This window comes from Parapedobacter sp. (genome assembly GCF_053550995.1).
On record NZ_JBMQOC010000013.1, the window covers coordinates 1 to 57,671 of the forward strand.

At 50.2% G+C, this 57,671-nt stretch carries 41 protein-coding genes and 1 pseudogene (1 of these 42 running past the window's edge); 19 read left to right on the forward strand and 23 right to left on the reverse strand.

The window, feature by feature from the left end; all coding sequences use genetic code 11:
• Positions 1-1,254: pseudogene (locus ACO1NT_RS01815) on the forward strand (hypothetical protein); the annotation flags it as partial.
• Positions 1,255-1,285: 31 nt separating this feature from the next.
• On the opposite strand, the gene ACO1NT_RS01820 reads toward ACO1NT_RS01815, so the two are convergent.
• The gene (locus ACO1NT_RS01820; RefSeq protein WP_449046659.1) at positions 1,286-2,041 is read right to left on the reverse strand and encodes a sensor histidine kinase; all 756 of its coding nucleotides are present in this window, start codon (positions 2,039-2,041) and stop codon (positions 1,286-1,288) included.
• Between the two features lie 83 nt (positions 2,042-2,124).
• Here ACO1NT_RS01820 and ACO1NT_RS01825 point away from each other — a divergent pair, with 83 nt between their 5' ends.
• The 3 genes from ACO1NT_RS01825 to ACO1NT_RS01835 are packed head-to-tail and all read left to right on the forward strand — an operon-like array spanning position 2,125 to position 6,171.
• Complete coding sequence (locus ACO1NT_RS01825; protein ID WP_449046660.1) at positions 2,125-3,576, forward strand: flavin-containing monooxygenase; 1,452 nt, start codon at positions 2,125-2,127, stop codon at positions 3,574-3,576.
• Between the two features lie 40 nt (positions 3,577-3,616).
• Positions 3,617-5,407 carry a histidine kinase gene (locus ACO1NT_RS01830; protein ID WP_449046661.1) on the forward strand — a complete coding sequence of 597 codons (1,791 nt, stop codon included), beginning with the start codon at positions 3,617-3,619 and terminating at the stop codon, positions 5,405-5,407.
• 8 nt (positions 5,408-5,415) lie between these two features.
• Complete coding sequence (locus tag ACO1NT_RS01835; protein WP_449046663.1) at positions 5,416-6,171, forward strand: LytR/AlgR family response regulator transcription factor; 756 nt, start codon at positions 5,416-5,418, stop codon at positions 6,169-6,171.
• A 42-nt stretch (positions 6,172-6,213) separates the two neighbouring features.
• Here ACO1NT_RS01835 and nagB read toward each other — a convergent pair whose 3' ends face one another.
• A complete protein-coding gene (gene nagB / locus ACO1NT_RS01840; protein ID WP_449046664.1) occupies positions 6,214-8,148 on the reverse strand; it encodes a glucosamine-6-phosphate deaminase in 1,935 nt (644 codons plus the stop codon).
• 134 nt (positions 8,149-8,282) lie between these two features.
• Positions 8,283-9,602 carry a DUF3472 domain-containing protein gene (locus ACO1NT_RS01845; protein WP_449046665.1) on the reverse strand — a complete coding sequence of 440 codons (1,320 nt, stop codon included), beginning with the start codon at positions 9,600-9,602 and terminating at the stop codon, positions 8,283-8,285.
• Between the two features lie 435 nt (positions 9,603-10,037).
• On the opposite strand from ACO1NT_RS01845, the gene ACO1NT_RS01850 reads away from it, so the two are divergent.
• The 7 genes from ACO1NT_RS01850 to ACO1NT_RS01880 all read left to right on the forward strand — a co-directional run bounded on the left by ACO1NT_RS01850 (position 10,038) and on the right by ACO1NT_RS01880 (position 23,144).
• A complete protein-coding gene (locus tag ACO1NT_RS01850; protein ID WP_449046666.1) occupies positions 10,038-11,963 on the forward strand; it encodes a heparinase II/III domain-containing protein in 1,926 nt (641 codons plus the stop codon).
• Between the two features lie 52 nt (positions 11,964-12,015).
• A complete protein-coding gene (locus ACO1NT_RS01855) occupies positions 12,016-13,671 on the forward strand; it encodes a beta-N-acetylhexosaminidase (RefSeq protein WP_449046668.1) in 1,656 nt (551 codons plus the stop codon).
• Between the two features lie 33 nt (positions 13,672-13,704).
• The gene (locus tag ACO1NT_RS01860) at positions 13,705-14,946 is read left to right on the forward strand and encodes a glycoside hydrolase family 88 protein (protein ID WP_449046669.1); all 1,242 of its coding nucleotides are present in this window, start codon (positions 13,705-13,707) and stop codon (positions 14,944-14,946) included.
• Between the two features lie 321 nt (positions 14,947-15,267).
• Positions 15,268-18,255, forward strand: a complete 2,988-nt coding sequence (locus ACO1NT_RS01865) for a SusC/RagA family TonB-linked outer membrane protein (RefSeq protein WP_449046671.1) — start codon at positions 15,268-15,270, stop codon at positions 18,253-18,255.
• A 13-nt stretch (positions 18,256-18,268) separates the two neighbouring features.
• Entirely contained in the window at positions 18,269-19,981 is a 1,713-nt protein-coding gene (locus ACO1NT_RS01870; protein ID WP_449046672.1) for a RagB/SusD family nutrient uptake outer membrane protein, read from the forward strand.
• Positions 19,982-19,996: 15 nt separating this feature from the next.
• Positions 19,997-21,580 (forward strand): M60 family metallopeptidase, encoded by a 1,584-nt coding sequence (locus tag ACO1NT_RS01875; protein ID WP_449046674.1) that lies wholly within the window; start codon positions 19,997-19,999, stop codon positions 21,578-21,580.
• 142 nt (positions 21,581-21,722) lie between these two features.
• Complete coding sequence (locus ACO1NT_RS01880; protein WP_449046676.1) at positions 21,723-23,144, forward strand: Gfo/Idh/MocA family protein; 1,422 nt, start codon at positions 21,723-21,725, stop codon at positions 23,142-23,144.
• A gap of 20 nt (positions 23,145-23,164) precedes the next feature.
• On the opposite strand, the gene ACO1NT_RS01885 is transcribed toward ACO1NT_RS01880, so the two are convergent.
• From ACO1NT_RS01885 to ACO1NT_RS01900, 4 genes are all read right to left on the reverse strand, one after another.
• Positions 23,165-24,319, reverse strand: coding sequence for a methionine aminotransferase (locus ACO1NT_RS01885; protein WP_449046677.1), 1,155 nt, complete (start codon positions 24,317-24,319; stop codon positions 23,165-23,167).
• Between the two features lie 10 nt (positions 24,320-24,329).
• Positions 24,330-24,683 (reverse strand): helix-turn-helix domain-containing protein, encoded by a 354-nt coding sequence (locus ACO1NT_RS01890; protein WP_449046678.1) that lies wholly within the window; start codon positions 24,681-24,683, stop codon positions 24,330-24,332.
• A gap of 183 nt (positions 24,684-24,866) precedes the next feature.
• Positions 24,867-27,464 (reverse strand): TonB-dependent receptor, encoded by a 2,598-nt coding sequence (locus ACO1NT_RS01895; RefSeq protein WP_449046679.1) that lies wholly within the window; start codon positions 27,462-27,464, stop codon positions 24,867-24,869.
• Positions 27,465-27,590: 126 nt separating this feature from the next.
• Positions 27,591-31,466 carry a response regulator gene (locus ACO1NT_RS01900; protein ID WP_449046681.1) on the reverse strand — a complete coding sequence of 1,292 codons (3,876 nt, stop codon included), beginning with the start codon at positions 31,464-31,466 and terminating at the stop codon, positions 27,591-27,593.
• Between the two features lie 235 nt (positions 31,467-31,701).
• Here ACO1NT_RS01900 and ACO1NT_RS01905 point away from each other — a divergent pair, with 235 nt between their 5' ends.
• Both ACO1NT_RS01905 and ACO1NT_RS01910 read left to right on the forward strand, forming a co-directional pair.
• The gene (locus tag ACO1NT_RS01905) at positions 31,702-34,983 is read left to right on the forward strand and encodes a SusC/RagA family TonB-linked outer membrane protein (protein WP_449046683.1); all 3,282 of its coding nucleotides are present in this window, start codon (positions 31,702-31,704) and stop codon (positions 34,981-34,983) included.
• Between the two features lie 13 nt (positions 34,984-34,996).
• Positions 34,997-36,751, forward strand: coding sequence for a RagB/SusD family nutrient uptake outer membrane protein (locus ACO1NT_RS01910; protein WP_449046685.1), 1,755 nt, complete (start codon positions 34,997-34,999; stop codon positions 36,749-36,751).
• Positions 36,752-36,878: 127 nt separating this feature from the next.
• Here ACO1NT_RS01910 and ACO1NT_RS01915 read toward each other — a convergent pair whose 3' ends face one another.
• The 10 genes from ACO1NT_RS01915 to ACO1NT_RS01960 all read right to left on the reverse strand — a co-directional run bounded on the left by ACO1NT_RS01915 (position 36,879) and on the right by ACO1NT_RS01960 (position 46,487).
• Complete coding sequence (locus ACO1NT_RS01915; RefSeq protein WP_449046687.1) at positions 36,879-37,319, reverse strand: carboxymuconolactone decarboxylase family protein; 441 nt, start codon at positions 37,317-37,319, stop codon at positions 36,879-36,881.
• A gap of 65 nt (positions 37,320-37,384) precedes the next feature.
• Positions 37,385-37,960, reverse strand: a complete 576-nt coding sequence (locus tag ACO1NT_RS01920) for a Crp/Fnr family transcriptional regulator (protein ID WP_449046689.1) — start codon at positions 37,958-37,960, stop codon at positions 37,385-37,387.
• A gap of 136 nt (positions 37,961-38,096) precedes the next feature.
• Positions 38,097-39,524, reverse strand: coding sequence for a phytoene desaturase family protein (locus ACO1NT_RS01925; RefSeq protein ID WP_449046691.1), 1,428 nt, complete (start codon positions 39,522-39,524; stop codon positions 38,097-38,099).
• A 10-nt stretch (positions 39,525-39,534) separates the two neighbouring features.
• Positions 39,535-40,446, reverse strand: a complete 912-nt coding sequence (locus tag ACO1NT_RS01930; protein WP_449046693.1) for a TIGR01777 family oxidoreductase — start codon at positions 40,444-40,446, stop codon at positions 39,535-39,537.
• Between the two features lie 1,244 nt (positions 40,447-41,690).
• On the reverse strand, positions 41,691-42,299 hold the full coding sequence (locus tag ACO1NT_RS01935; protein ID WP_449046695.1) for a MarR family winged helix-turn-helix transcriptional regulator: 609 nt from the start codon (positions 42,297-42,299) through the stop codon (positions 41,691-41,693).
• Between the two features lie 61 nt (positions 42,300-42,360).
• Positions 42,361-42,594, reverse strand: a complete 234-nt coding sequence (locus ACO1NT_RS01940) for a thioredoxin family protein (RefSeq protein WP_449046697.1) — start codon at positions 42,592-42,594, stop codon at positions 42,361-42,363.
• A 118-nt stretch (positions 42,595-42,712) separates the two neighbouring features.
• Entirely contained in the window at positions 42,713-43,189 is a 477-nt protein-coding gene (locus tag ACO1NT_RS01945; RefSeq protein WP_449046699.1) for a methylated-DNA--[protein]-cysteine S-methyltransferase, read from the reverse strand.
• A 27-nt stretch (positions 43,190-43,216) separates the two neighbouring features.
• The gene (gene lipA / locus ACO1NT_RS01950) at positions 43,217-44,098 is read right to left on the reverse strand and encodes a lipoyl synthase (RefSeq protein WP_449046700.1); all 882 of its coding nucleotides are present in this window, start codon (positions 44,096-44,098) and stop codon (positions 43,217-43,219) included.
• A gap of 84 nt (positions 44,099-44,182) precedes the next feature.
• A complete protein-coding gene (locus ACO1NT_RS01955; RefSeq protein ID WP_449046702.1) occupies positions 44,183-45,265 on the reverse strand; it encodes a family 20 glycosylhydrolase in 1,083 nt (360 codons plus the stop codon).
• Positions 45,266-45,305: 40 nt separating this feature from the next.
• Positions 45,306-46,487 carry an alginate lyase family protein gene (locus ACO1NT_RS01960; RefSeq protein WP_449046704.1) on the reverse strand — a complete coding sequence of 394 codons (1,182 nt, stop codon included), beginning with the start codon at positions 46,485-46,487 and terminating at the stop codon, positions 45,306-45,308.
• 113 nt (positions 46,488-46,600) lie between these two features.
• On the opposite strand from ACO1NT_RS01960, the gene ACO1NT_RS01965 reads away from it, so the two are divergent.
• Positions 46,601-47,206 (forward strand): hypothetical protein, encoded by a 606-nt coding sequence (locus tag ACO1NT_RS01965; protein WP_449046706.1) that lies wholly within the window; start codon positions 46,601-46,603, stop codon positions 47,204-47,206.
• Between the two features lie 209 nt (positions 47,207-47,415).
• Here the strand turns inward: ACO1NT_RS01965 and recA are convergent, their stop codons facing one another.
• The 5 genes from recA to ACO1NT_RS01990 all read right to left on the reverse strand — a co-directional run bounded on the left by recA (position 47,416) and on the right by ACO1NT_RS01990 (position 51,410).
• The gene (recA, locus tag ACO1NT_RS01970; RefSeq protein WP_449046708.1) at positions 47,416-48,423 is read right to left on the reverse strand and encodes a recombinase RecA; all 1,008 of its coding nucleotides are present in this window, start codon (positions 48,421-48,423) and stop codon (positions 47,416-47,418) included.
• Between the two features lie 41 nt (positions 48,424-48,464).
• Positions 48,465-49,151, reverse strand: a complete 687-nt coding sequence (nth, locus tag ACO1NT_RS01975; protein WP_449046710.1) for an endonuclease III — start codon at positions 49,149-49,151, stop codon at positions 48,465-48,467.
• Between the two features lie 16 nt (positions 49,152-49,167).
• Positions 49,168-49,371, reverse strand: coding sequence for a hypothetical protein (locus ACO1NT_RS01980; RefSeq protein ID WP_449046712.1), 204 nt, complete (start codon positions 49,369-49,371; stop codon positions 49,168-49,170).
• A 69-nt stretch (positions 49,372-49,440) separates the two neighbouring features.
• Positions 49,441-51,069: a S8 family peptidase gene (locus tag ACO1NT_RS01985; RefSeq protein WP_449046714.1), complete on the reverse strand. Its 1,629-nt coding sequence runs from the start codon at positions 51,067-51,069 to the stop codon at positions 49,441-49,443.
• Between the two features lie 107 nt (positions 51,070-51,176).
• On the reverse strand, positions 51,177-51,410 hold the full coding sequence (locus tag ACO1NT_RS01990) for a hypothetical protein (protein ID WP_449046716.1): 234 nt from the start codon (positions 51,408-51,410) through the stop codon (positions 51,177-51,179).
• Positions 51,411-51,855: 445 nt separating this feature from the next.
• Here ACO1NT_RS01990 and ACO1NT_RS01995 point away from each other — a divergent pair, with 445 nt between their 5' ends.
• From ACO1NT_RS01995 to argH, 5 genes are all read left to right on the forward strand, one after another.
• Positions 51,856-52,566 carry a GNAT family N-acetyltransferase gene (locus ACO1NT_RS01995; protein WP_449046718.1) on the forward strand — a complete coding sequence of 237 codons (711 nt, stop codon included), beginning with the start codon at positions 51,856-51,858 and terminating at the stop codon, positions 52,564-52,566.
• A gap of 27 nt (positions 52,567-52,593) precedes the next feature.
• A complete protein-coding gene (gene argG / locus ACO1NT_RS02000; protein WP_449046720.1) occupies positions 52,594-53,781 on the forward strand; it encodes an argininosuccinate synthase in 1,188 nt (395 codons plus the stop codon).
• On the forward strand, positions 53,782-54,801 hold the full coding sequence (argC, locus tag ACO1NT_RS02005; protein ID WP_449046722.1) for an N-acetyl-gamma-glutamyl-phosphate reductase: 1,020 nt from the start codon (positions 53,782-53,784) through the stop codon (positions 54,799-54,801).
• Positions 54,802-54,805: 4 nt separating this feature from the next.
• Positions 54,806-55,390, forward strand: coding sequence for a Crp/Fnr family transcriptional regulator (locus ACO1NT_RS02010; protein ID WP_449046724.1), 585 nt, complete (start codon positions 54,806-54,808; stop codon positions 55,388-55,390).
• A 452-nt stretch (positions 55,391-55,842) separates the two neighbouring features.
• Entirely contained in the window at positions 55,843-57,177 is a 1,335-nt protein-coding gene (gene argH / locus ACO1NT_RS02015) for an argininosuccinate lyase (RefSeq protein ID WP_449046726.1), read from the forward strand.
• Between the two features lie 24 nt (positions 57,178-57,201).
• Here argH and ACO1NT_RS02020 read toward each other — a convergent pair whose 3' ends face one another.
• Positions 57,202-57,671 carry the 3' portion of an aldose epimerase family protein gene (locus ACO1NT_RS02020; RefSeq protein ID WP_449046727.1) on the reverse strand. It continues 604 nt past the right edge of the window, so 470 of the gene's 1,074 nt are visible here — the last part of the coding sequence; its start codon lies beyond the right edge, outside the window — the gene reads right to left on this strand; its stop codon occupies positions 57,202-57,204.

Sequence of the window (57,671 nt, forward strand, 5' to 3'; positions counted from 1 at the left end):
AGCACTACAGGCTCCGCGATTTATTCCGAGAATGCCGGATCGGGCACCTCCGTGGATATCAGGTCAACGAACCCCGGCAATATTGAACCAGCGCTTTATGTCGAAACGGCCAGTACGATGGGGTTGGCCGCCCTTTTCAAGGGCAGCGGCAATGGACCTGCCATACGAGCGCAAGCAGACGGTGCCACCGGCGGGGCAGGCTTCTTCGTCAATGCCAATCCGGCTAATACGAGCTTTTCGCTGCGTGCAATGCATTTAGGTAGTGGAACCACGTTCTTTACCAACAATAGCGGCACGGGCACGGCACTCCGAGCGGAGGCACAGGGCCCAGCCCCTGTGGCCGATATAACGAACACGGTGGGAGCCACGGGGAACGTCCTTAAAGTAACAAATACCCGCCCGGCCAATAGCAGCGCAGCCCTCGCCGTCGAGACCCAAAGCAACTCGGGTATGGCTGGCAATTTCGTAAGCAGTAGCACCGCACCCACCATCACCGCGCGGAATACTGGTGATGGGGGCGCCGGTGAATTTATTTCAGTTAGCGGCGACGGAACCAGCGCGCCTACGCTCCACGTACGACAGATGAGTAACCTGGGATCTGCGTTAATGGCGAACAGCACGAACAGCTCTTCTGTCATCCAAAGTACAGACAGCGGGATTGGGACGGGCAGTTTGTTAACGTTAACCCGGACAAACGCTGCCACCAATTCTGATGTGTTTCGCGTCAATTCCGCAGGCAGCGGCAACCTCGCCGTATTCCGGCAGGGGAATGTCAACCGGGCCCGGATCAGTTCAACTGGAAGGGGCTATTTCAACGATGGTACCCAAAACAGTGGGGCCGACATTGCCGAGGCGTTTGATGTCATGGGGACGGTAGAACAGTATGAACCCGGTGATGTGCTGGTCATTTCCAGGGATGCGGACCGCACGGTGACCAAGTCGAGCCAGCCTTATTCCGACCTAGTGGTCGGTGTATATGCCACCAAACCGGGGGTACTACTAACGGAGGCGGGCATCGAAGACGATCTTTCCGACAAGGTGCCCATGGGCGTCATCGGCGTGGTGCCCACCAAGGTTTGCCTCGAAGGCGGAGCTATCAACCGGGGCGACCTATTGGTGACCTCATCACTTAGCGGGGTAGCCATGAAAGCCGACAAAAGCAAAATCGCGGCGGGCCAAGTGATCGGAAAGGCGCTACAAACATACGATGGAGCCGGAGTAGGGAAAATAAAAGTACTGGTAAACATTCAATAAAGGCTTCGGCAACCATGGCAACGCACCGACTTTACGTATCGTTTACCAGTGCCAACTGCACTTCGACTACCGTGCCGCTTACGCCGCCTTCCGCATCCATCCGGTCCCGGATTACAAACGGCAACGTACAACCGTGGCGCGCGTTGAAATGCGCAATCCGTTTTCGGGTGATGGCAATGCCCATGGATTTTCTGAACCCGTTGTCGCGGATGATGCGGTTCCGTGCTTCACGTCCGATACCGTCGTCAGCGACGGTACAACAAAGAACACCATCCTGTATGGAAATAGCGATGTCAACAGTTCCTCCGGTACCGCGTGGAAGCAATCCATGGACGATGGCGTTTTCGATGAAGGGCTGGATGAAAAGGGGCGGTACCATGACGTGGGCGGGGTCCACTCCCGATGCGAGGGAGACGTTCACCAACAAACCATCGCCAAAACGGAGCCGCTCCAAAGCCACGTATTGCTGCACGGCATCCAACTCATCGGCGAGCGTGATAACCCGCTCCTGCGAGCTTTCCAATATGTTGCGCGTAAGGCGGGAAAGGTTGCTTACGTAATGGGTTGCAAGGGGTTTGTCATGCTGATTGATGATGGCATTGATGCTGTTAAGGCAATTGTTGAGGAAATGGGGGTTCATCTGGGCGCGCCAGGCAATGTCTTCCAATTCGCTCACCTGTTGTTGGTGAGCCAGCCGGATACGAGCTGCTTTTCTTCTGAAATACCACAGACAACTAAGCAACGTAACCAGGGTGGCACTTCCGGCGGTGATAAAATAGGCAATCATGTTCGTCTCATTGGCGACGTAAAATAAGTGATTTTAAGGTAACTATCACAAAAAAATAACTACAGCTTTTAATTAATAGCAAAATGAAACATATCGGAATCATCGGGGCCGGAATCAGCGGCCTCACGACTGCAAAAACCTTTATGCAAAAGGGCTACCGGGTAACGGTACTGGAAAAGGCAGATGCCATTGGTGGCGTATGGCACAAACGGTGCTCATACGTTGGGGTAACTACCCAGACCACCCGCGATGAATATGCGTTCTCGGATTTTCCAATGCCTACACATTATCCGATGTGGCCCACGGGTGAACAGGTTCGGCAGTACCTGCACGACTACGCCACACATTTCGGGATCATGCCCTGCATCCGCTTCGGTACAACGGTGAAAAGCATGTACTATGACGGGTTCAATTGGGTGGTACGGCTACAGGACGACGAGACAGTAACGTTCGCCTATGTGGTGGTTTGTACCGGCACGTTCCACGAACCGCATGTACCAAAGATCCCCGGCATGGATGCTTACCTTAATGCTGGCGGTGCGATACGGCACTCTTCCGAAGTGCTGGATGCCGACCAGCTATCGGGCAAGGATGTGGCGGTAGTAGGATTTGCCAAATCAGCCACTGATATGGCGACCGTAGCGGCAGAGGTCGGGAAAAGCTGCACACTGGTTTACCGCCGCGCCCAGTGGAAGGTGCCGCGCTATTTCGGCAATATCATCAATATGAAATATTTGTTGTTTTCTCGCTTTTCGGAGGCGTTTTTCAATGCGCGCAAAAAACCGATTTTTCAGCGTGTCTTGCATTCGATAGGCAGGCCGTTGGTTTGGGCGCAGTGGCGTGCCCTTGAGATGCTGCTGAAAAAACAATTTCAGTTAAAAACTTGTGGCATGTTGCCGGCTCATCGCATCGAAGACCAGATCAGCTGCAGTTTGGGGGTTGAACCCGTGGGGTTCTATAAAATGGTCGCCGAAAAGCAGATTGTCGGGATCTGCGCAGAGGTGAAACGCTTTGAAGGTCGAACCATGGTGTTAACAAACGGCGAGGTTCTGCAGCCCGACGTGGTGATATTCGGGACGGGCTTCAGGCAACGCCTACCGTTTCTGGGTGTGCAATACCAGGAAATGATTACCAATGTGAATGGCATGTACACGCTATATCGAAACATAGTACATCCGGATTTACCACAAATGGGCTTCGTGGGCTTTAACTCGAGTTTATTTACCACATTGACCTCAGAGGTGGCTGCCCACTGGCTCGCTGCGGTGGTTTCGGGCGACCTGATACTGCCTCCTGCCGAAGACATGCTCGAGGAAATGAGGGCGATGGAAAGATGGCGGTGTGAAGCGCGGCCCATAGCGGCCGAATTCAGCGGTCTATGTGTAGCGCCCTTCAATTACCAGCACCTCGACGAGCTGATGACGGACTTGGGCCTCCGTACACAGGCTTCCCGTAACTTCATCCGTGAGTTTTTTAAACCCATTAACCCAAAAGACTACAAAAAAATGCTTGCAGGAAAACCGAAGGCTTTTTAATCCCATTTTATTACCTTCGCCATAAGGAACTCACTGTAGAATGCGCCGTACGAAACAATACCTTGCCCGACTTTTTTCCTTATCCCTGGTATTGGGTGCCGGGATGATTGCGGCGTCAGCACAGGAAATGGACAGCTGGGCAACCGTCCAGAAAAACGGCGGGGGCACCATCACAGCATTGTGGTATGACATTGATCCCTTCATTTTTGAAGACCAAAATGGTGAACTGCAAGGCGTGGAGTTTGAACTGATGGAGTCCTTTGTAGCTTGGATCAAGAAAAGGTACGGATATGAGGTGCGGGTCAAATGGTCGGATGCGGGAAGTTTTAATGCCATCTATGACCGTGTCCATCAGGCCAGCAACCAAGGCTTATTCGGGTGGTCTTTCTTTTCGATCACGCCTGAACGGCGCCAAGAGGTTGGATTTACCCCGCCGTATATGCCCGATATCAACGTATTGGTGACCAATGAACTCATGCCCACGTTTACGAATGAGTCGGCGTTCCTAGACACGATTGCGCACCTGCGCGGTTACACGATGCAATATACCGCCATGGAGGACGATATGGAAGAGCTTATCCGCGGACTCGACATACCCATATCCCGGCAATATGACGACTATGAGATACTGGAAAAAATCGCGAGCGATGGGAATGCCTTCGGTTACGTACCGCTTACTGTGTATGTGGTAAGCTTGCAGAAAGGAATCAAAGTAAAAAGACAGCATTTATTTGCCACCGAAAGACCGGGATTGGCTGGTATCTTCCCTAAAGCCAGCGATTGGCAACCTGTGGCCAACGAGTATTTCCAGAGTTTTGAGTGCAAACGGTTGGTCAACACGCTGCTCGCCAAATACCTGGGCAGCGAAATCGGTGGTATCATCTTGGAAGGACCCGGTGCCAGCCCCGACAGGCAGCGCGACGCCGAACTTGAATTGGTAACCAAGGAGCGTGAAATCGTATCGCAACGATTGGCTAGTACGCTGCTGGCATCCCAGCGTGATAAGATACTCCGGAACGTGAGCATCCTAATGATTGCTATAGCGATCATCATCGTTATTCTGATCTATAACCGATACCGGATGAAAACACGCTTGACTAAGCTATTGACCCAACGCAACACCGTGATCGGAAGGCAAAATCGGGATATTGAGCGGATTAACAGACGGTTGCACATGCGGGTGCTGCAAGCCCAGATAAACCCCCACTTTTTATTCAACTCCCTCAATGACCTGCAGTATTACATCAACAAGGGCGATACCAGCACCTCGTTGAGCTACGTATCGCGTTTTTCCCGATTTATCCGGGAGCTCATCACGCAGGCCAATGAACCGGAAATTACCCTGGCTCAGGAGGAGCGCTTTTTGAGCCTTTACCTCGAACTTGAAAAGATGCGTTATGGGGGCAAATTCGACTACGCCATCGCCATGGCGGATGGCACTCCGCGCGATATTACGGGAATACCCCCCTTAATCATCTACCATTACGTGGAAAATGCACTGTACCACGGTATCCTCAACATAGCAGGAAAAGGAGAAGTTACCATAGCTTTCAGCTACCACGAGCCTTATTTGATCTGTACGATTACAGACAACGGTTGTGGCCGTGAAGCAGTTAAGGCACGAAACCAGAAGCGCGACGCAAACGACACAACCCCCTATAAGGGTCTTCTCCGCGACCGCATACGCGTCTTGAATGAAGAAGTACCGGATCGCGTGTTGGTGAATGTAAAAGATCTGGTGTCGCCAAACGGGACCTCGGCGGGCACGCAGGTGGAGTTACGGCTCCTGGTCAATTCACGGACGCGAGAGGAAATTGTGTTTGATTACTAACAAGGCACATGCAAAAAGCAATTATTATTGAAGACGAGGCCCGTAGTAGAGAGCTGCTGTGCGACCTCGTAACCTCCAATTGCCCGCAAGTGGAGGTTGTGGCCCAAACGGGCACAATTGACGAAGCCGTTTCGCTTATCAGGGCGCACAACCCTCATTTACTTTTTTTGGATATTGAGCTTCAAACCGGAACAGGCTTCGAAGTGCTCCAACAGGTTGACGACCTCAGTCCTGCGGTTATATTCACGACGGCATACGACCACTATGCGATAAGGGCCATCAAGTTTAGCGCCGCCGACTATTTGCTCAAACCCATCGACGTGGAAGAACTGAAAGATGCGGTTAACAAAGTGGCCGGTAGAACGGTGGAGAGCCAACACAAGTTGATGGCGTCATTGATAGAAAACCTACACCAGTTGAAACATCATCACCCGCCCAGGCTTACCCTGTCCTTAGCTAACGAGTTTGTATTTGTTCAACTGGAGGAAATCATCCGGATTGAAGCCGCTGGTGCGTACTCCACCTTTTACCTGACCGATGGCCGCCAAATTATGGTAAGTAAGAACCTCAGGGAATATGAATTATTACTCTCGGGACACGCGTTTATGCGGGTGCATAACTCACACATCATCAACCTCAACCAGATCAAAAAAATGATAAAATCAGACGGTGGATACGCGGTGATGACCGACGATTACCCAGTGATGATTTCACCAAAAAAGAAAGAAGCCTTCATTTATGCAGTAACCAAGCGGAGCCTGTAAATGGAGATGTCGCCAACGGCAAATGCCATTGGCGACGGGAATCTATGCTTCGTCTTCCTCGAACTTCCACCGAACGAAAGCCTCAATCGCCTCGTATTCGGCCATGCCCAGGCCGTCGTACCGTTTGGCCGTTTCGCGCGTACGCTCTTCGGCGCGCACCCAGAATTCGCGGGCGTCGTCGCCTGGAAATACGGGCAGGTCCTTCTGCGATTGGTGTTTGAAGATGGCGTGCCTTTTGCGCAACACTTCTTGTGGCGATAAGGGTACGGCCATTTCGATTTCATGGATTTCGAATTCGTGCCAGGCACCGCGGTAAAGCCATAACCAGCAGTCTTTCGTCCACGCCTCGGTTTTACGGAGACGTGCCATCGCTTCGTGGATGATATCGAAGCACACTTTATGTGTACCGTGTGGATCGGCGAAGTCGCCAGCCGCGAAAATCTGATGGGGCTTGATCTGTTGGAGCAGCTCCATGGTCGCCACGATGTCGTCTTCAAAATCCAGCGCTTTGCTATACTTACCCCGATCGTAAAAGGGCAGGTTCTGGAAATGGATATTTTCATCGGGCAACCCGGCAAAGCGGGCACCGGCGATGGCTTCGCCCTTTCGGATGAGCCCTTTGACTGTGAGCAGTTCTGCCGTATCGATTTGGTTCGGCTTCTTATCGGCAATGAACTGGCGTGCCTCCCGATAGAGCGCTTCCAACTTCTGTGTATCAAGCCCTTGGGATTTGGCAAAATCGGTGGCAAACTCAACGAAACGTAGCGCATCGTCATCCCATACCGCCGTGTTTCCCGACGTTTGGTACGCTACATGCACATCGTGGCCCTGGTCTGCCAACCGGATAAACGTGCCGCCCATCGAAATAACATCATCATCGGGGTGCGGCGAGAAGATAATCGACCGTTTCTTTGCCGGATCACGACGTTCGGGCCGCTGGCTATCGTCGGCATTGGGCTTTCCACCCGGCCATCCCGTGATCGTATGCTGCAGTTGGTTGAAGATATCGATATTGATATGGTACACGGGGCCCTTTTCGGTAGCCAACTGCGCCATACCATTGGTATTGTAATCGTCTTCGGTTAGCTTGAGTACCGGTTTCTTAAGGGTTTGCGAGAGCCACACCACCGCTTTCTTGATGGTTTTGCGGTCCCACACACAATCCTTCACCAGCCATGGCGTATCGAAACGGGTGAGCATGGACGCCGCATCTTCGTCGAGCACAAACTCCACGCTGTCTGACAACTGTAGGTAGGTGGCCGGTACGTCAGCGGAAAGTTCGCCTTCGACGGCTTTCTTGACAATTTCGGCCTTTTTCTGGTTCCATGCCATGAGGATGATCTCGCGTGCCTTGAAGATCGTACCGATTCCCATGGTAATGGCCTTGGTGGGTACGTTCTCTTTACCGCCGAAGTCGCGTGAGGCATCCCGGCGGGTAAGGTCATCGAGCGTGACGAGCCGTGTGCCGGAATTGGGGGCCGATCCCGGTTCGTTGAAGCCGATGTGACCCGTTCGGCCGATACCGAGGATCTGCAGGTCCAGTCCGCCGAGTGCAGTGATCTTTTGTTCGTAGGCCAGGCAATAATCGTGGATATCCTCCATCGCCAAGGTGCCATCGGGGATATGCACGTTGGCACGCTCGATGTCCACGTGGTCAAAGAGATGCCTATTCATGAACGTCACGTAACTTTGCTCCGAATCGGGCAGCATCGGGTAGTATTCATCGAGATTGAAGGTAACCACATTTTGGAAGCTGAGTCCTTCTTCGCGGTGTAAGCGGACCAGCTCCGCATAAACCCGCACAGGGGTAGCACCTGTAGCAAGGCCAAGGATGGCCTGCTCACCTCTTTCTTTCTTGCTGCGGATCAGGTCGGCGATACGTTTGGCCACCGCCAGGGAGGCCGCGGTAGGGTCGGAGTGAACACTCACGGGTACTTTCTCGAAGCGTGTTTCTTCCAGTAAATTTAGTCTTGCCATTGTAGGAATTACGTAAAAGGTGAGACGCAAAAATAGACATAAATGCCATATATGCAGCAAGTTTTTGGGGAAATATTTACAGGTCTGCGTGGAATTGACCACGCAATCGTGTGCGTGTAAACCTGAGTTATAAATTACGGCAGTGTATTCAACTCGATCTGCGGGGCCATTCCCTTCTGTTGAAAGGTGAACCTCGTATTCGGGGACACAGTCTCATTAAAAAACCCACCATTTTTCAGGAAATAGCCGTCGCTGGTGACGCCACCGGTGGCATCGATACGTTGATTATTCCGATAGGTAGCATCTACCGTGAAGCGCGCTGCGGCAATCGGTTTCCAAGAACCGGCATAGTACCATTGGTTTTTAAATGTTACCTGGCGCCCCAAATACCCATTATTGGGATTGAAATTCTCTAGAAAACTATGGAAACGCATTAAATAAGTGTTCGTTTGGGGGCGCTTAAAACTGGCAATTAATTTCCAGCTAGACGTCTCCGGCATATAAAACCATGCCGTAAAATCGGTATTTCCGGCACCATCCGGGATTCCTTTCAGTAAAAACCGATAAGTGGTTCCGGCCGCCCAATGGTATTGCAGATAACTTTGCCCTCCCGAACCCTCGTTGCCGAATTTACCAACATATACATCTGGCCCTTTCCTGTTCAGTGATATGCGTTGGTCTTCTGGAATCGAGTTTGGATCATCTGTCGAATACGGACTCCAAACAGAAAACAGGATACGGCGTTCGGTGGCGGAGTTGACCTGGATGCCGAAATACCCCTGGCCAAATCCAATGGCCATAAAATATGACCCTATTTTATCTTCACCGGTAGGAACGAAGATCTCGTTGTAATAATAGGTAGCATTTTCACCTGGAGGCACCTCATACGCCAAATGACAGGAAGGCCCCCTTCTACTCCAGTAATAATAATCCGTTTGATTCGAATAAACGGCGCCGGATGCTACGGCCTCGCCACCCAAAACGATGTGTGAAATATCGCCGATAGAGGGGCCTGTTTTGGAAACACCTTGCAGATCTACTTTGGCATAACCCACAGCCGGAATATCAAAATCTCCGACATAGTGGTCGCTCTGCGAACTTCCCGACAGCGTAACCTCCTTGCTCACCCCGTTGATGGTGACCTTGACCACACTCGTCCCTGAAGGGACGTGCCCACTTAATGAAACGGACAGACGCCCCGTCCCTTTTATATACACATACGTACTGATCACCACGTTTAATCCCGTCCAATCCGCCAGTCCTTTTTCGCGGGTGATAACCACACCGGACGTATGGCTCGAAGTGATAAAAGCGTTCCCCGAAATCGGGACCGATTCCATGGTGGAATCTGGCGCAGCATGCCCCGGCGATAAGGGCAGTAACGACTGTTCTACGGGTTCTTGGCACGACCCAAACCCCAAAATCAAGGAAAATAAAAGGAATAAATTAATCATTATCTTAATTATTTCGTGTGTCTTCGCAGGGGTTTCATGCAGGGTACAAATATGGCCAAACATCAAACCCAGCTGCTTGGTTCACAATACTAACTAATTAGCCCGCTTATTAGCAAACATTTGACAAACACAATCGGTTGTGCTGTTTACGCAATCGTGTGCGTGCTGCCATGTCTTAAAATAGGAAGATCGCAGCGCAAACGGTAAAAAGTAATCGTTTGCATTATATTTATATCTTCGCCCACCACTATTGCTTCTTCTCTGATACATTTTAGTTTAAACAATCGATTGCGTTGATTAGACAAACGATTGCGTTACCCTTACTTTTCTATCTTTGACTAACCTTTTTTACATTGCCGTTAATAAGCGGAACTTCCGGCCAAGCATAAATCCTTAGATGAATGTTAGTGTGAAATGACCATTCAACAACTGAAAATGAAAAAGCTCTTTCTTATCGCCATCGTCCTTATCGCTGCTATCGGTACTCGCGCCAGCGAGAAGCGAGATTTGTTGCAACACGCGGTTACCGAAACCGCCATTAAATCGAAATTGGTGCTAGACCAATCGTGGGTACCCTACCCAGCGTATAGAGACCGGGCGGCTTGGGGAAAACTCACCGCGCCCGTGCGTACCCAGCTGATAACAAGCGGAGAAAAGTATCTAGATTATGCATGGAAAGTTGTAAAAGCAACCGATTACATCGAATTTGAGAAAAGTGGCTCACGTACCGCCATGGAAGCGCCGTTCGGTGCGAATTGCAAGGCATTGAGTGCTTTGGTAATGGCCGAACTGTGCGAAGGGAAAGGGCGGTTTGTCGATCAAATCGTCAACGGCGTATGGCTGTTTACCGAAATGACCTCGTGGGCATTGTCGGCCCATTTGCCCGGTCCCCAAGCGAGCGGCCGCTCGCTTCCCGATGGCAGCGGCCATGTGATCGACCTGACGGCTGGCGACATGGGTTCATTTCTCTCGTGGACCTATTATTTTTTCAAGGAGACATTCGACAAGATAGACCCCTCCATATCGTCCAAGCTCTTCGCTACGCTCAACGCACGTATCCTCGATACGTACATGGAGCGCGACGACTTCTGGTGGCAAGCCATCAACCCCAAACCGGGCACTATCGTAAACAATTGGAACCCGTGGTGCAATTTCAACGTACTCACCTGTTTCATGCTTTTAGAAGAAGACCCCGATAAACTGGCTGCCGGCGTTTATCGTACGCTGCGATCTGTCGATCAGTTCATCAACTACAACCATTTGGACGGCGCCTGCGAGGAAGGCCCATCATATTGGGCCCATGCTGCTGGTAAGTTGTATGATTACCTGCAATTGTTGAGCTATGCCACGGACAACCAAGTATCCATTTTCGACCGGCCGATTATCCGGAACATGGGCGAATATATCGCCCGTTCCTATGTCGGCGATAGCTGGGTAGTTAACTTTGCCGATGCTTCTGCGAAGGGCGGGGGCAACATGTCGCTGATATATCGTTACGGCCAAGCCGTAAAGAGCACGGAAATGCAGCAGTTTGCAGCCTACCTGTTCGAACGTGCCGATCGGAAGTTCAGCGTTTCGCTGGGTAGAGACCTCTTCCATGTACTGGAAGACTTGACGTCTTTCGATGCCCTCTCGACAGCCGAACCCGCGCTTCCCGCATTCCGGTCGGCGTGGTATGACGAAACGGAATTCTGTTACATGAAGACGGATAGCGGATTATTCTTCGCGGCAAAAGGGGGGAATAACAATGAAAGCCATAACCATAACGATGTCGGTACCTTTTCGTTGTATGTAGACAACATCCCCTTTTTTATCGATGCGGGTGTGGGGACCTATACCCGGCAAACGTTTAGTAGCGAACGCTACACCATCTGGACCATGCAGAGTGGTTTCCACAATGTGCCTAAAGTGAACGGGTTCGAGCAGAAACCTGGTGCCAGGTACCGCTCGGCCGACGTACGGTTTGATGGAAGCAAACAGGAGCTTTCACTGAACGTCGCCAATGCCTATCCTTCGGACGCCCAAATTGACAACTGGATGCGTACCTACCGCCTGGAAGGCCGTACGCTACATATCAACGATAAGTTCGCGGTAAATGAAACCCTCGCCCCGCAAGAAATGCATTTCCTCACGTGGGCGGAACCCGACATCGCGACGCCGGGGGAAGTGCTGCTGGCAAATGCGGGCAAGCGGGTGAGGCTGACTTACCCTGCCGATAGGTTCACGGCTGCGACGGAGACCGTAGAGCTCAACGACCAGCGGCTCTCAAGCGTGTGGGGAAAAGAAATTCACCTGCTCATCTTAAAAGAAAAAGAACCTACAAAAAAAGGTCGTTACGAATTCCGAATTGAGAAATTGTAATAATCTTCCGTAATTAGCAGGACCCGGGGTTACTGATGATTAAAATAAAGCTATGAGGTTCTATACATTTATATCTATCGTTCTTTTCCTAACAGCCCATGTCGGTACGGCATACGGAAAAGACGTACCCATCATACCGAAGCCCTTGGTTAGTACGCCCGTGAATGAGGAGTTTGTCCTTACCCAAGCAACACCAATCATTATCGTGGATAAGGAAGCGGAGAAAACAGGTGATTTTCTGCAAAAGGAACTGTTAAAACATACCGGTATTCCGGTTACTATCCAAGATTCAGGAGAAGAGCCGGCCATCTTACTGAGTTTATCACCAGGGAGCGACCTAGAAGGTAACGCTTATCGCCTCTCCATGAGCGCCGAGAAAATCCAGATCACGTCGTCGGATGATGAAGGATTGTTTTTGGGGGTGATGAGCTTGATGCAAATCATCCGGCAAACCGACCGAAAAGGCAATGCGTTGCATCTTGCTTGCTGGGACATCGAAGATAAAGCTTACTTTGAATGGCGAGGCGTCATGCTCGATGAATCCCGGCATTTTTTCGGAAAGGAAACGGTGAAGCGCATACTGGATTGGATGGCCTTCTATAAACTGAATCGGTTTCATTGGCACCTAACAGACCAAACGGGTTGGCGTATTGAGATAAAGCAGTATCCCAAGTTGACATTAATAGGCGGTGTGGGAAATTACTCGGACCCGCTTTCAACAGCTGCCTATTATACACAGGAAGAGATTACCGAAATAGTTGCTTACGCTAAGGAACGGCACATCGAGATCATCCCCGAAATTGATATGCCGGGACATGCAACCGCTGCTAATATGGCGTATCCGGAATTTAGCGGCGGGGGATCGGAACGGTATCCCGATTTTACATTTAATCCCGGGAAGGAAACGGTTTATGAATACTTGACGAACATCTTGAGAGAGGTGGATGCGCTATTCCCGTTCCAGAAAATTCATCTGGGCGGCGATGAAGTCCATTTTGGAAATGCAAACTGGAAGGCAGATCCGTCTGTGCAAACGCTCATGCACGAGCAGGGACTGGAGACATTAAAGGAAGTGGAAAATTATTTCATCGTACGGATGGCCGACAGCGTATTCCGGCTGAATAACGAAGTGATGGCTTGGGATGAAGTGGTGGGAGCGAATCTCCCTACCAAGGGAACAACCGTGTTGTGGTGGCGGCATGATAAACCGGAGGAATTAAGGAAAGGGCTTGATAAGGGGTTCAGCACGATATTGTGCCCTAGGCTACCGCTTTATTTCGACTTCGTCCAAGATAGTTCACACACCATCGGCCGGAAATGGCAGAAAGCATTCGTTCCCATCGAGGCCGTTTACAACTTTCCTTCCGAAGCGCTCATGGGTTATCCAAATGCAGACAAACTGGTCAAAGGGATACAGGCTAACCTTTGGACAGAGGCCTTATCTACGGATGAACATATTGAGTATATGCTGTTTCCCAGAATTACGGCCCTTGCCGAATCGGCATGGTCCGATCCGACGCAGAAAGATTACCTAAAATTCACAAAAAGGTTAGCGAATCACCTAGCTCTTTTTGCAAAGGAGGGTCTTTACTATTTCGATCCGTTTAACCCTGAAAGGTTTCCGGAGTACCTCGGCCCGGTTCAACGCAAAAATAGGGCTCCAGATTTCGATGAGCTGATGCGGCAAGAACAAAGATCGACTGATTAACGACCCACTTCGTCAATACTGAAAGATAAAATTATGCTAAAATTAAATTTATTAGGTCTCGCAGTACGTTGTTTTACGGCTTTATCGTTCGTGGGTTGCACGGTACAAAAGGGCGAGACCCCGCAAGGGGCGATGATTGATAGTGGGTTCGCAAGAGCGGAAATCCAACTCGCTAATATGCTTGATACGGTTGCTAAATACCGTACCGATAGCAAATTCTTACCCAAGTCGGTGGGCAAAGATGGTAAAAACACGTTATCGGGCATTTACGATTGGACGAGTGGCTTTTTCCCGGGCTCATTGTGGTACCTTTATGAATATAGCCAAGACCAGAAGTGGAAAGCGGAAGCAGAAAAATGGACGGCCTTTTTAGAGCCAGTGAAAAACTTTCACGGCCATCATGATGTTGGTTTTATGATTTACAGCAGCTATGGCAATGGTTACCGGTTAACGGGCAATGAGGCCTACAAAACGGTTATCATTCAGGCAGCCCGATCATTGAGCAAGCGCTATAATGAAAAGGTCGGCGCCATCTTATCGTGGGACACGGACAGGGGGTGGCAGTCCGAAAGGGGATGGGAATATCCGGTAATTATCGATAACATGATTAACCTGGAACTCCTTTTCAAAGCCACAGAATTGAGTGGCGACTCTTCTTTTTATAAAATTGCCGTTTCGCATGCAGATCGCACCTTGGAGAACCACTTCCGGCCAGATTACAGCTCATATCACGTAGTCGACTATAACCCCGAGACAGGGGAAGTGAGGCATCGGCACACGGCACAGGGCTATGCGCACGAATCTGCATGGGCACGTGGTCAGGCATGGGCCGTGTATGGTTATGGCCTTTGCTACAACGCAACGGGCGACAAGCGTTATTTAGCGCAGGCGCAACACATTGCCGACTATATTTTGAATCATCCTAATCTTCCGGATGACCTCATTCCTTATTGGGATTTCGATGACCCCGAAATCCCTCATACGTATCGGGATGCCTCCGCCGGGGCGATTATCGCGTCGGCGTTGTTAAGCCTTTCAGAAATGGCCGCTTCGGAGAAGGCAGCTATCTATCAGGACGCCGCGGTTAAGATGTTGCGATCGTTATCGTCTGACGATTATTTAGCACAACCGGGCACCAACAATGGATTTATCCTGAAACATAGTGTGGGCTCCATTCCACATGATAATGAAATCGATGTGCCGTTAGCCTATGCGGATTATTACTACCTGGAAGCGTTATTGAAATACCGGGCCATCTTGGAAGGTAGGAACTGATTTAATTTTCGGTTACAAACTTGCTCGTTTTAGACAAATAGATGCAGGGATCACCCCCGCTCAAAAACAATCGATTGCGTGAAATTGAGCAAACGGTTGCGTTGCTTCTACATTTCTTTTTGTCAAAAATCTACGTTAACCTTGTTTTATCATTCAGGTTATAAACCCTGTTTGGCTGCACACTTTCGAAGCTGATTTATAGCGTATTTTAATCGGGCAAAAAACCAACAACGAGTATTTTCAATCGTAGGCGGATAGGAGAATCGAGCCCGCACCACAACAATAATGCACTACAACAATTAAACAAACATGAATGTAATTATGAAACACTGTTTTACTATTTTAATGCTGCTGTTTGCGGTTATAATCGCACAGGGGCAGCAGTCCGTGACGGGTACCGTTACGGACGACCAAGGCAACCCGCTAGCGGGTGTCACCGTGACGGTCAAGGAAAATCCCTCGTTATTGACCCAAACGGACAATAACGGCCATTTCTCCATTAACGCGAATAGCGGCCAGACCCTGGTTTTCACAGCCATAGGCTTTGCCGACCGTGAAGCAAGTATAACCGGGGCCGTGGTTTCGGTTTCTATGCAGGGAAGCGACCAGACGCTGGAGGAAGTTGTCGTGGTGGGCTATGGCGTGCAGAAGAAGGAAAGTTTGACCGGTGCGTTACAGGTGGTGCAGGGCGATGAGCTCAAGGACATCACAAACCCATCCGTGGAAAATATGCTGAACGGCAAGGTTTCAGGTGCCTTTGTAGCCCCCGGCTCAGGCCGCCCCGGATCGGGTGGTGCGGTCGTGATTCGCGGCCAAGCCACATTGAGTGGAACCACCAGCCCCCTATGGGTTATTGACGGTGTTATTATCGGATCAAGTCCGGGCGACTTGAACCCAAATGACATTGAAACCATGACCGTTTTGAAAGATGCCGCATCCACAGCAATCTACGGTTCACAGGGCGCCAACGGCGTTATCCTAGTAACCACAAAGCGCGCCCGGGCCGGGATAACAACGGTTAACGTATCTACCCGTATGGGCGTGAACCAATTGACCAATGGGAATCTTGAAGTGATGAATGGCGCCGAGTTGTATGACTATTACGCATCATTCGAGAACGCCAACAGCATTTCCTTTCCACGCTGGAACGAAGACTTACGGAACAGCAATTTCGATTGGTGGGATTTGGCGACAAAAAATGGTTTCGTGCAAGACCATAATGTGTCGATTTCCGGTGGCACGGAAAAATTACGCTCCTATTTGTCCGTAGGTATGTACGACGAAAAGGGCGCTGTGAAAGGCTACGATTATCGGCGTTACAATGTGCGCCTAAACCAAGAATACACACCGTTTGAATGGTTAACGATCAAACCATCGGTAGTAGGTGCACGCCGTGGCGTGAAAAACCAGGAATATTCGGTAACATCGATGTACTCCAACCTCCCCTGGGATAGCCCCTTTGATGCAGAGGGAAACCTAGTTCCCCACCGTTCAAGCACGTGGGTGAACAGCGCAAGCACAAACTACTTGTATGACTTGCAATGGAACCATTCAGCAAGCACGAACTACGAGTTGATGGGTAGCCTGGACTTCGAAGTGCAATTGACGGATTGGCTCACCTTTTCGTCGGTGAATAATTATCGGTATATCACCTATGCTTCTAACGGGTATACCGATCCGAGATCAAACGGCGGGCTAAGCGTAAACGGCCGTATTACGGACTACCGCTCCGAAAGTGCTAGGCGCTATACGAACCAGATGCTCACCGTGAACAAAACCTGGGGCAAGCACTCGCTGTTTGCCGTGGGTGGGTATGAGTTCAATGATTATTGGGGCAAAACACTCGACGTATATGGTACCGGTTTTATTCCGGGCTTCGAGATATTGGACGTGGTTGCCACGCCGGAACGCACGAAAGGAGGGATTAGCGAATGGGCTGTCCAATCATTCCTATCGAAGGTAAATTACACCTACGATAGCCGCTACCTCGTCGAAGCCTCGCTTCGTCGGGACGGGGCTTCAAATTTCGGTGATAACGCGAAGTATGGTAACTTCTTTTCCATCAGCGGTGGCTGGAACATCCAAAACGAGCACTGGTTTGATGCCGCTTGGGTAGACATACTGAAACTGCGCGCTTCTTATGGTTCTTCGGGCAACAGACCGAGTTCGTTATACCCACAATATGACCTGTATTCGGTATCAACCAGCTATAATGGCGATTCGGGCGCGCTGATCAGCCAAATCGGCAACCGGGACTTGACGTGGGAGAAGACCATGACCACCGGCGTGGGGGTGGACGCCTCGTTTTTGGATGACCGCATTCGCACCACGTTAGATTTTTACCATAAAAATACCGGAAATATCTTGTACAATGTTCCGATTAGTGGCTTGACCGGTGTGACCCGTATTTGGCAGAATATCGGCGAAATGAACAATAAAGGTGTTGAATTAACCGTCGGGGGCGATATCGTCCGCACAAATGATTGGTTATGGAGCCTGGACGTGAATATGGGCCATAACGTAAATAAATTGTTGGACTTGTATCCGACCCGGAACGCTGACGGCACCTATTCGGTTAAGCCGGTCATCATCGGCGACGGAGCAGGCATCGCGGGCTCGGCGGAATATGTGTTGGAACCCGGCAGGCCGGTGGATACCTATTACCTGAAAGAATGGGCGGGAGTGAATCCGGAAAACGGCGCTCCGATGTGGTACGTCGTGGAAAGGGACGCTGAAGGCAACGAAACTTCGCGCGAAACAACATCCAATTATGCGGAAGCAACCATCGAAAAGCTAGATAAGGCTTCACCTAAACTATTCGGTGGTTTTGCCACAACCGTGCAATACAAACAATTTGACTTGGGGGCCGTTTTTGGTTATTCCATAGGTGGAAAGTTGTATAACTATTCTCGCCAGGAATATGATTCGGATGGCACCTATACGGATAGGAACCAAATGAAGCTGATGTCGGACTGGAACCGCTGGGAAAAGCCCGGCGATATCGCCACACACCCGGTCGCCAAATACAACAACCAGGATAAAGGCAACCAGGTATCCTCCCGCTACATCGAGAAAAATGATTTCTTGCGCTTGCGTTCACTTACGCTGGGGTACAATTTCAAGTTGAACCAGTATGGCATGAAGAACGTACGGGTGTTCTTTGCCGGTGAAAACCTATTTGTCCTCACCGACTATTCAGGCGTCGACCCCGAGATCCCGGCGAACGACGGTTCGGTATTGTCATCTACCGGCCCGGGTGTGTACCCCGCTACACGTAAGTACATGTTTGGCTTAAATGTTTCATTCTAAAAAGGAAAATCAGATGAAAAAGACGATATTAATAGCATTATTGGCTTCGGCCACCTTTGCTTCTTGTGAGCTGGAACGTACCCCCTTCGGGTCTATGGATTCAGGTAAAATAGTAAGCGATCCGGAAGCATCGCTGGAATCATTACTCAATGGAACCTATGCGCAACTAAAGGCGTGGTCCGACCCGATGCACCGCTGTGGTGAATACGCGGGTGATAACATCATGATCCGTGGCTCGTCCACAGATGCTTTTTACGAGTTTATTTCTTTTGCACGCACGCCCAATAACTATCGTTTGGCCCAGTTTTGGGACAGTGGCTATAAAGCCATCGCCCAAGCTTCCAACATCATCAATTTATTTGAAGAGGGCACAAGCGCAGAGATAGACAATAAACTGGGTGAATGCTACTACATCCGTGGGTTGATGTATTTTTACTTCGTGCGTGCTTATGGCCGTCCCTACTATCAAAGCCCCGAAACCAATTTAGGGGTCCCGATCGTTAACGGTACACCCGATGATGTGATTAACATGACTTTGCCCGATCGGGCAACCGTGAAAGAAACCTATGAACAGGTTATCGCGGATTTGAAGAAAGCGGAGCAGTTGCTAACAGAAGAAAACGGGCCGATTTATGCCTCTGCTGGGGCGGCGCAAGCGTTACTATCACGGGTATACCTGTATATGAGCGGAACTTATGAGTCGCCGAACACCGAATTTGCACAGCTAGCGGCAGATTATGCCGATAAAGTGATCGGGTCTGGCGCCTATTCGCTGTTGCCCCGCGAGCAATTCATGAAATACAATACGTATACACCCGAAAACAATCCCGAAACCATCTTCGCCGTGAAACGTGTAGCTTCCGAGTTTTCGGGTTACGACCACTATTATGGTGTCGGGGGCATGTATGCCAATATCGGGGGCATGGGATGGGGTGAGATGTATGCCAGCGCCAAATATATCAGCTTGTTGAATGAAACGGGTCGCAACGACTGGCGGCCGGATCATTACAAACTGGTAGACGCGCGTGCTGCCTTTATTGAGCCTACGTACTCGGAAGATGCCAGCGGCGCTTATAAGGAAGTATTCCGCTTCATCAAAGATGATGGTGAAGACATACTGAACTACGTGCAAGCTGACGTCACGCGTAGCGGAAGTACCATTACGTGTAAGGAAGGAGATGATACGTATACGTTAACACCGGTCGACGCTGCCCAGGAAATCTACAGCATCCAATACAAAGATGGCAAGACCTACACGGGCGTGTTGGATTATTTCATTACCCTCAACCGCGTTTACCCCCAGTTCTACATTACGAAAGCTTCCAGAGAAGGGGAAGACTCACACCTGCATTCGCCGGTCATCAGCCGATTGGGTGAGGTTTATTTGAACCGCGCGGAAGCACAGGCTAAATTGGGAAACTATGATCTGGCATTGAAAGATTTGAATGAAATCAGAACCCGGTCCATCGTGGGCGGTGGGTATGCTTCGCTCAATGCAACCAATGCCGGCGACCGAATCGATAAGGAACGCCAATTGGAACTCGCTTTCCAAGCGGAGCGCAGCTACGATGTATTCCGCAATGGTAAAGCGCTGACGCGTGAGTATCCGGGGCCGCACAACCAATTTGAAACGATTTTGCCAACGGATTACCGCGTGGTGTACTACATCCCGCAAAGCGCTATCAATTCATATCCGGGCACATTGACCCAGAATCCAACAAATTAAGTGAACGGATACGGAATGAAACTAACAAAATTATTTCTGCTATGGTTTCTGGCCTCATCCCTACTTCAGGTCCACGCACAGTCTGCCAGTGAACTGGCGGCTATCTATGACGACCTGTCTATCTTCGAAGGCCCATTGGCGGGCGCATTGAAAAAGGGGACCAAGAAGCGGGATATCGAGCGTATACAGAACAACCAGTTAAAGGAAACCGCCCGCCAGCTCCTTACAGGCCAATATGAGGCACAATATCGATATGCAAGTTATGAAGCGTATTTAGCGCCGGCCACCTTGGGCCAGCACTTATTGATTGGCGACGGATATAGCAAATACGAAAACATGACCGGCATTTACCTGCCGCTGGGCAAACACGTCGTACTGGTCGACGGCATCGCACAGGGCCGAACGGTGAATTTGCTTATCCCCAATTGGAACCGGCATGCGCCCGAAGGTATCGAACCCACCAAAGACCCCGCGGGATGGGGCATCGTACGCCAAGAGATCCCATTGCATAATGGTGTGAATATCATCGAAGTAACCGATTTTGATGGGTTGGCCTATATCGACTATTTCTCCGACACGCCGGAAAACGAGAGCCCCATACAGGTGCATTTCCCTGCCGCGCAGGTAAATGGATACTTCGATGTGGCGGAAAATGATGACACCGACTGGAACAACCTCATTGACCACGCGGTTTACCCCATCATCGATGCGCGGGGGCGGCATATCCAAATCGCTTATCCGGCAGCGGATTGCAAAAAATATGCCTATGGAAGAGGTGTCGAACTGATCAGCAATTACGACTCGTTGGTCTATCGGCAACACCGGTTAATGGGATTGGTAAAGTACGATAAAGTACCCAAAAACAGAATCTTAGCGCGGGTAAACTACAATTACTACATGTTTCGGGACGGCGATGGGGTGGCTTACATGGGTACCAACCCGGGCAATGCGATGCCATTGGTGGTAGACCCCGACCGGGTGATATCGGGCGATCCCTGCTGGGGGTTCAGCCATGAGGTGGGCCATGTGCACCAACTGCGGCCGGCGTTCAACTGGGGTGGGCTGGGGGAAGTCAGCAACAATGTTTTCTCATTGTATGCAACAACCTCTTTCGGCAACAAAAGCCGTATTTCCGAACAGAGCAATTATCAAAAAGCGCGCGAAAGCATCATCGAAGGGAAAATCAGCTACCTGCAGGATAAGGATGTTTTCAACCGCTTGGTCCCGTTCTGGCAATTACAACTGTATTTTTCGGGTGTCGGCGAAAACCCCGACTTCTATCCCGATCTATTCGAAGCATTCCGGATGCAGGCAGCCGCGAAGCGGCAGCCGCGGCGCCGGGGTGGATGGGGCGATCGCGGGGAAAACCCGGCCCAGTATCAACTCAACTTTGTCAAAACAGCCTGTAAGGTCGGAAAAGTGGATTTGACGGATTTCTTTGACCAGTATGGCTTTTTCTATGTGGGTGATTTCGAATACGAGGATTACGCGCATTACCATTACCGCATGACGCAGGAAATGGTCGATCAATGCAAAGCCGAAATAAAGGCAATGGGCCTGCCCAAGCCGAAAGTGGCGGTTAGCGGGCTCAGTGACTGAGTGTAAATTAAAATTCAAACAAACGGTTGCGTTGCGCTCATATTTTGATAACTCACCAAACTACCTTATACTTGTTAAACAAACAAGTCCATCCCGCCAAGGCGGGGCAATTGCTGGCCAATGAAGATTAAATGATAAGCAGATGAACTATAATCGTAGAAATTTCTTGAAAAGTGCCACCCTTCTATCGGGAGCAATGGCTACGCTGCCCGCCGTGGCGCGCGAGGCACATGAAACCGGCAACGACTGGTTGCTTAATGCCCAACCGGGGCTTCCGCAACGATTCAACATGAGCGGCTATGCCGCGCCAAAAATCGATAAAGTGCGGATTGGATTCATCGGATTAGGCCAACGGGGGCCCGGTGCCGTGAACCGCATGTCGCGTATAGAAGGCGTCGAAATCAAGGCGCTGTGCGACAAGATCCCAGAAAGGGCCACCAAGGCCCAGGGTATTCTGGAGAAAGCAGGCCTGCCCAAGGCGAAGGAATATTCGGGCGAGGATGGCTGGAAAGATATGGTGGCCAATGAAGATTTGGACCTTGTTTATATCTGCACACCGTGGGACCTTCACACACCGATGGCTGTGTATGCGATGGAGCATGGCAAACACGCCGCAAGTGAAGTGCCTATTGCGATTACACTGGATGAGTGCTGGCAGTTGGTGGAAACGTCGGAGCGCACGAAGAAACATTGCATGATGCTCGAAAACTGCTGCTACGACTTTTTCGAAATGCTGACACTCAACATGGCGCGCAATGGTCTATTTGGCGAGATCCTACATGCCGAAGGGGCGTATATCCACGACCTGCTCGACCTCAACTTCAACAAGGATGGTTATGCGGATATGTGGCGGTTGCGGATGAACGCCACACATAACGGAAACCTTTATCCAACGCATGGCTTGGGGCCGGTGGCCCAGTGCCTCAATATAAACCGTGGCGACAAGATGGATTACCTGGTGTCGATGTCTACCAACGACTTCATGATGGCGGAAACGGCTGATGCGAAGGCTGCCGATGATTCGTTTTTCGAGCGGTTTGCAGGACGTAGCTACCGTGGCAACATGAACACCACGCTGATCCATACGGCGAAGGGCAAAACCATGATGATACAGCATGACGTCACTTCGCCACGGCCCTACTCGCGTATCCACTTAGTTAGTGGGACGAAAGGTGTAGCCCGTAAATGGCCTTCGCCCGAACGCATCGCTTTTGGCCATAATTGGATTAAAGACGAGGAGTTGAAAGAACTTTACGATAAGTATACCCCGGCGCTCATTAAACACGTTGGCGAAGCGGCCAAGCAGGTGGGCGGACATGGAGGCATGGACTTCATCATGGATTGGCGGCTGATCGATTGCCTACGCAACGGGTTACCGTTGGACCAGGATGTCTATGACGGCGTGGCGTGGAGCAGCATATTCCCCTTGAGCGAACAATCGGTGGCGCGGCGCTCGCGTTCGATGGATGTCCCCGATTTCACGCGGGGAGCCTGGAAACAGAACAAGCCGGTAAACCTTACGCTCGACGGCGGTGCCACCACTGGCGTGCGCAAGGTAGGGTAACCATACCAAACAAGAGCGCCTCATACCGCTTTGATGGCTATGAGGCGCTCTATTGCCCTTTCCAATGTTTCTTCGCGCTTGGCGAAGCAAATCCTAACCAACCCCTGATTGACCTTCTCTGTATAGAATGCAGCTACCGGTATGGTGGCCACTCCATGCCGCCGCGTTAACCATTGGCTGAAAGCCCGTTCGGGCCGATTGCTAATACCCGAATAATCGGCCAACAGAAAGTAGGTCCCCTTGCAAGGTAACGGCACAAAAGGCGTATCAGCAAGCCCTTGCAACAACAGGTCGCGCTTTGCTTGGAAAAATACATGAAGCTCCGAATATTCCTCCGGCCTATCCATGAAATCGGCCAGCGCATATTGGACGGGTGTATTGACACTAAACACATTGAATTGATGTACCTTGCGGAATTCTGCCATCAACTCGCGAGGTGCTAAACAATAGCCTACCTTCCAGCCGGTGATGTGATAAAGCTTACCGAAAGAGGCGACAACGAAAGCGCGCTCGCGCAATTCGGGATATTGTACAGCACTGCGGTGGCGCGTGCCATCGAATACCACATGCTCGTACACCTCATCGCTCAGCACGTAACAATCCCGACCCGTGACAAGGCGCGATAGCGCGCGGTAGTCAGCATCGCTGAATACGCGTGCCGTCGGGTTATTAGGCGAATTGATGACGATCAGCCGGGTCCTGCCATTCACCTGTTGCGCCACGGCCGACCAATTGATAGCAAAATCGGGTGCCAACAGGGTCACCGCCTTGGGCACGCCGCCGAATATACGAACAGCAGGTGCATAGGCATCATAGGCCGGTTCAAACAGCAATACTTCGTCGCCTGGACCAATCAATGTTGCCATGGCTGTAAACAATGCCTGCGTTGCCCCGGCGGTTACCGTGATCTCGGTTTCCGGATGGTAACTAAAACCCGTTGCCGCCGCCACTTTCGCACCGATCCGTTCGCGAAGGGACACCACGCCGGCCATGGGTGCGTACTGATTACGCCCGCTCCGCATGTGATGGCCTACCCGTTCGGCAAGCTGCGGGGAGCAATCGAAATCGGGGAACCCCTGTGAAAGGTTGATCGCTCCATGCTGCACGGCCAGTTGCGACATTTCGGTGAATATGGATGTGCCGGTATTGGGCAACTTTGATTTCAGCGGCTTCATACGTTATAGCTCAAAAGGCCTTTCCTTCCTTAAGCATTTCGCGATAAAAACGGATACTGTCTTCCAACTGCGCAATATACACTTCTTTGTCGTGAATAATTTTATTATATAATGCCTTCTCCTCCCTCATAAAATGCTCGACATCGAGCGGTAGCGCCCTATCGTCGCCCACCAACTCATGCAGCGTTACATCCAGTACGTTGGCGATTTGCCCCAACCGCTCGATGTCGACCCGCGTGATCCCACCTTCAATATTCTGGTAGGTCTTCAATGCGATATGCAAGGCATCCGCCATTCCGGCCTGCGACAACCCGCGCTCTTTCCGCAAGCGTTTGACTTTTAACAGAATAATTGCCTGTTCCATCGTCACCCGTTTAAACACCAAAACACCGTTCCCTCATCATACCTCCCTTCGGGAAGTAAAGGTATTATTTTTTGTAAAAAGACTACTAATTCAGTGGGTATTTTTTTAGGACGCCTCCCGTGCCCAAATGCGTATATTTTTATGATACATGGTGCGGATATCGATCCCATCAATCAATGGCAACTAAAATGCATACCGTATGGTAGCGCCATAGGTCCGTGGATCGCCCAATACGCCGGCATAGTGGCCGGCGCTGCCCCCCGCAGGTAGCAACTGCTCGAAATAGTCGGTATCGAACACATTCCGGCCCCACACAAAAAGTGACACCCCTTTCGCCGTCCGGAAACCGACGCGCCCGTTGATCAGTGTGTAGCCATTTACGATGAGGTAGGTGGACGGTGATGCGCTCGATGAGAAGGAAGACCGGTAGAAGCCATCCAGCGCAAAAATAAATTCGCCTTCCTGCCCAAATAGATGGGTGGTGTGGGTTGATGCTTCACCACCGAATGACGTAGCCCATTCCGAAATACCGGGCAGCTTTCCGCCCGAAATATCTTTAAAGGTAGGCCCGCCGACTTCCTCCAGCGGTGGCGGGGCGTTGGTAAACTTCACATATTTGCCATTGGTATATGCCAGCGAAGCATACACCGAGAAAAAGGAACCGAGCCTGGCGTTGGCATCCGCCTCAATCCCATTGACCCGAATGTGTTCCGCGTTGGCCAGGTAGCCACGGTTTACGGATAAATCGGCCGACTGCACCTGGGCCTGGTAGTCTTTGACTTCGGTGTTGAATAGGGTCAACCCCAGCGAAACATTCCGCGTAGGCTGCGCTTTCACCCCCACCTCATAATGCTGTACGTGTTCTGGCTTGATCACGGCCAGCTCCAACATGGTTTGTCCATTTTCGCGGGGTAGCCCACCTAAATTCAACCCGACGGGGCGATACCCGGTGGAGAACGTCGCGAAAGTGTTTACCTTATCGGAAGGTTCATAAGCGAGGGTGACCTGCCCCGACACATTGGTATTGTCGATATCTGCCTGGAAAGCCTGCGCTGCGTATACCGTGTTCTTAATGGCGAGCAACGCCGGGTCGTCGGTCTGCAGCCCGCCGTAGGTTTCGCGGCGGAAATCGACTTCCTTTTGATCGTAATTGAGCCGGATGCCGGGCAGTAAGCGGAGGGTTGGCGTGATTTTCCAGTCGACCTGTGCAAACACGGCCCCGCTGAACGTCTGCAAACTGGGGTACGTTTTTATACCATAGCCTTCCAATAATCCCGGTGTCTGCCACAATTCGCTCTCCGAATTCTGCGAAAAGCGCCATTGGTTCCGTCCCGATTCTTCGGTATGCGCGGAATCGGCATGAAGCGATTGCCCGAAGGCAAAAAGGCCAACCACCGCACTCACCTTCGGCGAGAGATCGCCCGCCCAGCGCACCTCTTGCGACCACTGCTCGTGGCGTGAGGGTGCTTGTGAAAGGGCCAGCCCTTGTAAACCGGTGAAATCACGGTCGTTTGAAGGCATCCAGTTCCAGTAACGCCAAGCGGTGGTTGCCGTCAGTGTACCGGGACCTACTTTTACATCCACATTGGCCGAAACACCACCTAGATCTTGGCCGGATCGCCACGGCGTATCGTGGTCAATCAGCCGATCGAACGCGTCCCGGCTAGGCAGCTCATAGCCCAAATCGGCAATGATTTGCGCAAACTGCCGGTAGGCCGGGCGTTGAGTCGGTGCTACGCCGGCAATTACCTGGGCGTATCCAGTGGGTCGCTGCCGACTCGCATCGCCGCTTATCAATACCTTCCAATTTTCGGAAGGTGCATACAGAAGCTGACCGCGCACCCCTAGGTTATTCAGGTCATTCAACCGTTGCTGGGTAGCCACATTGTAGAGCATCCCGTCGCGTTGTGTGCCGCTGAACGACAGGCGCGCCGCCAGGTGGTCATTCAATGGACCGCTCACCGATGCCTTTGCTTGGATATATCCGTAGTTTCCATAACTCAGTTCAGCCCTGCCCTCGGAAGTGAATGAAGGCCTGCGCGTCGTAACATTAAAGGCGCCGGCCACGGTGTTTTTACCGAATAGGGTACCTTGTGGGCCACGCAACACCTCGATTTGCTCCACGTCGATGAAGTCGAGCGTAGTAGCGGCTGGTCGCGCATAATAAACACCATCCACGTAAAAGCCCACACCGGGGTCGATACCGTCATTGGTAAGCCCAAACGTGGTACCCAAGCCACGGATGCTCAACGCGGTATTGCGCGGATTGGAAGAATACAACTGTACGGTAGGCACCAGCTCCTTCAGCCGGTTCACATTGAAAGCGCCGCTCTCTTCGGCGAGCGCACCAGCCACCACCGATACCGGTATCGGCACGTGCTGCAGCAGTTCCCTACGGCGGCGCGAGGTAACGACCACTTCCCCGAGTCCGGTGGCACTGCGTTCCAGCTCAATGGCCACCTTCGCTTCCGTTACCACCACTTCTTCCGTTGCGTAGCCGATATAGGAAACAAAGACCGTAACAGGCAACTTCTGGCCGGTAATAAACCGGAAATGGCCTTGCCGATCGGTCTTGGTGGTGTGGGTGATACCTTCCAACTGGAGTGTAGCCCCCACGAGTGGATCTCGCGTAGCCGCATCCAGCACAACACCTTCAAAGGTAGCGTTGATCAGCGGCTGCGTCTCTTGGGCTTGTACCAGGGTAAACACCGCTATTCCAAGACTTGTTAAGGCAATCCGCCTGATTGCCCTTGCATGAATACGTAGAGGTCTCAATCTCATTTGAAATACTTTTAGTTGCTAACGCAACAAAAGTATACCAATCTAGTAGACATTAAAAGGTATAAAAAGTGCGTGGTTTAGGAAGAAAAACGGCGTAAAGCAAGTGTTGTTAACAAACAACGATCATTATTCCATTTCCTTGCTATCCATAAACTCCGAGGGGTTGATGCCGAAAAGCTTTTTGAACTCCTTGCTGAAATACTTGCGATCGGAAAAACCGACAGTGTAAGCTACTTCACTTATATTGCTTGTGCTGAGCAATAATTCTTTGGCTCTGGTGAGGCGGTGTATTTTCACGTAGTTGTTCAGCGACAGATCGGTAAGCGCCCTCAGCTTCTTGTAGAGAATGGGCGCGCTCATCCCCATTTCGCGGGCGATAAAAGCAACATCGAACCCATCGCGGGTTAAGTTGTCGTCGATGAGTCGGTCCAACGACCAGATGAATTCCCGATCCACCCCGTTGGCCTGTCTAACAAGGTTTCGCCTGAAATCCTTGCGATTAGCTTTGCTTACTGTGAGAAGGTTATAGGTAGATAGGTAAAGCTCGTGGCGATCAAAAGGTTTGGCTATGTAGATGTTGGCACCGCATTGCAGCGACTCGCCGTAGACCGAAGGGTCCGTGATTGCTGTTAACAGGATAAAGGGAATATGGCTCGTCGTGACGTTGGATTTGATGGACCCGCATAGTTCGATGCCATTCATTTTGGGCATCATCACATCAGCGATAATCAGATCCGGCAGGTGGGTCCCGGCCATCCGCAGTGCTTCTTCCCCATTGCCAGCGGTGAATACCGTATAGTTCTCCTCGAAAATGCTAACAACAAGTTGAAGAAGCTCTTTATTATCATCAGCGACCAGGATGCTATCGCGGTTTTCGTCGTCGATGCGCCTAAACGGCACCACTGCCGTGGCCTCCGTGGCTAGCATCTCCGGTTCTTCGTCTTCTTTTACGCTGCTGCTGAATGTTGTGTCTTTCTTTAAAGTGACTGTAAAGACAACCCAGTTTCCGCCGTCTTCCATGATGGTTTCGCAGCTGATGCTGCCTTCGTGTTGTTCGACAATTTGTTTGGTCAGCGCCAAACCAATACCTGTGCCGATTACATTTTCGGTTTCATTTTCACGATAATACTCTTCGAAAATCTTGAATCGGTTGCTCTCCGCGATAGGGGCACCATTATCGGCAATGCTAATCTCGATGGCATCGTCGCCATCCACCAGGTCGAGGTAAACCGTACCGCCTTGGGGCGTGTACTTAATCGCATTTGACAATAGATTGAAAAGCACCTTGTCAAACTGAAACGGATCGAGAGGGAACAGCCCTACTTTGTCAATTCGCCTAATGTAATAGTTGATTTCTTTTGCCTGGGCCAGATCGTGGAGGAGGTAGAAATTGTCTTCGATGTATTCACGTAAGGCGATGTCCGATTTTTTTAATCGTTGGTGTTTACTATCAAATCGCCTGAAATCCAACAGCTCATTAACAATATGGAGTAATTTGGCTGCATTTTTCTTTACCCTTTTTAATTTTAATTGCGTCTTGGGCTCGTTGGCGGTCTCTGTAATGATTTCGTCAAGTGGTGTCGTTATAAGGGTAAGGGGAGTGCGTATCTCGTGAGAGATAGCGGTGAAAAATTTTATTTTTTTCCCATGTTCCTTTTCCGCATTGATGAGAATCTCCCGCTCGACGATAAACTTGACGACGAGGTATGCAATGGCGGCAAAAAGCAGGGCATATAGGGTATAGGCCCACCACGTCTGCCAGAGGGGTGGCAAGACCTTGATGTGAATTTGCAGCGGGGTCTCGGCCCACACCATGTCGTTATTGCTGGCATAGATCAACAATGAATGGTCGCCTTCGGGAATATTGGTATAGCGGATATGCGGTGTATTGCTTTCAATCCAACCCTTATCAAAACCTTCCAGTTTATAGCGATATCGGTTTTTGAGCGGCTTGATAAAGTTCGAGCTTGAAAAACCAACGGTAATGAAGTTTTCGTCATGCTGCAGGACGAGTCCGTAACTGCTGTCCCCTTCGCGGGTTAGCCGTTGAAAAGGAACGGCCATTTCGTCGTCAATCCAAATATCGTGGAGAATGACAGTGGGCGCCACGGTATTGAATCGCACTTGGTCGAGATTGATGGATACCAAACCATTCAATGTCGCGACGAATAGAGCCTTATCTCCGCTAATGTATAATTTCGCATTTTGCAGGTTCCCGACAGGAAGTCCATCATGCCGGGTCAACACATTCGTATAGCCCGTTTCGTTATCGAAAAACACTAGGCCGTCTTTGCTGGTTATCCATAACTTGTTGTTTATGTATATGGGCCATCCAAGATGGTTCCCCCGGAAGCGGGCTACCTGTTGCAGCGAGCCCTGCGGTGATAATCTGTGGATGGCCTCCGCATGGGTTACCCAAACATTGTTTTCTTTATCGATATAAAAACCGTCGATCTCCAGCTGCTCCATGCCGCTGATGATATGGAAACGGGGGTCCTCCATGCTCTTCTTGTAAAGCTTGGCTTGTGCCATGACATATATCGTCCCCTTTTGGTCCGCTTGGATATCCGTTATGACATTTTCCCCGGTTTGTGGAATATACCTGGGGCCCTGTTCGTCGACCTTGTATAGGCCTACGTTCGTTCCCAGCCAGGTGTTTTTTTGCGAATCTATATAGATGCTGTATATATTGTTCCGGGGATGGAAGAGGTCCGGGTGCAGTCTGAAATGCGTGCTTTTCCGTTGCACAATATCGATAACCGAATACCCCCCTGCATACTGGGCGGCATACAGCTTCCCGCCCCGAATGTACAGGTCTTTAATGAGATCGGAGGAGGTAAAATTGGAAAACGCCGTTGTTTTCAATCCATTCTTATCCAAGAAATTAATACCTTCTTCTTCGGTTCCAATCCAATAGCCGTATTCTGATTCGGCAAAACTGCTCACAATATCGCTGTTGAGCCGTTGCGTAGGATTGGAAGTGGTGGAGTATACCGTTAGTTTCGTCGTGTTGGGATAAATGGCGTTGATTCCGCCGTAATAGGTGCCAACCCAGACAATGTGTTGACGGTCTATAAAGAGATCATAAATGGAGTTTTGGCTGAGCGAGTTTCTAGTGCGGCCATTGTGCCTATGGTTGATAAACCGGTGGGGGGCCGACGGGGGATGGATAACCGACAACCCCTTTAAGGTCCCTACGAGGAGGTTCCCTGCACCATCCCGGATAACCTCCCTGATATTATTGCTTAGGATATTACTATTATCCTCGTTAAAATTAACCCACCGCTTTGTGGTCAAATCGTAGCGGAAAAGCCCCCCAAATTTGGATGCCACCCATAACGTGTCCCTTTCGGAAAACATACTCGGGAAAACCCGCGGGGCTACTGATGATACGGGAATCCGGATATTGGTGAGGCCCGATACCGCATTTCCCGTAAGGGTAAAAGTCTCGACGCCCGCTTGACCTGCAATTGCATAACGGTTTTTGCCAAGGGAACTAATGGTCTGCACATCCTTTTCGGCAATCAGTGCCTGGAGTTCGTAGTTGCCGTGATGGAAATCGAGCCTGTACAAGCCATCTGTTGTGCAGAGAAAGGTTTGTTCGTCAATGATGCCGATATCTAACACGGTAAGGCCGGGCGCCAAGCTTGCAGTGACCGTCTGCCGACGATCGATGTCGTAGATACGAAAGGACGTTGATGAGGCGATTAGGAGATGGTTTTGTGCGTTAACACCAATTTTGGTGATGTAACCGATGTGCTTGAAAGCCGTATCTACGGAGACAAGATTGGTGATATGTTGCGAATCATAGACAAAGATATTGCTTTGCCCACCAAACCAAAGCCTACCCTGTCGGTCTTGGGCAATTGATAATATCGCTTGCCGATCCAGGCCGCTTTCCTGACTGAGTGGCGAAAAATGGAAGGCCTGGCTACAAACGAACTGTATTTGTAATAACAATAGAAAAGTGCCCCAAAGCTTGATATGTGTGAACGCCGGCATCGAGGTTCGATTCTGGATTAGCTACCGATCATAGAAGTATCTTTCCCGCAACGAATATAGCGCTTTTTTTTGCCGCACACAAACAACTATTACTCAATACCGTACGCACCGCAAGCCGGCACATTCACGATTTTACCCCTCATTTTTTAAGAAATACCCCCTCCCGAAATATCGTTCCGCACCACTTTTGAGATTGTGCAATAATCATTTTCATTTATAAACTAAATTCAAGAATATGATGAAGTTTTACAGGATTGGGCTGTTCCTAATATGCCTATTCGGCATCGTGCAGCTTGGTATAGCCCAACAGCAGATTCCCCTTTCGGGGAAAGTTTCCAATGGTCAGGGAGTGGCTATTTCGGGAGCGACGATCAAAGAAAAAGGGGGAATAGCCTCCACCTCTACCGATGAATCGGGGCAGTTCAGCCTTTCGATACCATCGAATGCCACGCTTGTGATTTCCTACGTCGGCTATGTCGAGCAGGAGATAGCCGTGGACGGGCGCCGTTCCATCGATATCACGTTGGAAAGTTCGGAAGCGGTGCTTGATGAAGTGGTGGTCGTTGGCTACGGTACGCAAGCGAAATCCAAATTATTGGGGTCTGTTTCCACAGTTGATGCCAAACAGCTGGAAAACAGGGCAGTAACCAATGTCTCTGCGGCGCTATCAGGTCTGGCTGCCGGTGTTCAAGTCAAAGTCGGCAACGGTAAACCAGGAAGCGACGGCGCGACTATCCGTGTACGTGGCGTCGGAACAATGAATAATAACAGTGCCTTGGTGATCATTGACGGCATCCAAGGGGTGATGGACGCCGTTAATCCAGAAGATATCGAAACCATATCGGTTTTGAAAGATGCTTCGTCTGCCGCGATATATGGAGCGCGGGCGGCGAACGGTGTCATATTGATTACCACTAAAAAAAGAAAAACAGGGCAAGCTCCCCAGATTTCGTATTCGGGGTTGTTATCCCGGACGACCCCGAGTGTTAAGCCCGTATTTTTAAGCGATTATCTGACACATATGAATTTGTTTCAGGAGGCAGCTGAAAACATTGGAAATACGGGTCCATATACCCAAAGCGCGATGGATGTATGGGAAGCGGCAAACGCCGATCCGAACGGGATAGCAGCATCGGGTGTGCCTAATTACGTAGCCTATCCCAATACGGACTGGGGGGACTGGATTTATGACAACGGCTACCTTCAGAATCACAATATCAGTGTATTGGGGGGAAGTGAAAAGATAAGGTATAACCTATCGGGAAGATTGCAAGATAACCCGGGGATTATGCACAATACCGGGATGAAACGTTACGATGGGCGCGTAAATCTAGAAATGGATATTACTGATTTTTTGACGGTAGGTACGCAAACATTTGTTATCAATGAGCATCGCTCCATGGCGTCGGATGGCAACCTATATAACTATTTACGGCAGACCACGCCGGGCATTTACCCGATGTACGAGGGGAAATTCGGTGGTGCGGTGATAAGTTCCGGTGAATCCTCGCAGTTGAATAACCTGCTGCTGTATTTGTACGATAATAAGGGAAGCAATGAACGGACCCGACTGAACGCCACTTTTTTCGCGAAGGTCAAACTGTGGAAAGGATTGACGTTTGAGACCAAATTCAACTATCAGAACCGCTTTGATGAAGTGAAAAGTTGGTCCGATCCATCGCCCCGTTATGATTTTTCCACTATGGAAATCATATCATCCCCTGTCAATTTAGCGCAGTTGACAACCGGCCAATCTTACAACAAAATTTATCGGAAATCATTCGATAATGTATTGCGATATATAACAACGATAGACAAACATTCAATTAGTGCGTTAGTAGGCCATAACGAGTTTTACTATAACGATTCGGGTTTTAGTGCATCGAGAAAGGGCCTGATAGACCCCACCATTACCAATATTGGTACCGGAACGGAAATGAACAGCATCGGGGGAGGAGAATCTGATAACGCCATGCGTTCTTTTTTCGGCCGGGTAAGCTATGATTATGATGCTAAATACCTAGCAGAGTTCAGTATTCGCAGAGATGGATCGTCTAAGTTCGGGCTCGGGCGGAAGTATGGAACATTCCCCTCTGTTTCCTTAGGGTATGTGTTGTCCAGAGAATCGTTCATGGAATCCGTAAACCCGTATATACAAGACATTAAAATCCGTGGGTCTTGGGGACGGTTAGGGAACGATGGCGGTGACGACCTCAATGTTTACGGCTGGCATGGTGTATTTAGCCAGGCCGGTTATTCGTTCAATGGTGCACAGGCCAGCGGCTTGAGAATGTCGCGGTTTGGAAATAATTTACTGCAATGGGAAGAGTCTGAAAATAGAGAGCTTGGGCTTGAGTTTTCTACGTTGGATCGTCGTGCGTTTTTCGAACTGAACATATATGATCGCAAAACAACCGATATTATCCGTACAGCGCAAATGCCCATTACGGCGGGTACAGCCAGCCCTCCTTTTTACAACCAAGCATCCATGCGCAACAATGGTGTAGAGCTTACCCTGAATTGGACAGACCATATCGGAGACTTTCGCTACAATATCGGAGGTAATTTCGCCTATAACAAGAACCAGGTCACAAAATTCGAAGGTAAATTGGTTCAAGGTATGGTCGATGACGGTGCGGGCAGCCAAGTTTGGCAGACTAATTTAGGTGACGTATCTGCCGGCGGGTTAAACCGTACCTTGGAAGGCTATCAGTATAATGAATTCTACCTTCGCCAGGTATATCGCGGAGATGGCAGTTATTTCAATAGTGATGGGTCGGTAAATATCAACGGCGGGCCTTCAAGCGGGATGATTCGTACAGAGGAAGACTACGCATGGGCAAAAGCCATGAAAGACGCGGGATATTCCTTCTTGAACTCTTCGCAGCAAATCGGCGATAGCTACGGAACCACGCGGATGTATTATGGAGATTTAATCTATGCCGACCTGAATGGCGATGGCATATACGGAAACAGTGCTGACCAGCATTTCACCGGCACGTCTACCAGTCCGAAATATATTTACGGTTTCAATCTGGGATTCTCGTACCGGGGCCTGGATTTGTCTATGATCTGGGCGGGGGAAGCAGGTGCACAATACTATTGGACAGACCATGGCTATAACAGCAATGTATTAATTTTAGGGAATCAGGTAACGACCCGAATTGCCGATAATCACTACTTCTATAACCCTGAAAACCCCGGAGACCCAAGGACAAATGTCAATGGATATTTCCCAAGGCTAAAGTATGGAACATCGGCAGAAAACATCAACAACCAAGCTAGTAATTATTGGCTATATAAAGCCAATTACCTTAAGCTTAGAAATTTACAAATAGGATATACCTTAAGCAAAAAAATAACGGAGCGGTTCAAAGTAAGGAATTTACGGGTGTTTTTCTCCGGCGAAAACCTGTTGATGTTCACGGATTTCCCAGGCTTAGATCCGGAGGTCGGCGCGGGAGCAGAATATCCGACGATGAGGCAATACGCGTTCGGATTGAATATTGGGTTCTAAAAAGAAATAGATCATGACAACTAATAACAAAAGAAAATATTGTTTTTGGGGCGGCAGGGCAATATCAGGCATTCTTTTCGGCGGCGCGATACTGTTTTCGTCGTGCGAAAAAGGATTGTTGGACACTACACCGAAAACCCAGGTATTGACCAACAACATGTGGTTGACCGAAAACCTCACTGACCAAGGTGTGAATGGCGTTTACCAGGCATTGCGCCTTGGGCAAGACCTATTTGTGTACGATTCGTACGTAACCATGCAGGGTAGGGATAATTCGACCTTGATGAACGGTACCGCAACCTCATCGTCCGGTATTTTTTCATCAACTTGGCAAAATCTCTATGAGGGCATTCAGCGTGCAAATAACGCCATTTACGGAATAACGGAAATATCGCCTGTTGCGGAAGACAAAAAAGCCCGTCTGCTAGCGGAAGTGAAATTCTTGAGGGCGTTCTATTATTACCGTCTAAACCAGCTTTATAGGGGGGTACCTATTTATACCGAGCCTATCACGTGGGATAAAGTGGACAAACCGAGGAGCACGGAGCAGGAGGTTTGGGATCTGATTATATCAGACCTTACGGCCTGTATAAATGAGACCCAGTTGCCAGATCGTTATCAGAAAGGAGATGGAAATTTTGGAAGGGCAACTAAATCGGCCGCTTACGCGCTTCGGGGCAAGGTGTATATGTATACTCAGGAATGGGCAAAAGCCATTGCTGACTTCGAAGAAGTCAAAAACTTGGGGCATACGCTATTTAACAACTATGCAGATTTGTTCAAAGGAGACAATGAACAAAGCCCCGAAATTATCTTTAGCATTCAAAACATGCCGCTATCTGGTTATGGGTCAGATTATCAATTTAGATTCGGAAGTAGGTCGGCTTTTGGTTCAAACTGGAATACCTACCTGATAAGTCCGGAAATGATAGATAGATATCAAAGGAAAGACGGAACGCCATTCAACTGGGACGACTATATACCGGGATACAACGAAATGGAGCCGAAAATGCGAGAAGTATTCTTTCTGCGTAACAACTTGACGGCAGAGGAAATACAGAATATGGCCGATAAAGGATTGGACATGTCATTGTATCTTCCAGATGGTAACGAAGAACGTGTGACCGCAGCTTATGCCGACCGAGACCCACGTTTAGCAAGCACCGTTATCCTACCCTATTCGACTTTTCTTGGAGCTAATGGGTCGGCAGATCAACTTTTCACTTCCAGGTGGCCCTACCGCCAGGAATTCGGAGGCGTATTTGATTTACGTACGGATATCGTGCCCCGCTTTTACTACTACCCCCGCAAGTTTGTGTATGAAGGCGCCAACCCGGGTATTCCAAACAGGCAGGCAGGTGGTTATGACTACATCGTGATGCGCTATGCGGATATCCTTTTGTTGTGGGCCGAAGCGTTAAATGAGTCGCAAAAGACAAGTGAAGCCGTGTTGAAAGTGAATGAAGTAAGAGCGCGGGCTGGTGTAGGGAATATACCCCTGGGAATAAGCACGGATGACCTCAGGAAGGAAATCCGCGACGAACGGAGACGTGAATTGATTGCCGAAGGTGTCATTTATTTTGATGAGCTGCGCTGGAAGACATTGAAAGAAACTTCTTTCCAGGAAGGAAGCGGCATAAAGGAGGTTTGGGGAACTATTAATTCGCCTTATACATGGGGTGGCGATCAATTGTACATTTGGCCGATTCCTCAGGTAGAGCGCGAGCGGAATACATCGCTAACCCAAAACACGGGCTGGGACGACTAAACCCGCTGGTTAAGTAGGCACATAACGTCCGGTTGTCTGCGATATCGCAGACAACCGGACTTCAAACCGATACCGACAGACATCTGTAGACCGGAACCGCGTAAAAAGACGCCGATGGAAGCAAGTGCTAGCTGGGTATGGGCAAATGTGTACTGATTGCAATACGATTCCATACGTTGATGGTTGCGACGGCCATAATGATCTGCGCCAAGTAATTTTCGCCGAAGGCTTTCAATGCCGCCTCATAGGTAGCGGTTGTCAGTCCCTGCTGGCTGATTAAGGTCACTTCTTCGGTTACCTGCAATAGGATGCGCTCTTCTTCGGTGAACAGGTCGGTTTCGCGCCAGGCATTCAACAAGAAGATACGCTGTGTGGTCTCGCCATTTTTCAGGGCATCCTTGGTATGCATATCGATACAGAAAGCACATCCGTTGATCTGGGATACTCGGATCTTGATCAATTCCTTATGCGCTGGGGTAAGCTGCGATTGAGCCAGGTATTTTTCCAAAGCAAAAACCGCTTGGTAGCCTTTCGGTTCTGTGTGCTCAATGTTGATGCGTTTTTCCATGATTGAATTAATTTTTGTTACGACACAAAGGTATCCCGCGGCTACCGGAAAAAACTTGAACCCGTTCAAGAAATTCGCTCTGCCCGCAGTTTGCTTACGTATTCAGGGGTAAGCCCCAAAAAAGTGGCCAATATATACTGGGGTACCCGATTGACAAAATCAGGGTATTGCTCGCGGAAATGGAGAAAGATTTCTTTCTTTGAGTACGCAAAAAGGTATTTGACCCGATTTAGGCTTGCCCCATAGCCGATTTCGTACATCAATCGGAAGTAGCGTTCCATGGCGGGAACAGCAACAAGCAGGCGTTGATAATCGGCTTCACTGATGCAAAAAACATCGCAGGGCTCTACTGCTTGGTAGGAACAATCAGTGGTGCGCCGTTGCGAAAATGCCTGAAAGTCCGTAATCCACCACCCCTCGATGGCGAGCTGTGTGGTTTTTTCCACACCGGCCTCGTCTACGAAATACCCACGCATACATCCCCGGGCAACAAAATAGAGGAAGTTGCAACGTTCATTTGCATGCATCGCCCATTCTTTCTTCTGCAAGTGCCGGTAGACAAAATAATCTACCAACTTACTGCATTCTGCCTCGCTAAGTGAGGTATAACGGCGGATGTGCCCAAGTAATATGTTGTTCATCTATCCTCCTAACCAAACAACCACCAAGCAACGGCCAGCGTAATCAAAATGTTGAAAAACTGCGCGAACCATAAATCCTGTATCGTTTTAACAATCTTCCGTGAGCTTTATACGTGATGATTACATAATAGTTAGCTTAAAAAATATCTGTTAGCGCCTGCCTGGCCGCGTAGTGGCCGCACATACCATGTACCCCCCCACCCGGTGGCGTAGATGCCGAACAAATATATAAACCTTTCGCGGAAGTACGATATGGAGAGGGCCGAAGTGCAGGGCGATTGAACAATTGTGCGATGTTCACCACCCCGCCATTAATATCGCCCCCGATATAATTGGCATTGTATCCCTCCATGTCGGCGGTGTTGAAGGTATGCACAGCCCGTATGGTATCGCGGAACCCCGGTGCGAAACGCTCTACCTGATCGGTAATTGCTTCGGACATGTTTTCGGATGAGCCGTTCGGCACATGGCAGTAGGCCCAACCCGTGTGTTGGCCCGCGGGTGCCCGCGACACATCGAATATGCTCTGCTGCGCAAACAATACGAAGGGTTTCTCCGGGTGGCCACCTCTCCAGACCCGACGCTCGCCATCGGCGATTTCATTGAACGTACCGCCCAAATGCACGGTTCCGGCTTTCCTTGCCGCTTCAGCCAGAAAGGGGGCGGGCTCACTTAATGCCCAATCCACTTTGAATACTCCCATACCATATCGATGGCGTTTCAACTGCCATCGGTAAAGGGCGGATAGCTCATCGCCGCAGATTTGCAGGAGCTGCTGGGGCGAAGTGTCGAACAGGACCGCTCTTGCATTGGGTAAATCACCCAACGTTTTGACCTCCATATCGGTTCGGATCGTGCCTCCGAGTGATTGGAAGTAGCGTGCCATGGCATCGGCGATGGACTGTGAGCCCCCTTTCGGTATTGGCCAGCCACCACGATGCCCTGCGATGGTGAGCACAAAGGCAATGGCGGAGGATGTGAGGTTTTCCAATGGGATCATGCTATGGGCCGTGATGCCGGCCCACAGGCCTCTCGCTTCGCGGGTGTGAAAACGTGCTGCTGCCTGTCTTCCCGATTGGAGCGATTTCAACCCAAAGGCAGCTAAAGCGAAGGGATGTTCAGGTATTTTCAGCATCGGCCCCAGGATGTGGCTATCGATCTGGGGCCAATTTTCAACCAACGGCCTCAATAATGCCCGGTACGCGCACCCATCGGTACCCAACTCCGATGCCGTCCGGTCTAATGAGCGGTATAACACGGCCGCCGTGCCATCATCAAATGGATGGGCAGTCAGCACTTCTGGATGGATGTATTCGAGCCCGAATTCGCGCAAGGGCAGCGACCGTAAGAACGGGGATGCCACCCCCATGGGGTGGACGGCCGAACATACGTCATGGTGGAAACCAGGAAGCGTCAGTTCTGCCGTGCGCATCCCACCACCGACGGTCCCCTTCGCTTCGAGCAACAACACCCGCACCCCCACTTGCTGTAGGGTGATGGCAGCTGCCAGCCCATTGGGGCCGGAGCCGACAACCACAGCGTCGTATTTTCCGGCATCGTCCATCAGGTTACAATTATAACATTAAATTATCGAGGGCATGCCCTACATCTGGATAATCAAACTGGAACCCTGCATCACGCAGGACCTTAGATGTAACACGATGCCCATCCAACGCCAATTGGGGTTCTGTGCCGATGAGCCGGGCACCCCATCTTACCATCCAAGTTGGGGTTGGCAAACCAATAGGAGCATTTATTCTTTTTCGCAAGGCACGCATAAAGGTTTCGTTCTTTACCGGGTTCGGACTGCAGGCATGTATAACGCCCATTATTGATTTCCGGGCGACTAACCAATCGATCAACTTCACGAAGTCGCCCTCATGTATCCACGACACATACTGGTTCCCCGGCCCGACGGTCCCTCCCAAACCCAGCTTCGCTAACTTAACCAGTGGGGCGAGCATTCCCCCTTTCGACAGCAGCACGGAACCCATCCGAAGTTGTACCTTTCTTGTAGTCGGGGTATCCGCATCGGCGAAAGATGCTTCCCATTGCCGGGAAACCCATGCGAGGAATCCCATGCCATCGGGCACGTCGTTTTCGTTAATCAACACCGAGGACGGTTCGAAAATCGAAATCCCACCGGCGTTTATCCACACCTCGGGCGGGGTCGGGCAGCGGGCAATAGCCTCGCCGATCACCGTTGTTGTCAGTACCCTTGACTGCAATATTTCCCGCTTGTTCTTGGCTGTAAATCGCGTATCAACCGGTCGGCCCGCTAAGTTCAGTATGGCCGTTGCACTATCCAGTTCTCCCGCCCAATCGCCTAGGCTACGGCCATCCCACCGGATATACCTCGCTTTTCGCAACATTGGGGATTCCGAGCGGCCCAGCACCACAACCTCCCAACCTAGTTCGCTATACGCCTTAGATAGCAACGTTCCCAAAGCTCCTGTGCCACCGGCAATGATGATTTTACTTGACATCTACCGCTAATTGCATGCGCGACTTCCCTGGCCAAATCGTGTTGTCCAAAACTACAAATAAAGAATGGAATAATCGTTTGTCAAATTTAATAGGGGTGCAATTCAAAACAAATTAATGAAATCAGGTCGCAAACAGACTGCCGTAAACCATGTAATTGAGTATTACAACCGGAACCTATCCCTAGTTGCAGGTCGCTGTTCGATGTCCTCATCGGCATCGGCCCGCAAAAAAATAACCGATAGTAACTCAAGGCCCCCAAAAGTGACACGAGGAATAGACACGAAGAGCTTTCTTGTACACGAAACGCAACCTCATGCGCAGCGGTTCATTATTAAACCGCCGCGCTTTATCATGCTTATGCGGCAGAATATACTTGTACCGCGTCGCTATAAGTTTGTTCCGGAGCACATGAACCTTCAAGTGCGGCACATGAAAACAGTTCTGACTAGAAACATACATGTTATGCCGCGGAACATCTTTCTTATGCGCCGGAACATCATTCTTATGCCGCACAACATGCTTCTTCCGGCGTACTTTTAAACTGTTGTGAACAACAACATAATTGTTATGCGGCACAAAATGCATCTAGCTCGGCACAACAAACTTATCCCGCCGCGTTTGAGGTTTAAAGCGCGCCACATGAAAGTTGTTATCCACTCGGACATACTTGTTGTGAGTAGGAACATCATACATATGCCGCGGAATCAAAATGTTTCGGCGTACCATAAACATCTGCCCGCGTACTCCTAACTTGAGTTCGATTAAATTTTGTCCGCTCAGCAACCCAATAACATGACTTTGTTGCTACCCAGTGGATGGTGTCTGCTGCATATAAGCAATGAAACCAATCTATGTAGGCGACAATTTGGAATACACCCATTTAATAGGGTTTAAACAAAGATATAACAGGTATTATATAAGGGGTTAACTTTTTAACCTACGGAAGCCGGGTGGGACATTTGTCCATCCGGAGAAAGTACTGATTTCGCGGAGCACCCGGGGCGTGCTTGGGGTAGTGATAGGCTCATAGTGTGTTGCAATGTGACGGTGACCTATTTCGCTATTTCAGGCAGAGTGGCGCTGAACGAAGGGATGGACCGGAAACCCTGGAAATAAATCAATTGCACGCGATGGAAAAGCCCGTACATGTGTATGCATCGTTTTTCGACACGCTGTCCGATAGTATTTCCGACAGTGTATACTGCGGTATGCTAACGCCACCAAAAGCCCATGGTTAGGCAGCTCAAATAACCACGTGATCCGGGCAGTCTATCCGTAGTTCACTATCTACCAGTTTCCTGTTCAGTAGCTGGCAGTAGTGCTTGGCATCCCCTTGATGGGGACGATAGTGGGCGCAGGTTAAACACATCCGTTGTATGGTGATTATGCCCGTTTGGTTGAGATGATGGATGATACCGATTAAGCTCAATAGCAGATTTTCTTTGTCGTGCGGACGCAACGCGTCAATGGGGGTTTGGATCTCAGTGGTAAATGTCGCCGTCTTACGGGCAACTTCCATCCCTTTAGACGATAGTCCGATGGTGTAACTCCGGGTATCGTTCGGCTCATGGGTTTTGGTGATCAGTCCCTTTTGATCAAGTGCTTTCACAGCATCGCTGATCGTCGCTTTAGTCATGTTAAATTCGTTGGCCAAGTAGCTTATCTTTCTTTTCTCATCGCTGTGGTGCAATAAGAATATCAAGACCTGAACCTGTATTGGGCTTAGTGAAAGCTCCTTGCTTTCATTCCAAAGCAAAACACGGAAAGCTTGTGAAACCCTTTCCAAAGCGGCGATAATCTTACCCTCGACACCGCTGTTCTGGTTCGAAAGGTCAAAAGGCGATATACTCATCTGGATACAAGGTATGCAATTGCCCCGCAAAGATAGAAATCCTAACGCTGCGGGGCAAATTTTAACCCTTTACATCTGCCATAGAGGCCCCAAAGTTGATATGCAATACATTCCCACCGGGCGTTACCAGCGCAGGCACTGATTTCACCCCTGCATGCTCCGCCTCCGCAATGCGGGACCTGTCTTCACCGATATGCACCACTTCCACATTGGGGGCCCCGATAAGATCGATGATGTCATGCTCAGCACTTAGGCATACCGGACATCCTGCATGATAAAAAATTGATTTACTCATGTCAATAAGTTTAAAACAGTTGGTGGCATTATTACCGTAACAAATATAGTTAGGATTCCTAACATTTTAAGGCAATTTTATTCTTTTCTTCAGATCGCCGGAAAAAGGTCACGGGTTATTAAAATAACGTTTGTTGCTTATAGGGGTTCTCATGCTCCAGCAGCCATTTTTTGCGCCATAGGCCGCCGGCGTATCCGGTGAGCGACCCATCGCTACCGATCACGCGGTGGCAGGGCACAACGATCCAGAGGGGGTTCTGTCCGTTGGCGGCAGCCGCCGCCCGTATCGCTTTAACATCACCAAGGCGCCGTGATAGCTCTAGGTAGGATATTGTTTTCCCGTAAGGTATCTTGAGGAGCTCCAACCAAACGCTTTTTTGGAAATCCGTTCCTTTCAGGTTGAGCTGGAGCTGGAATGTTTGCCGGGTTCCGGTGAAATACGCTTCGAGTTGGCGGACGGCATCCGTCAATGCACCGGGGATATGTTGGGATGGCTTTATTGTATCGTCCTTCAGCACGGAAACCGCAACGATCCCATCCTCATCGCCCTTGATAGCGGTGATTCCAAGTGGTGTCTGTACGAAAACTTCTTCCATGCTCCTCGATGGTTTGCGGCGGCAGTTTCACTGCATATCAAACAGATGCTTTTCGGCGTGGTATGACGACCGCACCAGCGGACCGCTCTCTACATATTTGAAGCCCATACGCAATCCCACTTCCTGGTAGTACTTGAATTGTTCGGGCGTAATCCATTCCACCACCGGATGGTGCGCCTTGGTGGGCTGCAGGTACTGTCCGAGCGTAAGGATATGTACACCGGCCTCATATAAGTCGGTCATCGCTTCAATGACATCCGCCTCGGTTTCACCGAAGCCAAGCATGATGCCCGACTTGGTACGCAACCCCGCGGCGGAAATGCGACGCAGGCATTCGAGGCTGCGGTCGTACTTGGCTTGGATACGCACTTCGCGCGTAAGGCGACGTACAGTCTCCAAGTTGTGTGAAACAACTTCCGGGCGCACGGCCAGTACCCGATCAAGGTTCTCCCAATTCCCTTTGAAATCGGGGATAAGTGTTTCAAGTGTCGTGTCCGGGCTTTCCCGGCGGATGGCATTTACGGTCTCGGCCCAAACCGCAGAACCTCCGTCTTTGAGGTCGTCGCGATCGACCGACGTGATGACACAGTGCTTCACTTCCATAAGCTTCACCGACTGGGCCACCCGGTTGGGCTCGTCCCAATCGACCGCCAGCGGCCGGCCTGTAGCAACGGCGCAGAAGGAGCAAGAACGGGTGCAGATATTACCGAGTATCATGAACGTAGCCGTGCCTGCCCCCCAGCATTCGCCCATATTGGGGCAATTACCGCTCTCGCATATGGTATGCAGCTTATGCTCGTCTACCAAACTACGCACGTGCCGGTATTCCTTACCTACCGGCAGCTTCACGCGCAACCAATCGGGCTTGCGCGGCAATTGACTTGCTGGAATCACGGGGAGTTCAATCATAGCCACAAAGTTAGGGATTAATCTTGGAATTCCCGTTAGCCCCGCCGGGCCGCGCCATAATCTGACGTTTGCCCAACAGCTGGCCTAATGCCTTCCGATTTCAGCAAACAGGGCCTTGAAACAAGCCACTTCGCTTTCATCACCCGCCGGTTCCTTTCCGTAGAATTCATCGAGAAAGGAGCCTGCGCCACTCCATACGGTTTGCATCATGCCCCGATAGCGCGGGGCCACCTCATCGGTAGCATGTTCTTGGAAACGAACCATGTCCTGCAACTGCGCGCTGGCCACCGCACCTTTTTTCCAAGGGCACGTGACCACCGAAAACCCTTTCATCGCAAAATACACCACTGTTTGCACCGGTTGATCGTAATGCCAATCGCAGATCATCACGTTCTTATCGACAAGGTCCACAGCGCGGTGGGTACTGTTCATGCTTGCCTCCCACATACCGATACCGGTGGTCTTACCATCGATGAGGCGGTCGCCCCAAATCCATAATTGGCGATCGCGTTGATCGAGGTGGTTGGCTATCCTGTTTACTTCATTGGCGAACAGTTCGGCCTTATCTCGTCCGCCACAGCGCGCGCAGCTGTCGTGGCCAATGTAAAAGACCTCGTCCATACCGGCATGAAAGGCATCGGCCTCGAAAACGTCGCAGATTTCATCCACCAGATCGAAAACCACCTTGTGCACCTCGGGGTGCAATGGGCAATAGCTTTTACAATACAAACCATCTGAGTTGGGCCATGCGTATACTTCAGGCATGCGCACGTGTGGTGTTTCATCAAACTGTGGATAGACCTCGAGCAATTTTCCCAATTGCCCGGCCCACGATTGGTGGCCCAGCAGGTTAATCTGGGGGATGATCCGTATATGGTGTTTCCGGCAGATCGCCACCAACTGCTTCACTTCTTTCTTTGACAGCGGATTATCGCTGCGGAGTTCGGGCCGACGCTCGAACGCATAATTGTGATCTATCCGCAATACCAAGGTATTGACACCACGCGGGGCCAGTTCTTCGTCGATAAATTTAATGAAATCGCGCAGGCGATCGGGACTTGGCGCCGCGATGCAGAAGCCACGGACGGCTAGCTGCATTTGGCCCCTTGCGATGTGGCCACTGAACAGTACCAGGAATACGATAATGGAATAACTTATTTTTTGCATGGTCAAAATGAATTGGTTGTCTATATCATGGAAAAAATGCTTATAGCCATAACAAGGGATATCGGAGCGGAAGATTACGTATGACCTCACCATCGGTCGGGTCATGGCCCAATGCCGCCCAGGCATCCAACAGGGCGGTATCATGGTACGCCAAAGCGCCCAAAAAAAGGAATGGCTGCGCCACGGGCCATTGATCCCAATACATCACATCCTGCGCGAAAGGCCAGTTTCTTTTATGCTGCACATAGGGCAATAAGTAATGAATGCCTTTTTTTATGGAGCGGTTTGCCGTTGTTGTGTATTCCCACAGATTATCCGCCGGTGTGGAGAGCAATTGGCAGATGGTCGCCATGGCATCTAGGTTAAAGAGTGAATAACCGTAGGGTTTGGTCCGCGCGATCTCCAATGGAAAGCTGCCATCGTCGGCCATTTGCTGGGGGAGCAGTATGGTTTTATAACGTTCGATGCATTGTTCAATAAGGGCGCTATTACCGGTGTAGCGCGCAAAAGCCGCCACCTGCATTACCCAGCAGGTACCATGGTTATTTTCGGCATTCATCTCATCGATGCCATAGGGATGGGTAGTGAGCCATGCGAGGTATTCGTCGAACCACGATCGGGTATCGTGGAGCATCCCTTCGGCAAGCACTCCTGCGTCAGCCAGTATACCCAGTGCCTGAGCCACTTCGATGAGGTGTATGGTGTCTATGATGCCGATACCTCGTCCCGTAACCCTCCCTTTGATCGCCTGTGCATACTGGAGCGAGGGGTTCATCCGTGTTTCGGCATCGATAAACCAGGCTGATACATGCTTTAATGCATGGTCGATGTATATATCATCGCCGGTAAGTTTCCATGCAGATACGAGCGCGCCCACCACCCGGCTGAAACGGATGAGGGCCAAACGGTGGTCGATGAAGTTGTCGGGATTGGTTACACCATCCCGGCGGACATAGGGCCCATCGGGATTGGTGGGATCCGGCCACCAATAGTCGCCCTCGGAGTAAAAGTCGTGCCTGCTGCCCGTGCTGCGGTGCGCGATACTGGCGGTGACCGTCTCGGGCTGCTGACCGAGCGCCCATTCCGCGTCGCGCAAGGTCTTATCGCGAAGCACATCCGTGATGACCGTCTTGATAGAATCAGCCATCTGTTGCTGCTGGCCCATTGAAATGGTCGTTAAAAATAGTGGCAATAGGAAGAAAATGGATCGGATGCTTTTCACAATTAATCAGTTTACGTATTTGCAACACCTAAATACCCGGGTAAACTAGTTTGGCATGTCCGGGAAAACAATTACCTTAGCGACACCAATATATAAATTAAATACAAAGCACCATGAAAAAATTAATCGGTACGGCAGCAACCTCAATGCTCATTGTTACGCTCGGGTTCGCACAAAAGATGAAGGTTATCTCTGGCGATTTCAGCTTCTTGGAGGGCCAGGAAACCATTATGACCCAATTGGATTTCAGTGAAGTGACGTTTTATAACGAGCATCTCACTGAGGAGCAATACGTCGATAGGCGGATCAAAGAGATTGAGGAGAAGGAGCCTGGCGAGTCTGCCAATTGGGTCAAGGACTGGGAGTCGTTTAAAAACGAACACTTTCTGGAAAAATTCACGGCGATAGCCACTGAAAATTCGGATAAGGCAAATCTCACTTTCGTTACCGAAGGGAGTACCCCCTATACCCTCATTGTGAAGGCCACATGGATTTACCCGGGCTGGTTCGGGGGAGTGATGAAACAGCATGCCAAAATCAGCACCTTGTTGCATTTTGTCGAATCTGGCAACCCCGATAATGTACTCTTGGCCATTGAAGCGGATAAAGCCCCTGGCGATATCGCTTTTGTGGGCATACCCAATACGAACGACCGGATCGCCGAAGGGTTTGCAAAGACGGGCAAGTCGTTAGCCCGCCTTATTGACAAGAAGTTATAAGCAGGCGTTGATCCAGTAAAATCCCATAGCAGAAGGCATAAAAGAAAGGCCCTGAAACGGGGAGAATCAGGGCCTTCTAACTAACCAATTATAAACCTAAATTATGAAAAGACAATTTTACATTACTAGTTAATCAACTTCCGTGCCGAAAGGGCAGGGCAAGTGTTAAATTTTTGTTAAATGAGTGCAAGCGCTCTGAAAACCGGCATTTACAGCTCTTCCAGTTTCTCAGCAGTTACCTCTGCCTTTATTTTGGTTTCCAATTCGTCCATCAAATCAGGGTTGTCCAATAGCAGTGCTTTCACCGCATCACGCCCTTGACCGAGCTTGGTATCGCCATAGCTGAACCAGGAACCGGACTTCTTGATGATATTGAAATCGACACCCAGGTCAATGATTTCGCCCGCTTTGGAAATCCCCTCGCCGAACATGATATCAAACTCAGCGATGCGGAAAGGTGGTGCCACTTTGTTCTTCACAATCTTCACCTTCACTCGGTTTCCTGCCACTTCGTCCGAATCCTTGATTTGTGCCATGCGGCGGATATCAAGGCGAACGGAAGCATAAAACTTAAGGGCGTTACCTCCCGTGGTGGTCTCTGGATTACCGAACATAACTCCAATCTTCTCCCGCAACTGGTTGATGAAGATACAGCAGCAATTGGTTTTGGAGATGGTGCCGGTAAGCTTGCGTAACGCTTGTGACATCAGCCGGGCTTGCAATCCCATCTTCGAATCTCCCATCTCGCCTTCGATCTCCCCTTTGGGAACCAAGGCTGCCACCGAGTCGATAACGATCACATCGATTGCGCCGGAGCGGATCAGGTTATCGGCAATTTCCAATGCTTGCTCCCCATTATCGGGCTGTGCAATCAACAGATTATCGATATCCACACCAAGTTTACGTGCATAATATTTATCGAATGCATGCTCCGCGTCGACGATAGCCGCAATTCCGCCCTTTTTCTGCGCTTCGGCGATGATGTGCGTGGCTAGGGTGGTTTTACCCGACGATTCCGGACCATATATTTCGATAACCCGGCCTTTGGGTACCCCGCCGATTCCCAACGCGATGTCCAGGCCGATCGACCCTGTTGATATCGAGTCAATTGGCTCCACCGCCGAATCTCCTAACTTCATCACGGCACCTTTCCCGTATGACTTTTCCAGCTTATCCAATGTCAGCTGCAGGGCTTTCAGTTTTTCTTGGCTACTCATTTTATTAGTAATTTATCCATCAAAGGTAACTTATTTTATTTTTATTTACTAATTTTTTTCGTTTTTACATTCCCTATCCCCAACTTCGGCCCAACCACTTTCTCGTAATACCTGCACATCCACGTGATCGGGCATTGCTCGCATTTGGGTTTCCGGGCCACACAGATATACCTGCCGTGTAAAATTAACCAATGGTGGGCAATCGCCAAGGTTTCTTCCGGTAAATATTTCACTAACTGCTTCTCGACAGCCAGGGGTGTTTTCGCCCGATCGGTCAAACCAATTCGGTTAGCTACCCGGAACACATGTGTATCCACCGCAATGGCCGGCGCATTGTATACCACGGAAGCAATGACGTTTGCGGTCTTGCGACCCACACCCGGTAGTTTTTGGAGGTCTTCTACGGATTGGGGCACCACACCGCCGAATTCGCCAACCAGCTTTTTGGCCATGCCCACCAAATGCTTGGCCTTGTTATTCGGATAACTTACGCTGCGTATATATGTAAAAACCTCATCTGGGTGGCTTGCGGCAAGGCTTTCCGCTTCGGGAAACCGCTCGAACAATGCCGGGGTCACTTGATTGATTCGTTTATCCGTACACTGTGCAGACAAAATAACCGCCACCAGCAACTCGTACGGATTCCGGTAATTCAATTCCGTTTGGGCATCTGGATTGTGCGTAGAGAAATACGCCACAAAAGCCTGGTAGCGTTCTTTTTTAAGCATGTTGGTAGTTCCCCTCTTACATCAATGACGCGCGCTGGGTACGGGAATACGACCTGATCTTACTGATGGTTCCAGCTTGCGGCTGCCGGAGCAACGCGTCCAGTTCACTTTTAAGCATGTCGTAAAACAATTGGTCATCGGCATCCAACCGGATAACATCGTTTTGCAATTTCTTGGTGACCTCACGTTGGGGGATGGCGCGTGTATACGTTTCTGTCATAAGCATATTAGTTATATGGTATATAACGCCACTACCAACGAATTAGTATGCTTAATCGAACGTACGCATTTATTTTTTCTTCCGCCCTTCAACCGCTTGCTCCGCTAGCTGCACCGCACGGTATGCGTTGACAATGCCACCGGTTACACAGATATCATTCATGGATACCCGCATATTGCGCCCATCGGGGCCCGCCACTTTCACTCGTTGGTCTACCCGTGTAACGGACTGCATGATGATGCGCTTCACTTCTACGGCGGGCAGTTGCGGGTAATAAGAGCGTATCAGCGCAGCGAGGCCGGCAACAACGGGAGACGCCATGCTAGTACCTTGTTGGTCTTTGTAAGTAGACCCCGGCATGGTGGAATGGATCTTCACGCCCGGGGCGAACACATCCACCGACCGCCGCCCATAGTTCGAAAACGACGCGACGAGTTCGCTGTCGTTATTCCATTGCGACGCGCCCACTTCTATCCATGCGGTCGCCTCGCCTTTGTTGATCCCCAAGCTATCGACGAAGTTCCGGTTGGGGAAATTTGGGTTGGCATCATTATCCTGGCCCTCGTTCCCGGCGGCATGGATAAGGAGCACATCGTTCTCGATGGCAAATCGTACGGCATCGTCAACAGCCTGTTTGTCCTTTACGAATGCCTTGCCGAAACTCATGTTAATCACTTTCGCCCCATTCTCCACCGCATAACGGATGGAGTTGGCCACATCTTTATCCCGCTCATCCCCGTTGGGCACCGTGCGCAGTACCATGATGCGCACATTGTCTGCCACGCCCTTGATACCGGTATCGTTGGAACGTACGGCACCGATAATACCCGCCACGTGGGTGCCGTGCTCGGCATCGGGTCCGGTTACATCGGCATTGCCATAGTAGCGCTCGTGGCTGTTTTCGTAATCATCTCCTACAATATGCCGCGGATCAAACGCTTTGTTGAGGTGGTAATTGACCTGGTTGTTAAAATGCTCCACACCATCCTCCAGGTCCGTGTAGAAAATACTGAAGTCCGGTTCGTCTTTCAATTCTTTCTTGACAATCCGCAAGGCCATTTTTTCGAGATCGCCTTCAGCCTTGTAATTTTCGAAATCGGCCAGCGCTGGCTTCTCTTTCCCGATCCGTGCTACCATCGTATCTACCATACGCTTTAGGCCGGTATAGCTCGCTTGGCCGAGGTGGGCCTCCTGCGTTTTATTCGCATAATAGGTTACCATTTTCTGGTATTCGGCAAATTCCCGACGCTCTTCCCCGTCCATCGGTGTACTGGGCAATACCGAAACGTATTTGGGTTCGAGATCCCTGATAAGGCGTGTCACTTCCAGGTTATCGTAGTGGACATTCTCGCCATTGGCGTTGCCAATGAAATTCCAGCCGAACTTATCATTTATATAGCCATTGCCATCTTCATCCGTGCCGGTGGCGGCACTGTCTTTCTCGTTGATCCAGATGACATCTTTCAGGTCCTCGTGGTTCACGTCTACACCCCCATCGATTACGGCTACCACCACGGTGGTGCTTTTCTTACCCTTAAGCAGTTCCTCATAGGCCTTTTCCGTACTTATGCCCATCACGCCGTCGCGTTCATAATCGAGATTGAACCAGTTTGCCGGTGGGGTATCTTTTGTCTGTCCGAAAGAAACGATAGGGAACAGGATGAGGAGAAGTGCGCTGCGCAATTTTGAAAACGCCATATTGTGTGCTTATTTTAGTGTGTGGGGCAAACTTAGTTAAATTATTGATGGGTGCTTTAGTGTATCGTTCTTTTGATGATGATTGGAGCAAAAGGTTTAATGGCCCGTCACGGGCTAACCGCCGACGTACTGTTTTCCTGTGCTTCTTTTTTCCGCTCCTCGAAATTCTGGACGGCATTTTTGCTCGCCCGGATAGAAGCTGCTACCGCGCCGATAACGAGCAGCACCACGATAATAATACCCCAAATCCCCTTTCGGCGGTCTTGCTTCATCAACCAAAAAAGGAAGGCGATGAGAGGTATCGCAAAAATCAAGATAAAAAACCAGCTCGTCCCTGTCATGTGGCAAAGGTCGTAAATTTGTTTTTTGTTTCGCTGTATTTTTGCGTTTTCGTTCTTCCGGTGCGAAACAGGACACGGACGGAAAAACAAAAACACAAAAAATACGACAAATAATTAAAAATATTTTCATTATATTTGGCACCTTAATTGCAGCACGACGCTGTATACGAATAGGATGAACACAAAAAATATGATAGCTCTATCTGCCGTGCCTTGCTTCCAGCATCGCACGATGTGCTTTTTTTGTGAACTGTCAACAGCCGAAAGGCCGGTCCTCCGGTTCCGACGACCCATATTGCCCCGGGCTTAATAAGGGGCATACCTCTCCGATAAATGTACGATAAGAAGTCCATCCGTACAGATCAATCCGTGTTATTGTTAAGTTATTTAAACCATAGAACACAACTCAGGTTGTTTGTTTTCAATTTTCGGGGTCGTTATTCCAATGGAACTTTCAGACTTTAATATCATCCCAGCTACCGAAGCGTATGTCGATTACGCCCAGCAGATATGCGACGAAATGGCAGAATCTGCCAAAGCCCGCGGAACGGGTATCGCCCGGCGCAGCCCGGAGTATGTAGCCAACAAAATGCGAGAGGGCAAAGCGGTTATTGCACTGCGCAAAGCCGACAAGGCGTGGGCGGGGTTTTGCTACATCGAAACCTGGAGCCATGGCGACTTTGTGGCCAACTCCGGCTTGGTGGTCAATCCGGAATTCCGGAAGGTCGGCTTGGCCAAGGCCATAAAAAAACGTATCTTCGAGCTCTCCAGGGAAAAATACCCCAAAGCGAAGATATTCGGTCTCACCACGGGCTTGGCCGTGATGAAAATCAATTCCGATTTGGGCTATGAACCCGTAACTTATGCGGAGCTTACCCAAGATGAGGAGTTCTGGAAGGGTTGCCAAAGTTGTGTTAACTATGACATCCTGACCATGAAGCAGCGCAAAAATTGCATGTGCACAGCGATGCTCTGGGACCCGGTGGAAAAAGAAAAGGAGCTCCGGGAACGGATTGAAATGAAAGCCAAAGCCAAAGAACGGCTGAAACAGATCACGAAAAAATCGTCGTTGCTGAAAAGGATTGAAGCGAAGCTGTGGAAGTCTACCAAGAAAATGGTAACGGCGTTTATTGCCCGGCATCCGAAGACGGTATAAATTAAGTAATTGAAACCAAATAGATAAATGAAGAAAGTCGTATTAGCGTTTAGTGGTGGGTTAGACACCTCGTTTTGCTGTATTTACCTCTCAAGAGACCGCGGACTGGAAGTCCATTCGGTGATTGTCAACACCGGTGGTTTTTCCGCAGAAGAACTTGCGCAAATCGAAAAACGCGCTTATGCATTGGGTGTCAAGTCGCATGCCGTGGTGGATGAAACGGAAAACTATTACGACAGTAGCATCAAATACCTCATTTTTGGCAATGTGCTGAAAAACGCTACCTACCCCCTATCGGTCAGTGCAGAACGGGTAAGCCAAGCAACAGCCATTGCGAATTATGCCAAGAAAATCGGCGCAGAATATGTGGCACATGGCAGTACCGGCGCCGGCAACGACCAGGTACGGTTCGACATGATCTTCAACACGATCATCCCCGATGTGGAGATCATCACCCCCATCCGCGACCTTAAATTGAGCCGTGAGGAAGAAATCGAGTACCTTCACAAACATGGCGTTGAATTCAATGCGGAAAAGGCCAAGTATTCGATCAACAAGGGCATATGGGGTACGTCGGTGGGCGGAAAGGAAACGCTCACCTCGCACGAAACACTGCCGGAAGATGCCTGGCCGACGCCAGTGACAGCAACGGAACCGCGCCGCATTACCCTAACCTTTGAAAATGGCGAGCCGGTGGCATTGGATGGCAATCGGCTTGGTCCGGTGAAGGTTATCCAAGCGCTGCAAGCGATTGCACAACCCTATGGTATTGGCCGTGATATCCATGTGGGCGATACCATCATCGGCATTAAAGGTCGCGTCGGCTTTGAAGCGGCGGCGCCCCTTATCATCATCAAAGCGCACCACACGCTCGAGAAGCATACGCTAACGAAATGGCAATTGAGTTGGAAAGATCAGTTGGCCGCTTTCTATGGCAATTGGATGCACGAAGGACAAATGCACGACCCCGTCATGCGCGATATCGAAGCCTTCCTGCAAAACGCGCAGCAGACCGTGTCGGGCGAAGTCTTCGTCGAGCTGCACCCCTACCGGTTCACCGTCATCGGCATCGAGTCGACGCACGACCTGATGTCTAACGCATTCGGCAGCTACGGCGAGATGAACAACACCTGGAGCGGGGATGATGTGAAAGGTTTCTCCAAGATATTCGGCAACCAGGTATCCATCTGGCATAAAGTGAATGGAGGTAGGTAGATGGATAAAATTAAAATAGGCATTATCGGCTCGGCGGGTTATACCGGGGGTGAATTATTGCGGATACTCATCCACCATCCACATGTGGACATTGTGTTTGCCCATAGCGGCAGCAATGCGGGCAACAGGGTATCTGACGTGCATAGCGATTTGCTCGGCGATACCGACCTGCGGTTTTCCGAGAATCACCATGACGACATTGATGTATTGTTTCTTTGCGTGGGCCACGGCGACTCGCGAAAATTCCTAGAGGCCAACACCATTGCCCCGCATGTTAAAATCATCGACCTTTCGCAAGACTACCGGCTGAGCGCCAACAGGGCGTACCAAGGGCAATCGTTCATCTACGGGCTGCCCGAATTACAGCGCGAAGCCATCCGGCAGGCCCAGTATATTGCCAATCCGGGCTGTTTTGCCACGGGTATCCAATTGGCCCTGCTTCCGCTGGCGACAGCGGGCCTCCTCACGGAGGAAATCCATATCAATGCCACCACGGGATCAACGGGCGCGGGCCAACGGCCAACGGCCACTTCCCACTTCAGCTGGCGCAGCGGCAACCTGTCGATCTATAAGGCCTTTTCGCACCAACACCTTCAGGAGATTAGCGAATCGCTGACGCAGCTGCAACCCGGCTTCCTCCCCGGCGGGGATGAACCCCTGTTACAGCGGGCCATGCAGCGCATCAACATCATCCCCCAGCGTGGCAATTTCCCACGGGGCATCCTATCGGCGATTTATTTGGATTGCCATCTTAGTGAAGACGATGCGCGTGCGCATTATCGCGCATACTATGCGGAACATCCTTTTACGCACATTAGCGACACCAACATCGACCTCAAACAGGTGGTTAATACAAACAAATGCATTTTGCAGGTCGAAAAACATGGCGGCAAACTACTTATCACCAGTATTGTAGACAACCTGCTCAAGGGCGCCAGTGGCCAGGCCGTGCAGAACATGAACCTCATAACGGGTTTGGACGAAACCGCCGGACTTCGATTGAAAAGCGTGGGGTTTTAAGGTTATGTTCACCACCATCAATGACTACGTCAATCGCTGCGGCGTCTTTTCGCCCGAAGACATGGCGGTATTCAACGACCTGCTCAAACCCAAGTCGATCAAGAAAAAGCAGCTCCTGCTACGCGAAGGCGAAATTTGCAATTTCGAGGCGTACATCGCCAGTGGCTGCCTGCGTACCTTTTATATCGATGAAAACGGCAGCGAGGTCATCTTGCAGTTTTCCGTGGAAGATTGGTGGGTGAGTGACATCGGCAGTTTCCATGACCGCACACCCTCACTGCTTTACATCGAAACGATTGAGGACAGTGAGCTGCTCACGCTCAACCCTACCAGCAAGGAGGAGCTGCTGGCCCGTGTACCCCAATTTGAACGTGTATTCCGCCTGATGATCCAGCGCCACCTGTCGGCCGTGGAGCGTAGACTTATCCGCACCATTGCCAAAACCGCCGAAGAGCGGTATGTCGAGTTCATTAAGCAATATCCCAAAATTGCTTTGCGGGTGCCGCAGCATTATATTGCATCATACCTCGGAATGACCCCCGAATTCTTAAGTAAGGTAAGGCGCCGGATGGCTACGCGCAGGGATTGATTGAAGCAAAAAAACGACGCCAAATCCCTCACCTTAGCGCCGTCTCTTTTGCTTAAAATTAAACATCAAAAAAATAGGTTTATAATCAGTTAGCGTGTTTCTCCAGTTTTAAGACCCGGATGTCTACCACTAATTTATGTTTACAATATCGAGTAATTCATGATTCACTCACCTTATGTAATCAAGGCTAAAGGCGTTTGAATCAAACCATTTTCCCCTTTGTTGGTTACAAACGTAACAATATAAACGATACCTGCAAAGCTTTTTTTTAAAAATAAGTGAGTAAACACTCACTGCAAAAATCCAACCGGGTGTTTCCGTGTATTTCGGAGGCATGCATGCCCTACCAAGGAACCACCGGATGTTGGTACACGATGAAATTACCACCACCATGCATATGAATACAGAGCATTTTGCTAAGTTTGGCGTTGAATTTAGATTTTAGCTAACAGATGAAGATTTGGCAAAAAAATACGGACGTGAACGCCTTTGTGGACCGCTTTACCGTAGGCAATGACCGCGAGCTGGACTTAAAACTTGCTGCGGCCGATATTTTGGGTTCGCTGGCCCACACACGTATGCTGCACAGCATCGGCTTGCTGGATAGTCCGGACCTTGCTGCTGTTCAGGCTGGCCTGCGGGAGTTGTATGGGGAGGTTGCTTCGGGGACATTTACGATAGACGACGGTGTGGAAGATGTCCATTCGCAGGTGGAGTTGCTGCTTACCCAACGTGTTGGCGATGCGGGCAAAAAAATCCACAGCGGCCGTTCGCGCAATGACCAGGTGCTTGTGGACTTGAAGCTGTACTTCCGTACGGAAATAGAAACGCTTGTTAAACATACGCAAGCCCTGTTCGATAGGCTTACCATGTTAAGCGAAGCCCATAAGACCGTGTTATTGCCCGGTTACACACATCTGCAGATTGCCATGCCATCTTCATTCGGGCTCTGGTTTGGCGCGTATGCCGAAAGTTTGGTAGACGACCTTGCATTGCTGCACGCCGCTTGGACCGTATGCAACAAAAACCCATTGGGATCTGCCGCCGGTTATGGCTCGTCATTTCCCCTCGACCGCCGGATGACGACCGACCTACTTGGATTCGACGACCTCAACTATAATGTGGTATACGCACAGATGGGCAGGGGGAAAACCGAGCGTATCCTCGCGCAGGGGATGAGTGCTATCGCTGCCACACTCGCTAAATTTGCCATGGACGTGTGCCTCTATATCAATCAGAATTTCGGGTTTATTTCGTTTCCAGACCACCTCACCACGGGGTCTAGCATCATGCCGCACAAGAAAAATCCAGACGTGTTTGAGTTGGTACGCGGACGGTGCAACAAGATACAAGCACTGCCGAATGAGATTGCACTGATGACGACCAACCTGCCTTCGGGTTACCACCGCGACTTACAGTTGCTCAAGGAGAACCTGTTTCCCGCCTTCCAATCGCTCAATGAATGCTTGGAAATCACCACGTTTATGCTTGAACACATCGAAATCAAAAAGAACATACTCGATGATCCCAAGTACGACTATTTATTCAGCGTGGAGGTAGTTAATGAAGAGGTGCTCAGGGGTGTCCCATTCCGCGAAGCGTACCGCAACATCGGCCTGGCGATTGAGGATGGCACCTTCAACCCACAGAAAGTTGTAAACCACACCCACGAAGGCAGCATAGGCAACCTGTGCACCACAGAAATTCGGCAGGCATTTGATCACATGGTGAAGCGTTTCGGTTTCGACCGCGTGCGCGGCGCATTAAACGCCCTGGTTGCGGGATAATCGCCCGATTTACTTCAAGATGATCTATTTCATGACCGAAAACCGATACCTTGTTTCCGACTGGAATACCTGACCCGGTTGCAGCAACGTACTCGGGAATTCCGGTTGATTGGGTGCATCGGGGAAGTGCTGGGTTTCGAGGCAGAATGCTCCGTGCTTGGCATACGGCTCACCCTGTTTCCCTACGTCTTTGCCTGTCAGGAAATTACCTGTATAAAGCTGTACGCCGGGCTCGGTAGTATGCACATCCATTCGAATGCCGGTAAGGGGAGACACCACGGTCGCTATTGAGGCCCCGGCAGCCACCGTTGCCGGGCGTAATATGTAATTATGGTCGTAACCATGGCCAATCCGCAACTGTTCGTCAGCCACGTTAATGTCCTTCCCAATCGGCTTGGCAGTGGTAAAGTCAAAAGGTGTGCCCGCCACCTCAGCCCATTCGCCCGTTGGTATCTGGTATTCATCGCAAGGTAGGTACTTATCGGCCGCGATGG

Bases quoted from the DNA above. Each gene is read 5' to 3' on its own strand.
- ACO1NT_RS01945 (WP_449046699.1), bottom strand. From the start codon at position 43,189: ATGGAAGAAGTTTTCGTACAGACACCACTTGGAATCACCGCTATCAAG.
- nth (WP_449046710.1), bottom strand. From the start codon at position 49,151: ATGCTTAAAAAAGAACGCTACCAGGCTTTTGTGGCGTATTTCTCTACG.
- argC (WP_449046722.1), top strand. From the start codon at position 53,782: ATGGATAAAATTAAAATAGGCATTATCGGCTCGGCGGGTTATACCGGG.
- ACO1NT_RS01880 (WP_449046676.1), top strand. From the start codon at position 21,723: ATGAACTATAATCGTAGAAATTTCTTGAAAAGTGCCACCCTTCTATCG.
- argH (WP_449046726.1), top strand. From the start codon at position 55,843: ATGAAGATTTGGCAAAAAAATACGGACGTGAACGCCTTTGTGGACCGC.
- ACO1NT_RS01900 (WP_449046681.1), bottom strand. From the start codon at position 31,466: ATGCCGGCGTTCACACATATCAAGCTTTGGGGCACTTTTCTATTGTTA.
- ACO1NT_RS01850 (WP_449046666.1), top strand. From the start codon at position 10,038: ATGAAAAAGCTCTTTCTTATCGCCATCGTCCTTATCGCTGCTATCGGT.
- ACO1NT_RS01885 (WP_449046677.1), bottom strand. From the start codon at position 24,319: ATGAAGCCGCTGAAATCAAAGTTGCCCAATACCGGCACATCCATATTC.
- ACO1NT_RS01905 (WP_449046683.1), top strand. From the start codon at position 31,702: ATGATGAAGTTTTACAGGATTGGGCTGTTCCTAATATGCCTATTCGGC.
- ACO1NT_RS01995 (WP_449046718.1), top strand. From the start codon at position 51,856: ATGGAACTTTCAGACTTTAATATCATCCCAGCTACCGAAGCGTATGTC.
- ACO1NT_RS01940 (WP_449046697.1), bottom strand. From the start codon at position 42,594: ATGAGTAAATCAATTTTTTATCATGCAGGATGTCCGGTATGCCTAAGT.
- ACO1NT_RS01935 (WP_449046695.1), bottom strand. From the start codon at position 42,299: ATGAGTATATCGCCTTTTGACCTTTCGAACCAGAACAGCGGTGTCGAG.
- lipA (WP_449046700.1), bottom strand. From the start codon at position 44,098: ATGATTGAACTCCCCGTGATTCCAGCAAGTCAATTGCCGCGCAAGCCC.
- ACO1NT_RS01925 (WP_449046691.1), bottom strand. From the start codon at position 39,524: ATGGACGATGCCGGAAAATACGACGCTGTGGTTGTCGGCTCCGGCCCC.
- ACO1NT_RS01825 (WP_449046660.1), top strand. From the start codon at position 2,125: ATGAAACATATCGGAATCATCGGGGCCGGAATCAGCGGCCTCACGACT.
- ACO1NT_RS01860 (WP_449046669.1), top strand. From the start codon at position 13,705: ATGCTAAAATTAAATTTATTAGGTCTCGCAGTACGTTGTTTTACGGCT.
- recA (WP_449046708.1), bottom strand. From the start codon at position 48,423: ATGAGTAGCCAAGAAAAACTGAAAGCCCTGCAGCTGACATTGGATAAG.
- ACO1NT_RS01965 (WP_449046706.1), top strand. From the start codon at position 46,601: ATGAAAAAATTAATCGGTACGGCAGCAACCTCAATGCTCATTGTTACG.
- ACO1NT_RS01985 (WP_449046714.1), bottom strand. From the start codon at position 51,069: ATGGCGTTTTCAAAATTGCGCAGCGCACTTCTCCTCATCCTGTTCCCT.
- ACO1NT_RS01910 (WP_449046685.1), top strand. From the start codon at position 34,997: ATGACAACTAATAACAAAAGAAAATATTGTTTTTGGGGCGGCAGGGCA.
- ACO1NT_RS01920 (WP_449046689.1), bottom strand. From the start codon at position 37,960: ATGAACAACATATTACTTGGGCACATCCGCCGTTATACCTCACTTAGC.
- ACO1NT_RS01835 (WP_449046663.1), top strand. From the start codon at position 5,416: ATGCAAAAAGCAATTATTATTGAAGACGAGGCCCGTAGTAGAGAGCTG.
- ACO1NT_RS01895 (WP_449046679.1), bottom strand. From the start codon at position 27,464: ATGAGATTGAGACCTCTACGTATTCATGCAAGGGCAATCAGGCGGATT.
- argG (WP_449046720.1), top strand. From the start codon at position 52,594: ATGAAGAAAGTCGTATTAGCGTTTAGTGGTGGGTTAGACACCTCGTTT.
- nagB (WP_449046664.1), bottom strand. From the start codon at position 8,148: ATGGCAAGACTAAATTTACTGGAAGAAACACGCTTCGAGAAAGTACCC.
- ACO1NT_RS01875 (WP_449046674.1), top strand. From the start codon at position 19,997: ATGAAACTAACAAAATTATTTCTGCTATGGTTTCTGGCCTCATCCCTA.
- ACO1NT_RS01820 (WP_449046659.1), bottom strand. From the start codon at position 2,041: ATGATTGCCTATTTTATCACCGCCGGAAGTGCCACCCTGGTTACGTTG.
- ACO1NT_RS01855 (WP_449046668.1), top strand. From the start codon at position 12,016: ATGAGGTTCTATACATTTATATCTATCGTTCTTTTCCTAACAGCCCAT.
- ACO1NT_RS01955 (WP_449046702.1), bottom strand. From the start codon at position 45,265: ATGCAAAAAATAAGTTATTCCATTATCGTATTCCTGGTACTGTTCAGT.
- ACO1NT_RS01830 (WP_449046661.1), top strand. From the start codon at position 3,617: ATGCGCCGTACGAAACAATACCTTGCCCGACTTTTTTCCTTATCCCTG.
- ACO1NT_RS01930 (WP_449046693.1), bottom strand. From the start codon at position 40,446: ATGTCAAGTAAAATCATCATTGCCGGTGGCACAGGAGCTTTGGGAACG.
- ACO1NT_RS01870 (WP_449046672.1), top strand. From the start codon at position 18,269: ATGAAAAAGACGATATTAATAGCATTATTGGCTTCGGCCACCTTTGCT.
- ACO1NT_RS01865 (WP_449046671.1), top strand. From the start codon at position 15,268: ATGAAACACTGTTTTACTATTTTAATGCTGCTGTTTGCGGTTATAATC.
- ACO1NT_RS02010 (WP_449046724.1), top strand. From the start codon at position 54,806: ATGTTCACCACCATCAATGACTACGTCAATCGCTGCGGCGTCTTTTCG.
- ACO1NT_RS01890 (WP_449046678.1), bottom strand. From the start codon at position 24,683: ATGGAACAGGCAATTATTCTGTTAAAAGTCAAACGCTTGCGGAAAGAG.
- ACO1NT_RS01990 (WP_449046716.1), bottom strand. From the start codon at position 51,410: ATGACAGGGACGAGCTGGTTTTTTATCTTGATTTTTGCGATACCTCTC.
- ACO1NT_RS01845 (WP_449046665.1), bottom strand. From the start codon at position 9,602: ATGATTAATTTATTCCTTTTATTTTCCTTGATTTTGGGGTTTGGGTCG.
- ACO1NT_RS01915 (WP_449046687.1), bottom strand. From the start codon at position 37,319: ATGGAAAAACGCATCAACATTGAGCACACAGAACCGAAAGGCTACCAA.
- ACO1NT_RS01980 (WP_449046712.1), bottom strand. From the start codon at position 49,371: ATGACAGAAACGTATACACGCGCCATCCCCCAACGTGAGGTCACCAAG.